This window comes from Vibrio sp. STUT-A11, from assembly GCF_026000435.1.
Classification (GTDB): Bacteria; Pseudomonadota; Gammaproteobacteria; order Enterobacterales; family Vibrionaceae; genus Vibrio.
Window position 1 is genome coordinate 1036078 of sequence record NZ_AP026763.1, and the last position, 57671, is coordinate 1093748.

53 protein-coding genes and 1 riboswitch (2 of these 54 only partly in view) are annotated in these 57671 nt (G+C 45.8%); of the genes, 45 read left to right on the forward strand and 8 right to left on the reverse strand.

The genetic code is table 11. The features are described 5' to 3' along the window. The 26 genes from OO774_RS04930 to luxU all read left to right on the forward strand — a co-directional run. On the forward strand, positions 1–1250 hold the 3' portion of the coding sequence (locus OO774_RS04930) for a DUF935 domain-containing protein (RefSeq protein WP_264905201.1). Its footprint begins 331 nt before the window's first position; only the last 1250 of its 1581 coding nucleotides appear in the window; its start codon lies beyond the left edge, outside the window; it ends in the stop codon at positions 1248–1250. Next, the gene (locus OO774_RS04935) at positions 1250–1387 is read left to right on the forward strand and encodes a hypothetical protein (RefSeq protein WP_180803836.1); all 138 of its coding nucleotides are present in this window, start codon (positions 1250–1252) and stop codon (positions 1385–1387) included. Before OO774_RS04930 ends, OO774_RS04935 begins: the two co-directional genes overlap by 1 nt. Beyond that, positions 1371–2774, forward strand: coding sequence for a phage minor head protein (locus OO774_RS04940; protein ID WP_264905204.1), 1404 nt, complete (start codon positions 1371–1373; stop codon positions 2772–2774). The genes OO774_RS04935 and OO774_RS04940 overlap by 17 nt, the downstream gene beginning before the upstream one ends. A gap of 9 nt (positions 2775–2783) precedes the next feature. Continuing rightward, complete coding sequence (locus OO774_RS04945; RefSeq protein ID WP_258618549.1) at positions 2784–2981, forward strand: hypothetical protein; 198 nt, start codon at positions 2784–2786, stop codon at positions 2979–2981. Continuing rightward, a complete protein-coding gene (locus OO774_RS04950; RefSeq protein WP_264905207.1) occupies positions 2981–3439 on the forward strand; it encodes a phage virion morphogenesis protein in 459 nt (152 codons plus the stop codon). Before OO774_RS04945 ends, OO774_RS04950 begins: the two co-directional genes overlap by 1 nt. Positions 3440–3608: 169 nt before the next feature. Further along, positions 3609–4523 (forward strand): hypothetical protein, encoded by a 915-nt coding sequence (locus tag OO774_RS04955; RefSeq protein WP_264905209.1) that lies wholly within the window; start codon positions 3609–3611, stop codon positions 4521–4523. Then, positions 4520–5404: a hypothetical protein gene (locus OO774_RS04960; protein WP_264905211.1), complete on the forward strand. Its 885-nt coding sequence runs from the start codon at positions 4520–4522 to the stop codon at positions 5402–5404. The genes OO774_RS04955 and OO774_RS04960 overlap by 4 nt, the downstream gene beginning before the upstream one ends. 38 nt (positions 5405–5442) lie before the next feature. Then, the gene (locus OO774_RS04965) at positions 5443–6600 is read left to right on the forward strand and encodes a phage protease (RefSeq protein WP_264905212.1); all 1158 of its coding nucleotides are present in this window, start codon (positions 5443–5445) and stop codon (positions 6598–6600) included. Next, positions 6601–6993: a hypothetical protein gene (locus OO774_RS04970; RefSeq protein ID WP_264905214.1), complete on the forward strand. Its 393-nt coding sequence runs from the start codon at positions 6601–6603 to the stop codon at positions 6991–6993. Positions 6994–7039: 46 nt separating this feature from the next. Next, positions 7040–7933: a Mu-like prophage major head subunit gpT family protein gene (locus OO774_RS04975; RefSeq protein WP_140249224.1), complete on the forward strand. Its 894-nt coding sequence runs from the start codon at positions 7040–7042 to the stop codon at positions 7931–7933. A 71-nt stretch (positions 7934–8004) separates the two neighbouring features. Continuing rightward, positions 8005–8466, forward strand: a complete 462-nt coding sequence (locus tag OO774_RS04980) for an HI1506-related protein (RefSeq protein WP_264905216.1) — start codon at positions 8005–8007, stop codon at positions 8464–8466. 3 nt (positions 8467–8469) lie between these two features. Next, complete coding sequence (locus OO774_RS04985) at positions 8470–8901, forward strand: DUF1320 domain-containing protein (RefSeq protein WP_264905217.1); 432 nt, start codon at positions 8470–8472, stop codon at positions 8899–8901. Next, positions 8901–9347, forward strand: a complete 447-nt coding sequence (locus OO774_RS04990; RefSeq protein WP_264905219.1) for a hypothetical protein — start codon at positions 8901–8903, stop codon at positions 9345–9347. Before OO774_RS04985 ends, OO774_RS04990 begins: the two co-directional genes overlap by 1 nt. Continuing rightward, entirely contained in the window at positions 9337–10245 is a 909-nt protein-coding gene (locus OO774_RS04995) for a hypothetical protein (protein ID WP_264905221.1), read from the forward strand. The genes OO774_RS04990 and OO774_RS04995 overlap by 11 nt, the downstream gene beginning before the upstream one ends. Before the next feature lie 44 nt (positions 10246–10289). After that, the gene (locus tag OO774_RS05000; protein WP_264905223.1) at positions 10290–10619 is read left to right on the forward strand and encodes a phage tail assembly chaperone; all 330 of its coding nucleotides are present in this window, start codon (positions 10290–10292) and stop codon (positions 10617–10619) included. A gap of 17 nt (positions 10620–10636) precedes the next feature. Continuing rightward, positions 10637–10951 carry a DUF1799 domain-containing protein gene (locus OO774_RS05005; protein WP_264905225.1) on the forward strand — a complete coding sequence of 105 codons (315 nt, stop codon included), beginning with the start codon at positions 10637–10639 and terminating at the stop codon, positions 10949–10951. After that, positions 10941–13772, forward strand: coding sequence for a tape measure protein (locus OO774_RS05010; protein WP_264905227.1), 2832 nt, complete (start codon positions 10941–10943; stop codon positions 13770–13772). Before OO774_RS05005 ends, OO774_RS05010 begins: the two co-directional genes overlap by 11 nt. Next, complete coding sequence (locus OO774_RS05015) at positions 13762–14229, forward strand: hypothetical protein (RefSeq protein WP_264905229.1); 468 nt, start codon at positions 13762–13764, stop codon at positions 14227–14229. Before OO774_RS05010 ends, OO774_RS05015 begins: the two co-directional genes overlap by 11 nt. After that, positions 14229–16916, forward strand: coding sequence for an SGNH/GDSL hydrolase family protein (locus OO774_RS05020; protein ID WP_264905231.1), 2688 nt, complete (start codon positions 14229–14231; stop codon positions 16914–16916). Before OO774_RS05015 ends, OO774_RS05020 begins: the two co-directional genes overlap by 1 nt. A 144-nt stretch (positions 16917–17060) precedes the next feature. Beyond that, positions 17061–17549, forward strand: a complete 489-nt coding sequence (locus tag OO774_RS05025) for a DUF1833 domain-containing protein (protein WP_264905233.1) — start codon at positions 17061–17063, stop codon at positions 17547–17549. 19 nt (positions 17550–17568) lie between these two features. Further along, positions 17569–17964: a C40 family peptidase gene (locus tag OO774_RS05030; RefSeq protein WP_264905234.1), complete on the forward strand. Its 396-nt coding sequence runs from the start codon at positions 17569–17571 to the stop codon at positions 17962–17964. A gap of 1 nt (position 17965) precedes the next feature. Beyond that, positions 17966–20842, forward strand: a complete 2877-nt coding sequence (locus OO774_RS05035) for a host specificity factor TipJ family phage tail protein (protein WP_264905236.1) — start codon at positions 17966–17968, stop codon at positions 20840–20842. 156 nt (positions 20843–20998) lie between these two features. After that, a complete protein-coding gene (locus tag OO774_RS05040) occupies positions 20999–21577 on the forward strand; it encodes a hypothetical protein (RefSeq protein WP_264905237.1) in 579 nt (192 codons plus the stop codon). A 637-nt stretch (positions 21578–22214) separates the two neighbouring features. Beyond that, positions 22215–24245, forward strand: a complete 2031-nt coding sequence (uvrB, locus tag OO774_RS05045; RefSeq protein WP_264905239.1) for an excinuclease ABC subunit UvrB — start codon at positions 22215–22217, stop codon at positions 24243–24245. Positions 24246–24574: 329 nt separating this feature from the next. Continuing rightward, positions 24575–25936, forward strand: coding sequence for a quorum-sensing sigma-54 dependent transcriptional regulator LuxO (gene luxO, locus OO774_RS05050; protein ID WP_264906069.1), 1362 nt, complete (start codon positions 24575–24577; stop codon positions 25934–25936). Further along, positions 25933–26277: a quorum-sensing phosphorelay protein LuxU gene (gene luxU, locus OO774_RS05055; protein WP_264906070.1), complete on the forward strand. Its 345-nt coding sequence runs from the start codon at positions 25933–25935 to the stop codon at positions 26275–26277. The genes luxO and luxU overlap by 4 nt, the downstream gene beginning before the upstream one ends. A gap of 66 nt (positions 26278–26343) precedes the next feature. On the opposite strand, the gene OO774_RS05060 is transcribed toward luxU, so the two are convergent. After that, positions 26344–27240: a YvcK family protein gene (locus OO774_RS05060; RefSeq protein WP_264905241.1), complete on the reverse strand. Its 897-nt coding sequence runs from the start codon at positions 27238–27240 to the stop codon at positions 26344–26346. A gap of 180 nt (positions 27241–27420) precedes the next feature. Beyond that, positions 27421–27558, forward strand: a riboswitch (molybdenum cofactor riboswitch). Between OO774_RS05060 and moaA the strand changes: the two genes are divergently transcribed. The 12 genes from moaA (at position 27547) to OO774_RS05120 (ending at position 39123) form a co-directional block, all read left to right on the forward strand. After that, on the forward strand, positions 27547–28536 hold the full coding sequence (gene moaA / locus OO774_RS05065; RefSeq protein WP_264905242.1) for a GTP 3',8-cyclase MoaA: 990 nt from the start codon (positions 27547–27549) through the stop codon (positions 28534–28536). Its footprint overlaps the riboswitch before it by 12 nt. Before the next feature lie 101 nt (positions 28537–28637). Further along, entirely contained in the window at positions 28638–29150 is a 513-nt protein-coding gene (gene moaB, locus OO774_RS05070) for a molybdenum cofactor biosynthesis protein B (protein ID WP_014232531.1), read from the forward strand. 27 nt (positions 29151–29177) lie between these two features. Next, positions 29178–29657, forward strand: a complete 480-nt coding sequence (gene moaC, locus OO774_RS05075) for a cyclic pyranopterin monophosphate synthase MoaC (RefSeq protein WP_264905244.1) — start codon at positions 29178–29180, stop codon at positions 29655–29657. Next, entirely contained in the window at positions 29654–29911 is a 258-nt protein-coding gene (moaD, locus tag OO774_RS05080) for a molybdopterin synthase sulfur carrier subunit (protein ID WP_264905246.1), read from the forward strand. Before moaC ends, moaD begins: the two co-directional genes overlap by 4 nt. 1 nt (position 29912) lies before the next feature. Then, complete coding sequence (gene moaE, locus OO774_RS05085) at positions 29913–30368, forward strand: molybdopterin synthase catalytic subunit MoaE (RefSeq protein ID WP_264905247.1); 456 nt, start codon at positions 29913–29915, stop codon at positions 30366–30368. Between the two features lie 560 nt (positions 30369–30928). After that, positions 30929–32608 (forward strand): ABC transporter substrate-binding protein, encoded by a 1680-nt coding sequence (locus tag OO774_RS05090; RefSeq protein WP_264905249.1) that lies wholly within the window; start codon positions 30929–30931, stop codon positions 32606–32608. Positions 32609–32737: 129 nt separating this feature from the next. Further along, positions 32738–33658, forward strand: coding sequence for an oligopeptide ABC transporter permease OppB (gene oppB / locus OO774_RS05095; protein ID WP_264905251.1), 921 nt, complete (start codon positions 32738–32740; stop codon positions 33656–33658). A gap of 15 nt (positions 33659–33673) precedes the next feature. Next, positions 33674–34576, forward strand: a complete 903-nt coding sequence (gene oppC, locus OO774_RS05100; protein ID WP_264905252.1) for an oligopeptide ABC transporter permease OppC — start codon at positions 33674–33676, stop codon at positions 34574–34576. A gap of 25 nt (positions 34577–34601) precedes the next feature. Further along, on the forward strand, positions 34602–35573 hold the full coding sequence (locus OO774_RS05105; protein ID WP_176291966.1) for an ABC transporter ATP-binding protein: 972 nt from the start codon (positions 34602–34604) through the stop codon (positions 35571–35573). Next, positions 35570–36562, forward strand: coding sequence for a murein tripeptide/oligopeptide ABC transporter ATP binding protein OppF (oppF, locus tag OO774_RS05110; protein WP_264905254.1), 993 nt, complete (start codon positions 35570–35572; stop codon positions 36560–36562). Before OO774_RS05105 ends, oppF begins: the two co-directional genes overlap by 4 nt. Before the next feature lie 172 nt (positions 36563–36734). Continuing rightward, positions 36735–37685: a glutathione S-transferase family protein gene (locus tag OO774_RS05115; RefSeq protein ID WP_264905256.1), complete on the forward strand. Its 951-nt coding sequence runs from the start codon at positions 36735–36737 to the stop codon at positions 37683–37685. A gap of 163 nt (positions 37686–37848) precedes the next feature. Next, complete coding sequence (locus tag OO774_RS05120) at positions 37849–39123, forward strand: MgtC/SapB family protein (RefSeq protein WP_264905257.1); 1275 nt, start codon at positions 37849–37851, stop codon at positions 39121–39123. A gap of 76 nt (positions 39124–39199) precedes the next feature. Here the strand turns inward: OO774_RS05120 and pta are convergent, their stop codons facing one another. After that, complete coding sequence (gene pta, locus OO774_RS05125; RefSeq protein WP_264905259.1) at positions 39200–41344, reverse strand: phosphate acetyltransferase; 2145 nt, start codon at positions 41342–41344, stop codon at positions 39200–39202. Positions 41345–41481: 137 nt separating this feature from the next. After that, positions 41482–42678 carry an acetate kinase gene (locus tag OO774_RS05130; RefSeq protein WP_264905261.1) on the reverse strand — a complete coding sequence of 399 codons (1197 nt, stop codon included), beginning with the start codon at positions 42676–42678 and terminating at the stop codon, positions 41482–41484. Positions 42679–43023: 345 nt separating this feature from the next. On the opposite strand from OO774_RS05130, the gene yfbV reads away from it, so the two are divergent. The 5 genes from yfbV (at position 43024) to malZ (ending at position 48761) form a co-directional block, all read left to right on the forward strand. Beyond that, entirely contained in the window at positions 43024–43476 is a 453-nt protein-coding gene (gene yfbV, locus OO774_RS05135; protein WP_264905263.1) for a terminus macrodomain insulation protein YfbV, read from the forward strand. Between the two features lie 377 nt (positions 43477–43853). Continuing rightward, on the forward strand, positions 43854–44819 hold the full coding sequence (locus OO774_RS05140) for an ABC transporter substrate-binding protein (RefSeq protein WP_014232517.1): 966 nt from the start codon (positions 43854–43856) through the stop codon (positions 44817–44819). A 232-nt stretch (positions 44820–45051) separates the two neighbouring features. Beyond that, a complete protein-coding gene (locus tag OO774_RS05145; protein ID WP_264905264.1) occupies positions 45052–45987 on the forward strand; it encodes an ABC transporter permease in 936 nt (311 codons plus the stop codon). Beyond that, the gene (locus tag OO774_RS05150; protein WP_264905265.1) at positions 45984–46778 is read left to right on the forward strand and encodes an ABC transporter ATP-binding protein; all 795 of its coding nucleotides are present in this window, start codon (positions 45984–45986) and stop codon (positions 46776–46778) included. Before OO774_RS05145 ends, OO774_RS05150 begins: the two co-directional genes overlap by 4 nt. A gap of 156 nt (positions 46779–46934) precedes the next feature. Further along, positions 46935–48761, forward strand: a complete 1827-nt coding sequence (gene malZ, locus OO774_RS05155; protein ID WP_264905266.1) for a maltodextrin glucosidase — start codon at positions 46935–46937, stop codon at positions 48759–48761. 74 nt (positions 48762–48835) lie between these two features. Here the strand turns inward: malZ and dusC are convergent, their stop codons facing one another. Beyond that, the gene (gene dusC / locus OO774_RS05160; RefSeq protein WP_264905267.1) at positions 48836–49804 is read right to left on the reverse strand and encodes a tRNA dihydrouridine(16) synthase DusC; all 969 of its coding nucleotides are present in this window, start codon (positions 49802–49804) and stop codon (positions 48836–48838) included. A gap of 169 nt (positions 49805–49973) precedes the next feature. Here dusC and OO774_RS05165 point away from each other — a divergent pair, with 169 nt between their 5' ends. Next, positions 49974–50582 carry an SEC-C metal-binding domain-containing protein gene (locus OO774_RS05165; protein WP_264905269.1) on the forward strand — a complete coding sequence of 203 codons (609 nt, stop codon included), beginning with the start codon at positions 49974–49976 and terminating at the stop codon, positions 50580–50582. Positions 50583–50887: 305 nt separating this feature from the next. Here OO774_RS05165 and dsbB read toward each other — a convergent pair whose 3' ends face one another. Continuing rightward, positions 50888–51424: a disulfide bond formation protein DsbB gene (gene dsbB, locus OO774_RS05170; protein ID WP_264905271.1), complete on the reverse strand. Its 537-nt coding sequence runs from the start codon at positions 51422–51424 to the stop codon at positions 50888–50890. Between the two features lie 83 nt (positions 51425–51507). Beyond that, on the reverse strand, positions 51508–53094 hold the full coding sequence (gene nhaB / locus OO774_RS05175) for a Na(+)/H(+) antiporter NhaB (RefSeq protein WP_264905272.1): 1587 nt from the start codon (positions 53092–53094) through the stop codon (positions 51508–51510). A gap of 637 nt (positions 53095–53731) precedes the next feature. On the opposite strand from nhaB, the gene fadR reads away from it, so the two are divergent. Next, positions 53732–54571, forward strand: a complete 840-nt coding sequence (fadR, locus tag OO774_RS05180) for a fatty acid metabolism transcriptional regulator FadR (protein WP_264905273.1) — start codon at positions 53732–53734, stop codon at positions 54569–54571. A gap of 81 nt (positions 54572–54652) precedes the next feature. Here fadR and OO774_RS05185 read toward each other — a convergent pair whose 3' ends face one another. Both OO774_RS05185 and metG read right to left on the reverse strand, forming a co-directional pair. After that, the gene (locus OO774_RS05185) at positions 54653–55459 is read right to left on the reverse strand and encodes a hypothetical protein (protein WP_264905275.1); all 807 of its coding nucleotides are present in this window, start codon (positions 55457–55459) and stop codon (positions 54653–54655) included. Positions 55460–55674: 215 nt separating this feature from the next. Beyond that, on the reverse strand, positions 55675–57671 hold the 3' portion of the coding sequence (metG, locus tag OO774_RS05190) for a methionine--tRNA ligase (protein WP_264905277.1). Its footprint extends 79 nt past the window's final position; the window shows 1997 of its 2076 coding nt (coding positions 80–2076); its start codon lies off the right edge, out of view; the stop codon is at positions 55675–55677.

Consider the following 57671-nt stretch of genomic DNA (forward strand, 5'->3'; position numbering starts at 1 on the left):
CCGATGCCGAATTGGTTCAGGAAATATTGGAAGATGCGACCTGGCTGGACGATGCCATTTTTGATTTGAGTGACGCGACCTTAAAAAGCTTTTCCAACATTGAGCTGGATTGGGAATATGAGGGTGGGGTGCACTATATCCAAAACGTGCATCATCGCGATCCTTCCTGGTTCAAAACTCACCCTGACGACCGTAACCAACTGCGTTTACGTGATGGCAGCCATGAAGGGGCTGAGCTGCAGCCGTTCGGTTGGATACGCCATACCGCTAAAGCGAAATCCGGGTATCTCACTCGCCGTGGCTTGGTGCGTGTGTTGGCATGGCCGTTCCTGTTTAAGAACTACAGCGTGCGCGATTTGGCTGAGTTCCTAGAGATTTATGGTTTACCAATCCGTCTGGGTAAATACCCAGAGGGCGCGACAGAACCAGAAAAAGCGACTCTGATGAGGGCGGTGATGAGCATTGGCCATAACGCTGGTGGCATCATTCCTAAAGGGATGGATATTGATTTCCAAAACGCGGCAGAAGGGCAATCTGATCCATTTATGGCAATGATAAGTTGGTGTGAGAAATCGCAATCCAAAGCGATTCTAGGCGGAACGTTGACCTCTCAGGCCGATGGCAAAAGCAGCACCAATGCGCTGGGTAATGTGCATAACGAAGTAAGAGAAGAGATCCGCGATTTTGATTTAACCAGACTCGCGGCCACGCTGACTCGCGATGTGGTGTATCCACTTTATGCGCTAAACGGTAAGAGCTATCAGCACCAGCGCCGCATGCCTCGCTTCGAGTTTGACCTGACCGAAGCGGAAGATTTGAAGCATCTATCTGATTCGTTGCCTGGCTTGGTTGGTCTTGGTATGCGAGTTCCACTGCAGTGGGCACACGATAAAACCCAAATCCCGATGGCTAAAGAGGGTGACGCAGTTCTGAGCCCATCTGCATCAACACCACCAGAGCCAAATGCTCCTGGCAAGGTCGCTAATCAGGCCGCGCTAAAAGCTCAGTCAGATAAAGATGTGGTCGATGACCAGCTCGCCAATCTGCACAGCCAGTCCGCAACGTTATTGGAAGGCATGATTGAGCCGGTGCGTGAGCTAGTCGAAAACGCCACTTCGCTCAAGCAGCTGCGCGACGACATCCTCGGGTTGCAAGGGCAAATCAGTATCGATGAGTTGGGTGAGCTTATGGCACAGGCCATGGCGGCGGCAGAGCTGGCAGGCATTAATGATGTGGAGGATGGGAAGTGATGGACGAGTCTTTGTTAAACGTATTTACGCTTGGCGCTGGGTTTGGTGGCGTTATCGGGCTGGTTATTGGAATGGTTTTTGGTTTGGTTGTTGGCACCTATGAGTGGGTAAGAGAAAAGCATGGTCGGGATAGTTAACTACGGCTCGCTGCCATTCGAAGAGCAGATTGCCTACTTTCGCAATAAGGTCAATGTACCCACTGAGCGTTGGGCAGACATGTGGAAGCAGGCGCACGACCGTAGCTTTATCGTTGCTGGCGCAATGAAAGATGATTTACTGGCAGATTTTCGCTCAGCGGTCGATAAAGCCATTAGTGAAGGCAAAAGTTTAAACTGGTTTAAAAGTGAGTTTAAACACATTGTTGCCAAGCATGGATGGGAGCATAACGGCCATGCGAATTGGCGTAGCCAGGTCATTTATGAAACCAACCTTCGCCAAAGCTACACCGCTGGCCGTGAGCAACAGATCGAGCAAATTAAACACCGCCGTCCATATGGCATCTACAAACATTCCGGCTCTGAGCATCCACGCCACGATCACTTATCCTGGAACAACATGGTGCTGCTACTGGATGACCCATGGTGGAAGACGCACACACCAATCAACGGCTTTGGTTGTAAGTGCAAAAAGCTCACCGCCAGCAAGCGAACCTTGGAGCGCCTTGGCCTTGAAGTAAGCCAGGCACCAAAGATTGAGCATTATGATTGGGTGGATAAAGTTACTGGTGAAGTGCATCAAGTACCGAAAGGTGTAGATCCAGGTTTTGACTACACGCCCAAGTCCAGCGCAGAGTTAACCGAGAAGGCCAAAACGCTCGTTCAGGCCAAGCCGCCTCTGGAAGAGCGATTACCAACGCGAGCGGTCGAAAGTGCTTTTTCTACGGTTAAAGGTGTTAATGCTTCGGAAATCAGCCGCGTTCTGGAGCAAACGGTAAGCCCACAGCTAACAGCTTTTACTGAGTTTCTAAGCAAGTATGAAGTCAAAACTCTGGTACTCAAACAGAGCGAATTATCTGGAAAGGCGAAAGGCCGGGCACTCGTCGAACCGATTGAAGAGTATCTGCAGTCTGGGCAAAGAGCTCCAATCCTGAACTTCTTTCATCGCAATGCCACACGTACCAATGGCTTTACCAGTAAGCACTGGAACCATGTAGTGGTGAAAGCGAAAAGCACGGATACGCTAAAGCGAGTTACAGCAGAGCAACTAAGAGAAGCCATGGAACGCGCCATGGTTCTGAGTGCAACAAGCAAGCAATACAGTTTGTCTACTATAGTGAAAGCGATGTATGGAGACTCGGCAAGAGTGGTGAATACCTGGGCGCATGAGATGGGCCACCAAATCCACTTCAAAGCCGGTTCACCTGCAGCGCCTGTCGCTTACGGCATTACTCAGTATTCCGAGCAGAATGAATTTGAATGGTTTGCGGAGCACTTTGTCGCATGGTTGTTTGCGCCACAAGCGCTGAATGACGGGTATCCTGAAGTATTTAGCTTCATTACAGACACGGTTAACAAGGCGATTTAAAGTTATATTATGAATATCTACGAACAAGCACTCGAACTCACCAGACCGCCAGTGACTCTTGAAAACCTTCAGGAGTACGATGCGCTGCTATCCAAAGCAAAAGGCGAAGAGGCAGATCGCATTGGTGATTTATACACAGTCCTGATTAGCCACGCCGACCCTGAAGTGTATGAGCAGTACGTATTGCTTTCTATGGGTGAAATCTAATGGCTGGTGTGAATTACACCCTCAAGTTTGAAGAGAAGGAAAAGCTGCAGCGTCGCTTTAATCAGCTTTTAAAGCAGGGCACCAGTCTGCAACCGGCCTTTCAAGACATTGGTGAAATGCTGTTGCTCAGCCACGACCAACGTTTTCGCGATCAGGTTAGTCCCGATGGTGAGCTATGGGCACCACTATCGCCAGCCTACCAAGCCAGAAAGCCCAAGCGCCAGAACGATATCTTAACCCTGAACAGTATCTTAAGCGGCAACCTCAGTTACATTGCCACCGGCTCTAACCTGTTCTTTGGTACACCGACCGAATACGGCGCGATTCACCACTTCGGTGGCAGTGAAGATATGCGACCTGCCAATGCTGCCATTCCTGCCCGTCCCTGGTTAGGTGTGGACGATGACGATAAAGCCGAAATCTACGACATCCTGTCTGACTTTTTATTCCAAGAATAAAACGCGCTGTAAGCGATTCTAAGCGCGTTAACGTAATAATTGGTGCAATGCCTCATGTGATGGCGGTTAAATTCAAAATAAACAGTTTTAAACGGGGTTTAAACACACCTCGACTTTATAAGTGAGCATGGATTACCATTTTGGCTTAAACGTCAGACATGGATATAAAATGAAGAACGGTTTCGAGTCACTAAAGAACTTTTTTACGTCACTATCAGAAGAGCAACCTGATGTCAGGTTTTTTGGTTTAAGGCTGGTCAAATTTATCAGCGTCATTTTCGTCGGCGTCTTTCTCTTTACGCTCGTCGTAACGTTGTTTGATACATCGGCGTTGAATTGGAGGCTTGATGTAGAAGGACTCAAGTTTTTCTTCCTGGACGCAATGAAAGTACCTGGAAGTATACTAGCGTTCTACTTGGCTGTTCTGGGGTTAATCGGGGCGAATCACCGTTCTGAACAAACTAAGAAGCAGATTTCTGCGACTGAAGTGCAAAACCGATTTTCAAACTACTTTAAGCATCTAGAAGAGTTCAAAAAGCACGTTGATGGTTTGGAGCATCGAAACCAAATAGATAAGACGAAGATTCGCATGATTCACGACAATCTGTTTTCAAGCGCTTATGAATCTGGTGATTACAAGGTTAAGAGCCAGGTATTAGAAATAACATATTATTACCTAACCAGAGCTGATGACTATATGAAACGCATCACTGTGAAAGATGGAAATACCGAGAACTATTTTGTTAGTCTGCCAGAAGAGCTTCGTAATATGTTTTCAGCTCAAAGAATGTTTGGTATGAAGGATGTCATACGACATGATATTGCAAAGGGTTCATCGTTAAACCAGGACCTAAGAATCGAAATGAACAAAGAGTTTATTCTAGACTTGGTCGAGTTTACGAAAATCTTGCGTTCTATTATCGCCTTTTCAAATAGTGCCGCTTGGGACAGTCGGCTGGAGTCGTTGGCAAAAAGCACCAGACTCAACTACGAAGTAGCAGAACGAAAAATTGCAAGACAGCTTGAGCTGAAGGCTTGCCAAAAAGATATTGCCGACATGTTAAGAGATGCGGGTGTGGAATGAAGAACTATTTTAAATCACTATCAGCAGAGCAACCGGAAGAGCGATTCTTTAGTCTTAAACTCACTAAGCTTGTGCTTTGGTCTTTTGGCTTTGTGTTTGTTATTACCTTCACCATCAGCTTGTTTGATGCAGTTACGTTAGAGTTCAAACCGACTAGTGAAGGAGTTAATTATCTGGTTTTTGAGTTGTTCAAGGCTCCAGTCGCAGTTGCTGGCTTTGCGTTACCAATATTGGGTTTAATTGGTTTGAATCACCGTTCTGAGCAAACCAAGAAACAAATAGCGAGTGCCACTCTACAGCTTGCGATCTCAGAGCGGCAGAATCTATTCAATAACTACTTCAAGCATTTGGAAGAGTTTAAGAAACACATTGAATCTATGGATGAAGAGAGGCTGTTTAGGGTTTCATCTATAACTCATTTACATGATCGTTTATTCGACGGAGTCAAAGCTTTCGGTGATTACGATATACGTAGTCCAGCGTTAGATGAGCTGTTACGTAACCTTAAAGAAACGGTATCTTTCATAGAGCATGCAGATAATCTATCTGAGATTATTAATTTTTCAGAAGAAAATGAGCACCATTTTTCATCAATACCTAGTGTCTTTTGCATAGATAAAATCACGACTAAGTCAATGATTGGGAAAGCCTCATCCAAGATGGTGGAAGAGTACACTCCACTTGTAATTACTTCATCAAACGGTGTAGTCGCTTATTATCGAAATTTGGAGCTAGTCATTAATTATCTTTGTCGCATTTTGGAGTTTAAAGGTGATTCTGATTGGCCCGTTGAATTGCGTTCTACAGTTTTAAAAATTCACCCCAGGTTAAAGCAGTTAGCAATTCAAGAAGAAGCTTTAAGTCAACAGCAACCCTCGTGAATCTCAACTAACCCCGCATGCCCTTCATTATGGAGGGCATGAAAACACATACCTTTACACCTCACCCAATCGCACAAGCGGTACTCTCTGCCAATAAGGGCAATGAGCCGCTAGCGGTACTGACTGCCGATTTATCAACGCATGATGATGGTTGGTATCAGTTGCTGCCTGCTGGCAAGTTCAAAGCGCCTGATGGCCGACCTAGTGATACTGCAGACGGTCACTGGCATTTAGATGCTGATGGTGCACAAGCTTTTATCGCTGCAACCAAAGCACTTCGCGATAAGGTCCTAGTCGATTATGACCACCAAACCCTTTATGTCGAACAGACAGGCAAAAGAGCACCTGCAGCTGCCTGGCTAACTGCCTCTACCGATATCGAGTGGCGTGAAGGTCAAGGTATCTACATCCGTCCTGAATGGACATCCAAAGCCCAGTCGATGATTGACGAGAAAGAGTATGCGTTTCTCTCGGCAGTTTTCCCTTACGACAAATCGGGCAAACCTCTCTATTTACGCATGGCAGCCATTACCAACGATCCTGGTATTACCAAGATGGAGTCGGTCGCAGCGCTGGCAGCGGATTTCAATGTGCGTCTCTCTAAGAACGGAGTGGACGTAAATCTCTATGGCGAAACGGAGGATGCATTCGTGAACGAAGCACTCAAAAAGCTGTTAGCCCGACTGGGTATCACGGTCGACGGCGAACTCACTGACGAAATGGCAACGGCGGCGTTATCGGCCATCGATGCGCTGCAGACAAAAGCCGATAAGGTCGATGGTCTGGAAACACAAGTGGCAACGCTATCTGCACAAGATGGCAAGGTCGACTTATCCAAGTTCGTACCTATTGATGCTTATAACGGCGTAGTCGGTGAACTGGCTGTTTTAAAAGCGGACTCGGACCAAACCAGCATCACCTCGCTAATCGATACCGCCAAGCAAGATGGCAAAGTGGTTGAAGCAGAAATGGCATACCTCACTCAGTTTGGTGAGCAGCAAGGTGTTGCATCCCTTAAAGCGATGCTCAATGCGCGTCCAGCTATCGCCGCATTAAAAGCCACTCAAACCCAAGGCAAAAAGCCACCTCAAGAACAGGTCAATGAAGATGACCTATCCGAAACCGAACAGGCGGTACTCAAAGCGACAGGCTTAACCAAAGAGCAGTACCTCGCCACCAAGCAAGAGGAAGCATAAATGAGCTCAGTTTTCGCACGTCGATCAGGTTTAAAAGGTGCCTACCCACTAGCGGCAGCTGCAGTGGTGGCAGCATGTTCTCCGGTGTTTCTCACAGCAGGTTTAGCTGTGCCGTTTGCTAGCGCAGGTGGTACGTCCAAGTTTGCTGGTATCGCCACGTTTAACGCCGACAACAGCACAGGTTCTGATGGTGCATTGAAAGTCGAAGTCGAGAAGCAACAAATCGCATTGCTTAACTCAGGTGACATCGATGACAGCCACGTTGGCACCACAGTGTACTTCAGCGCAGAAAACAGCGTGTCCATTGATGATTCTGCTGCATCTCGCCCAACAGCGGGTGTGGTGAGCGAAGTCGATGGCGATTTGGTGTGGGTGCAACCTGCAGTGGTATAGCGCTTAACGCGTGATCCTTTAGTGAATTAGTTCTCAGGAGAGAAAGATGAAAACAAGCGGAGCGAATCTCAGCGTTCTCTATACGGCGGTTAAATCCAACTTCCAGATGGGGCGACAAGGTTACACACAATTGTGGCCGAAAATTGCGACCTTAGTACCTTCAACAACTTCAGTCGAAACTTATGCCTGGCTAGGTGAGTTCTCTCGCCTGCGTGAATGGATTGGTGAGCGTCAAATCAATCGCATGAAGTCGCATGGCTACACGCTACCAAACAAAAAGTTTGAAGCGACGGAAGGTATCCCACGTGACTACGTCGAAGACGATACCTATGGCGTATTGATGCCGAAGTTCCAGGACATGGGTTATGCAGCGGCGACACACCCAGATGAAATGCTGTTTGCATTGTTGTTGGCTGGTTTTGACAACCTATGTTACGACGGTCAGAACTTCTTTGATACTGACCACCCAGTCGGTGATGAAGGCCAAGAGCAATCCGTTTCTAACATGCAGGCAGGTGCCGGAGAGGCGTGGTTCCTACTCGATACCTCGCGACCTCTGAAACCTCTGATTTATCAGCGCCGCAAAGACTACAACCTGAATAACAAGACCGATGCTTCCAACAGTGATCACGTCTACATGCTGGATGAGTTCCTGTACGGCGTGGATGCTCGCGGTAACTGGGGCTTTGGTTTCTGGCAGCAGGCATTTGCCTCTAAAGCGGATTTAACCGACGCGAACTTCGATACCGCAATGGAAACCATGATGGGCTTTAAATCCGATAAAGGTCGTCCACTGGGCATCATGCCGAACCTGTTGATTGTTGGTCCATCGAATCGCAGCGCGGCGAAGAAAGTCGTTGAAGCGGAAAACAAAGCACAAGGTGAAAGCAACACCAACTTCAAAGCGGTGGAAGTGCTTGTAGTGCCTTGGTTGCCGTAAGTCAGATTTAAGCTGGCTTAGTCACCTTAGCCAGCTTTCCTTTTGTCATTGAATTATGGAGAGCTTATGTCATGGCTGAAAAAACTCTTATCGCCTCTTTGGTTAGTGTCATTTGTCACGCGCATACAGGATATCGCCGCGCAGGGATGGCATTTTCTAAAGGGGAAAATACGCTCAAACCTGGTTCCATTACGCACACTCAGTTGGCTCAGCTTAAAGCCGACCAGCGTCTCAAAGTCTCAGTTATTGAAAGTGAAATGCTGGAAGAAAGCAACAAAGCAGGTTCGGGTAATAATGACTCGGGGCCCGTGGATGGGGGCGTGCTACCTGGTAGCTTAGTCGAAGCGATCCAGCGACTCGACCCAAGCAACACCGAGCACTTCACCACAAGCGGTAAACCGACCACGGAAGCGCTGAGTGAACTGATGCAAACCAAAGTGTCTGCAGCAGAACGCGACGAAGCCTGGGAAACCTTCCAGGCAAGTGAAGCAAACCTTGATGGTAAGTCTGACGACGAAGAGAAAGGTGAGTAACCGATGAAGTACTGTACTCGCGACGACATGAACACTCGCTTTAGTCTCGAAGAGTTGATTGAACTAACGGACAAGGACGGTAGCACAGGTGCCATTGTCGATGCCGTTCTTGATCAGGCTATTGCCGACGCGAGTGCCACTATTGATGGTTACATTGGAGGCCGCTATCAACTGCCATTGTCTAGCGTGCCTTCCATCTTACTGCGCATGGCTTGCGATTTGGCTCGCTACTTCCTGTATGACGACCAACTGGGCGATGAGCACCAAGTCACCAAGCGCTATCGCGATGCGATTGAATACCTGAAACAAGTGGGTAACGGCAAGGTGCAACTGGGGATTAATTCCGATAGTGAACGCCCAGCCCCAACCAGTACCGCGCAGATGGTTTCATCAGGCAGTGTCTTCGCTCGCCAAAACAGTAAGGGCTTTATCTGATGGACAGCGATTTAATTCAACTCACCATTGAGCGACTTAAAGACCAAAGTAACGGTAAGCCGCCTTGGATCGATGTGAAAGAAATTGATTCGCTCACTCAGCTGCATGAGAAGAAGTCTGCGCTGCTAAGAACGCCAGCCTTGTTTGTGTTTTTGGTCAGTGACAGCCCTAAGCCGGATGTACGTGGCAGTGGGTCATATCTTCAAGAATGCATAGCCACGGTCGGCGTGGTTATCGTCACCAAAAGCACCAACAGCAAACCGATTGACTGGCAGCCGCTGCGCAAAGAACTTCGCCAGCGTCTGTTTGGTTGGACACCGGATGATGAATATGAGCCTTTCTGGTTAGGACCAGGGCGACTCATGGGCATCTCGAATGGTCGAGCAGATTGGTTCGACCAATTTATTACTGAATACACAGAGGATCAGAATCGTTATGGCTCGTAAAGAACGAAAGAAAATTCTCGCCTTTGCTGTGGAATCCACCTATGGCGTTGATGCCATTGCAGCTGGTTCTCCTCAATACTTGCTTGGGCGCGAGTTCTCCATTACTCCGATGGCTGGTGAATCGCAGTCACTGGAATATGACAACGGCCAGCTCGGTAACTCACAACAGATTGTGACCGAGCTGTATGTCACGCTGGAATTCACTGTCGACTTATCGGCGAGCAGTGCTGTCGCTACCGCTGCGCCTTATGCGGATTTACTGTCAGCCTGTTTACGTAAGACCGAGACCGATGTTGCGGAATGTCGTTATGTTATCGATGAAGACTCGACAGAATCTCTTACCTTGTATTTCTACCAGTCAGGTGCTCTGCATAAAGTCACGGGTGCTCGTGGCTCGTTGTCTATCACGGCCCAGGCGAAAAACTTCGGTGGTATCAAGTTTACCTTCAGCGGTCTGTTTAGCCCGGTTGAGAGTGCCGTGTTACCAGCCGCGAACTTCGATGTGTGGCAGACCCCACTCAAGATTGGTGTACAAAACTCTTCGTTCGCCATTGATGGTACGCCACTCAAGATGATTAGCCTCGAATATGACCAGGCTAACTCGGTGGTGTATCAGGAGTACGTTGGGCATGAAGAAATCATCATTACGGATTACGCACCAACGGGAACCATCGTCATTGAAGCGCCAGACCAAACAACCTGGGATGCGTTCGCCAAAGCGGAGGCCGGTGCAACGCACAGCATTACCTTTGCCAATGGTCCAGTAGGTAATCAGGTCGAGTGGTCCAGTTCCAAAGTGCAGTTAGGCCGTCCAACGTATGGCGAGCAAGATGGCACTCAAACCCTATCGATCCCACTTATTCCAATTGGCAATGTGGACTTAATCACCACGCGTTAAACACCGTTTAAACGCATTTAACTGACTGTTTAAAGGAGCACTCCATGTTTAAAGTTCAAAAGGAACGCCTTGTTAAAAACTGGCCTGCCACGGTATCTGTTGCCGTCGATGATGGCAAAGTTGAGACCCACAACATTACTCTCGATTTACTCCTGCTCGATGTCGACCAAAGTGACAAAGTCATACGCTATTTCAAAGATAACGTTAAGCAGGTTGTCAAAGGCTGGTCTGGTATTGGTGACGCAGACGGCGAGGTGATGACGTTCAGCGACGAGAATCTCGATATCTTGCTGGGCAATCCTGCTTTTATCAAAGCGGTTGTCGATGCGTACTTGCAGGCTAACTCAGGGCAGGCTGCAGAAAAAAACTCATAGAGGCGGTGCGCACGTTAATGCGCCGCCGTAATGCCACCAAACAAGATGAAGACAGCTGGGAAGAAGAGTTAGCACTGTGGGGCGTTCAGAACATACAGGACACCCACGATGAGCCCATTGAACTATGGGAAGAGCACCTAGAAGTGGTGCAGTGGTGGTTTTCAATTCCCGGCTTTCTCAAATTTAACGGCACCGCATGTCTGGGTATGGATGTGCTGGCCGTTAAAGCCGATATGGAGTTGTCTGACTCCACTTACTCGCCAGAGCAATATCAGAAGCTCAAAGTGATCGCCCGAACCTTGGCCGAGGAGCTCAACCAACGTGAACAATGATCTTAAATTCACTCTGCGATTTAACGCTGAAAATAAGCAATTTATCGGCCAGGTAAAGCAGGCTGGCGTTGTCGTCGACCAATTGGGAGACAATGCCGGACAGGCGCAAGGTAAGATGTCAGGGCTTGGGCGAGAGTCCGATAAGCTAACCGGAGAGATGGGGAGCCTGAAAAATCAGGTGCTCGGTTTAGCTGGTGGATTCTCTGCTCTGTTTGCTGCTCAGCAAGCTAAAGACTCATTGGCGCAATACCAGGATATCCGCACTCAAATCACCGCTCTCGTTGGTGGTCAGCAAGAATGGATTGAAACGGAGCAGTATCTCAATCAGGTTTCTGAAGACCACAATAAAACGCTCATCGCAATGGCGGGGAATTACGCTAGGTTAGCGAGCCTCCAAGAAGCTGGGTTGCTTACTCAGAATCAAGTCAGAGACATCTTTGAAGGCATGAGTAACGTACAAAGCCAGACTGGTGCTACAACAGACCAGCTTGGCAACTCGATGTACGGCCTGTCGCAAGCACTTGCCTCACCAATTGTCCGAGCGGAAGAGTTAAACCAGGTGGTTGAGCCAATGCCTGGTTTACTAAATAAACTGGATAAAGCTGCCGGATTGGCTTCTGGTGGTTTTCGTCAGATGATCGTTGACGGGCAGGTTACAAGCCAGTTTTTTAAAGAGACGTTGATTAAGGCACTTCAGGACTACGATGGTGCAGCCGCCAGAACGGCAGACAACGTTAGTGCTAAGTCGGCAGAAATGGCCCGTGCTTATCAACAGGCCGTCGTCGCGTTTGAGCAACCTATCTCTGATTCCTTCACCGTATTCGCAGAAAGCAGCGCAGGCGCATTAACGCTACTTGCTGAGAATGCTGATCTGGTAACCACGATTGTGGGTGTTTCCATGTCTGCAGCCATGGGGCGAGGAGCCGCTGCCGTCTATGTACTCACAACAGCAAAACTTCAAGCTATTGCTGCAACGCACAAACAAGAACAGGCTAATTATGCCGAGCTGAAATCTCTGGCAGCCAAACAGCAAATTGAAGTTCGTTACCTTGAAACGCTGCGCCAGTCAAATAACCAAAAGTTTCGAGCTATTGGGGCAGAAGCACAATTAACCGCAGCTCGTCAGCGTCTGGTGACGACGACAGGTGCGCTTGCCGCTGCACAAAGCCGTCTGAATATCGCCAGTCGTGCTGGCTCTGCTTTATTAGGAATATTGGGTGGTCCTGCTGGTATTGCCATGATGGCGGCAGGGGCTATCGGTTATTTTGCGTTGTCTAGTTCTGACGCTGCAGAAGAAACGGATAACTTTTCTGACCGCATCGATACTCTTCTTGGCAAGATGGACAAGCTACAGCAGCGAGAACTATCGAAGGCACTAGAGGAGGCAAATAGTAAGCTGGCTTTAACTCAAGCTCGTATTGAAACACTGAGTAAGAAGCGCGGTACCAAAGATATTGATGAACGCTTAAAGCAGCTGGAAACGCTTCGAAATGAAGAGGAAAGCTACTCACAAGCTGTCATTGACCTTGAAGATAAGCTCTATGAAATACGCAACAGACCACTCGATAAGCCTGACTCAGAGACTCCAGAAGACGACAAGTTATTAGAGTCTGCCAATAAGATGCTTGCCAATCTGCAAAAGCAAAATGCACTTTATGGTCAAACGACCCATGCAGCAAAGCTTAAGTACGAGTTGGAGCATGGCTCCCTAAAAGGCATCAACGAAGAGTTAGCTAAAAAGCTAATGCTTGAAGCGCAATCGCTCGACGCTAAAGAAGCGACTAAAAAGGACAAAAAAGACACTTCCGCAATTGATGCGTTTTATGAAGAATCTGACCAACTGCAAACCGCTTGGCTTCAACGCCTATCGATTGTGGCAGACATGGAGAACAAAGCAAAAACTCAAGAAGGCTATGCCTACGAAGCCAGAAAGGAAGCGTTAAGTCAATCATTCCAAAATGCCTATGAACAGGCTATTGGTAACAATGAATTGATGGACGCGCTAGAACGTGAGTATTTTAGCAACCGTGAGATCTTGCGTGCTGAGCACGAGCTGAACCTAACGGATATTAGCAAAGAAGCGGAAGAAAAACGAAAAGCCTATCAATATCAAACTGCGATGGAGACGCTGGACTTTACTCAGCAACAATTGTCCATCACTACCAATTTTTTGAGGCAGTCTGGCGAAGAACAATCTGGTATCTACCGCGCTCTCTTCATGGCGCAAAAGTTGGCGGCCATTCCGTCAATGATTATTTCTACTGAAGAAGCCGCCACCAAAGCACTTACGCTCGGACCAATTGCAGGCCCCATCGCTTCAGCAGCAGTAAAAACACTGGGTTATGCATCCGTAGGTATTGTGGCAGGTCAAGCATTTGCAGGCCAAGCCCATGATGGTATCAACCGTGTACCAAGAGAGAACGAGGGTACTTGGCTACTCAAAGCAAACGAGATGGTACTCAACCCAACTCAGGCCGATAACTTCCGCTGGATGGTCGATATGATGCAGCAGATGAAAGCCATGATGGGAGCTGCCATGACTGCATCTGTAGGCGCACCTGCGGCGAACGACAATGCGGTATCAGTCAATGTCTCGGGTGTTGACCGTTCTGACAATAGCTCGACTAACAATGTTGGAAGTGATTTATACCTCACCCTCAATCTGGTTGAGGATGCTTCTCGTGCCGGTACTGTGGAGCAGTCCAGTGATGGTGACATGACCACCTTAGATATCAAGGTCGCGAAGCTACTGCAATCGTCATCCACGCAAACGTCGCAGGTCATGCAGACCCGATTCAGGATACAGCAATATGGCAGTTAAGTTCTCATACCCTAAAGGGTTACCGCGACCACTGCTCACTGATATGAGCTTGAACCAGTCCACGGGCGTATTGGTCACCGAGTTTAGCACCGGACGAAAACGTGCCAGAAGGCTAACGAATCGGCCATCTGAAATGAAAGTCACCTGGAAGATGAAAACCAGTATGGCAAATTTATTTGAATCTGCTCTGGATAACTGGCTGCTCGGTCGCTGGTTTTTAATGGATATTAAAACACCGCTTAGCGATGAACTGCAGCAATGCGAAGTTTTAATCACCCAAGACCCTAGAGATAGGCGTAAGCCAGTCAATGCCAAGTTCTGGGAGTACACAGCAACAGTGCAGATCAAGAAAGTGCCACAGCTTGATGAAGGCACTCTGTTAGACACGATGCTGGCCCCGAACACTTTTGCTGAGCTGATTGCTCAATTAGAAACCACCATGACGGAGTTACCTTAATGTCCAGTTTTCCAGATTTATTAATCTCGTTTGAAGAAGCGGTGGAAGCGTTAAAAGTAAAATTGAGTCAGGACGAATCAGCTTCTGGCACTTATAACGGTGCACCTATCCAGTCAATCGCGAAAGACGTTGTGGATAGGTTTGCTGCATTATCTGCACTTGCGCAAGGTAGATTGACATATAAAACCAAAGCTGAAATGGATTTGGCAGGGGCACCTCCTGTTGATCAGTTGGCTGAAGTCTGGAATGACACTATTCCAGAATATAATGGTCTTTATGGCTGGGATGGAGCTGTTTGGGTTATTGCGCCTTATTCCAGCACTATCAATAAAATATTAAAGGATAACCGGACATCTCCCATTACAGGTAAAGCCGTCTGGGATATTCAAACATTACGTGCACTAGGTAAAAACCGATTCAGTAAAAATGACGCTGAGCGAGGGTACTTGCCGGTTTTAGCGCCATATGATGGCGTTGTCGTCGATGTGACGAATAAGGCTTGGACATCTGGTTTTATCTATGTGGGCGACCTTGATGTAGGGGATAAGTTATACATTAACGGTCTTGTTGGAGATTCTTATGCTCGTGCATATACATATTATGACAAAGATAAAAATGTTATTGATGATAGCTATCAGTCTCTGCCAGCTAACGCCACTCAAGGGATGGTAAACGGAAGAAAAACACAAGAAACGGTTTACTTCAGAATCACCATTGTGACTACCAAAGAGTCCGATACAACGGATATGAACAATGTTGCGATAGCAGCGAAAGAATATTTAACGGAGTATGAATCATTTTTCCCTGTCATTCATGAGTTGTTTGGGGCTCGGATAAACGCATCATTTGTAAATGATGACCCGACAGAGGAAAAGGATGCTGTTAACTTCGGATTTTTGGATAAAAACTACTCTAGGCGGGATGCATTTATAGGTAGAAATGGTGATAAAAACCTGCTGTATCTTCCAGATGTGGTTAATGGGTATTTACCTGTGTTAGCACCATTTGATGGGGGACTCATTGAGTCTGAAACTTATACAGCTACTGGCTTTTTTAGTATTGATCATTTGTCTGTGGCCAGTGATAGCCTTTGGTTTCATAAATTTAAGGGTTCGTATTCACGATATATTTATTTTTATGATGAGAATTTCCAGCCAGTACTAGACCCAAATAACCCACCACACGCTTACTATAAAAAATTCAGTGTCAATGAGGATGGAACACCTGTTGAAGTCGCAAACTTAAGACCTAGTGAAGACGCGGTTTATGCAAGGGTTACGCTTAATACTGAATCACCAACTGATGATACAGACACTAACGAAGTTGTAATTAATGGCACCGGAAACTATGTCTACGTTAAAGGTGAAAAAACCATTTCCAAAATCATGGGGAGAGAAGTGGATGCGACCAAATGTACCCAAGAACCAACCAGTGATGATGGCGTTGTAAATAAAGGGTATGGCGATAGAAACTACGGGAAAGGCAGTTTTGGTAAAGTTATTTCACCAGAAAACATGCTTTATATCCCGGACGTCATTTCAGGATATTTATCTGTAGTATCGCCATATGATGGCGCCATTCAAACAGACCCTAACTACCAAACCAGTGGGTTCTTTTCCATCGAGCACTTTTCATTAAGTGATTCATTTTATGTGAAGGGTCTCAATGGTGGATATTCACGGTATATTTATTTTTATGATAAAGACTTTAACCCTGTTCTTAACCCAAGCGATCCACCTAATGCGTATCGCAAATCATTACCGCAAGACTTAGACAGAAATACATGGTCAGTGTTAGCCAATTTCCGACCATCCAATGATGCTGTGTATGCAAGGATGACATTAATAACAGGTAAGAGTAATGATGATACTGATTTAAACGATGTGATCATTTCACACGAGCAACAAAATCAGTATGTCGTTGGGTACCAGTTATTAAATAGAATTTCTGAATTTAACATCATTGCCGAAAAAGTGATGAAAGAACCGCAAGCTGACTTTGATATCGTCAATTTAAAGACACTAAAAGAGTGGCTTAATAGTAGTGGTTTTAATGGTAAGTACTTAGCCACTCTAGGAGATTCAATCACAGCGGGTGACAGTAACTGGCCAAAATTTGCCAGCAGTATTCTTGGCATGTCGCATGAAAACTTTGCTGTAGGCGGTGGGCATTGGGAAGACTTTGGGGCTATAGAAGATGATCCTCGGTGGTTTCGTATTCAGGTTGATAATCTCTTAGCGTCTAGTCAGAACCCTGATGTGATTGTAATTGCGATGGGTACAAACTCATTGTTTGCTCCTAAAGGGGATTTTCAAACACAAATGGACGCTGCCTTCGCTGATATTGATACGACGGTTGTTTATGGTGGCATGCGCAATGGATTAGAGCGAATACGAATTCAGTATCCAACAGTGCCTGTCTTTCTAACCACTCCCATTCAACGTGTTGCATCAGCTCCAAATTCAACCGAAATGATAAACATGGTTGAAGCCATTAAAAAGGTGGGTGAGTGGTATGGTTGTGAAGTATTTAACTGTCACTCTGATGTTCAAATACTCCATCAAATTGAAAAAACGACCCCTACTTTTTTACCTGACGGCCTTCATCCTAATGATGCAGGTTCAGAAATTCAGGGCTGCTATATTGCGAGCAAGATAAAGTCATCTACTGCATTTTATGGTGGTTAACATGAAAGCAATAGAAGCCGACAGCGCCACTGGTGAGCATTCCATTACTGCCTAGCACTCCCCGCGCCATCGATGCCTGATGGCGCGCTGCGAATCGGCCATGGCAATCACAACCCAGTCCATTCTTAAAACGAGATTTATCCTATGTCTCAAGCCCTAAAACAATACCACGCCAGTGCGGGTGATGATGACGAATTCATCACCCTGCAATTATCCTCAACCGCTTTTGAAACTCGCTATCTGGTTTCGGCGTTTGAGAATATTACCGCTGCCCTCGAAGATACCACCCTGGTGACCTTTGAAGCGGCGGGACTAGCGGTGAACCTTCCAAAGTCGTCCACCGGTGCTGAAATGGAATTGCAATTTGGTATCGATAACGTCACTGGTGAAGCGCGCCAGCTGATAGAGGCTGCGCGCAAAGCTGGCGCAGATGTGCTCATTACTCTGCGTCAATACATGGCGTCGGATCTGTCGTCCCCTGCAGCAAGGCCGATCAAGTTCAAAGTTACTACAGCAATGACATCTCGCACCAATTGCTCGGTTTCCGCTGGTATCGGCTATCTCAGCAACAGCGCCTGGCCGCGTCCTCGATTTACCGTCGAATACGCCCCAGGACTGGCGACCATCTCGTAACGATTCAAAAAGGTTCTCTATGACTGAAAATGAAATTATCAGTACTGCGGAGCGCGTCCCGTATGTGCCGGGTGGTCGTGATCTGGATGGCTGGGATTGCTATGGCTCGGTGCGTTGGCTCTATCATCAATTCACGGGCGTGTTGATGCCGGAGTTTCCCGCGCTCAGCCATAAAGATAACGCAATCACTCAGCGTGCCGCGTGGGCCGTACATGACCATGTGGACGAGTGCGAGTTTAACCCCCTGGCGCTGGCTTCACAGTACAAAGGCCGCCGTTGGGTCCATATCGGTTTGGTTCTGCCCGACCGCCGCATTATTCACGCTTATGATGACATCAACAAAACCACTATCCACCGGCGCAGCATGTTCGAAATGCTCGCGCCTGTGACTAAGTACTATCAATGGAAAAGTTAACATGGCCACACTGATTGTTTATCCTGATGCTGCCGATGTGACGGTTCGCGAAGAAAACCAGATTAACGAGCCCACATTTAAAGATTACCTCGATCGTCATATCTCTGGCTGGGATAAAGGCCCAACGGGGCATCAGTTAAAAACCCCGCGCTTTGTGGCCGAGATTAATGGCCAGATGTTTAATCCGAAGGAGTGGGGTAACCGTGTGTTACTCGACAGTGACACGATTGATGTTGTGCTCCCGCCCCAATTTTCTGATCCTATTTCATGGTTGGTGGTAGCGATATCGGCACTCAGTGCGGGTTACTCAGTTTATGCCATGAGCAACATGAATCAGCTGGGCTCCAACTCCTCGACGGTACCAACTGGCAAAAACATCTATGACATTAACGTCCAAGTGAATAAGGCAGAACTAATGGGCGTCAGACCGGAGTGGTTTGGTCGGCATCAGTCCGTGCCGAGTTATCTTTGCAGTCCGTATAAGTATTACAACGACAATAATGAGCAGGTTCTCGCGCTAATGCTGCATGTGGGCGAAGGGCATTACCAGATATCTTCTACCGGATTGACCATCGCAGGCACGCCCATCAGTCGATTAAGTGATGATGTTAACTGGCAGCTTTTTGAACCAGGTGAAGACGTCACGACGCATGAGGCCCATCGCAATATCTACACTGCGGAAGAGGTTGGCGGAACGGACAGCGCCAGCGGTCTGGACTTTATCGGCCCTAGCACCTCGGTAAACGTGAGCGTTGAAGATGATAAAGCCGTGATTCTGAGCGAGAACACGGTAACGGTTCAAGACCGTTTTTCACGATCAAGTTATTACGGCGACGGCGAGCGAGAGACCACTTACTACTGGAAAAATAAAAACCTCAAATGGGAAGCCGGTACCACATTTACCATCACTGGCATTTCATCCACTTCAGTGCTGATTGATGACATTGTCGAGATTGTCGATAGCGGTAACGATGGCACGACCGGTGAACCCCTGCCGGATAAGATTATCGGTAAAGGGTTTAGCGTCCTTAGCGTCAATCAGGAAGTTCAGCTATCTGGCGCAGGTTCAAATGATTCGACTTATTTGGCGGTGCCTCTGTCAGATACGGAGCTGACTTTTAAAGATCTGGAAGGCAATGACGTTACTGATTTAACGCCAGCGGCCAGTGTGACTGTGAAGATTACGACAACGAGTACTGATGATGGTCTATATGAGGTCGTTTCCACCGACGCCAATTATCAGATGACGGTGATCCGTGTTGGTGATGAAGATTGGACCGGCTTTATTGGCGGAACGTATACCAGCGGGATCTCATTGGATGTAACCAGCGACACGCTACCTGATTATCAACTTGGCCCTTACGTTGCGTGCCCTGAAGGATACACCACCGATTACATTGAAATTGACATGCTGCGCAGCTCTGGGTGGGGACGATACGACAAAAAAGGTAGGCTGCAAAATCACACCGTGGATTGGGAAATCTGGGTCCGTGATGCAGACGTAGGCGAACTCGATGAATGGCAGGTGTTCCCGTTCACCTATACTGAAAAGAGTTTCGACCAGATCGGCCAAACTCACCCTGTCACGCTACCAAGCGCGATCCGTCCCGAGGTGATGCTGGTTAGGAAAACCAAGTCGTATGATGACACCAAGTACCTGGATAAACTGCAGTGGATGCGTTTAAAGAGTAAGCTACCCACGGCTTCCAGTTACGCGAACAGCACTGTGCTGGCTATGTCTATTCGTTCAGACTCCAATCTTTCCTCATCGGCCACCAACAAGATCAAGGTGCTGCAAACCCGAAAACTGCCGGTGCCCGATGGCGCGGGTGGCTGGACCGAAGAACTGTACGCTACTCGAGATATTGCCCCCGCTGTGCGCTATATCGTGCATAACTCTGGCGGATCGGATGATGATATCGATATTGATGAGCTGCTGTGGATGCATGAAAACGTGTGGTCGCCAGCTGAGGAATATTTCGATGGTGGGTTTGTCGATGAGGGCACCATCTACTCGGCACTCAAAACCGTCTTACAGGCTGGTATGGCCGAGTTTTGTTTCGATATTGGCAAGATCCTGCCTAAGCGACTGTTTGAGAAAACTGGTGCAGGTCATGTCTACACACCGGACGTCATGACCGGAGATGGGTTAACCATCACCACCACACTTTATGACCCCGACCAAAACGAGGGGTTAATTGTGTATTACATGGACCCTACAGACTGGACGACAAACAGCGTTAAGTGCTGGTTAGGCGATAAGAACGCGATTACTAAGTGGGGAGAGCTGGAGCTTACTAAAGGCGTCACATCAAGAACGCGCGCCTGGCGAATTGGCATGCGAATGTTAAGGCGGTCGCAGGGTGAAAAAATCAATTACTCGTTCACGACTGAAATGGACGCGCTCAACAGTACCTATCTTGATTACGCCGAGCTGTGTGATGACTTGCCGAACTTTGGCCAGTTTGGTGAGGTGGTCGACTGGCAGGTAGTCCGCAACAGCAACGATGAATTAGTGGCACAAATTATGGTGGACCGAGACTTAGAGTGGACGGTGGGGGAATCTCACTATATGACCGTTCGCCGCCATGATGGCACGGGAAATGGCCCTTTTACCGCGACTAAGGTCAGTGAACGCGTGGTGATGCTCGATGGCCAGCTGGACTTTATCCCGAACCTGACAGGGAAAATTGAGCCGCCGCTGTGGCTGTTTGGTGATGCGACCCGCTATTCAGAACCAGCGGTGATCACATCGATAACGCCCAGCGTTAAAAATGACACCACGACCTGCAGTGTTAAAGCCACCAATTATGTATCGGATATGTTTAAAGACGATAATAACCTCCCGCCCGCAGAAGGGGTTACATGGTGGGAGTAAGTTACGTCCTTAAGGGGAAACGTATAGGCGAGATGGTAAAGACGTTCTTTGCTGCGCCTGTACGGTTTATTTCATAAAAGTATGATATTTTGATAATGCGTAGTTGCATATACGCATTAAAAAAACAATTAATCATCAAATTATTCAGAGATAACAATGAAAAAAACAACCCTTCTAATAGCAGTGGCTGCTTTGGCTGGATGTGCTTCAAATGACTACAAACAAATGAGTGTGGGTAGTGGTTTATCAGAACAAGCGCTAAAGGCTAACTGTGAGCAAATAACCTGTGTTTACGACCAATTAAAAGATAATGTCCAAGCAACCGCAAATGACCAGAACATCATGTTCGCCTTGAATGGTATGGAGTCCCGCACTATAGAATTTACTTGGGTTAGTAACAGTAACCAAATTATAGCGGAAGTCTTTAATGTTACCTTGTACGGAACGTGGAACTTCTCTGATAGCGCAGAAATTTATGTTGGCAAAGAAATGGTAGCGAAAATCTCAGGCACCAAGAACAGTTATGTTGGTACTTGGAATGATGTTGCTCAAGAGCATGAAAAGATTGAAACGGTTAGAGATGTTATCTCGGTCGAACAGGCTGAGAAAATTGCTAATGCCAACTACGAGGAAATCACTATCCGCTTTTATGGTAAAAATGGATATAAAGACGTTAAACCACAACGGGAAAACAACCTAGGTAATGTAGTTAACTTAGTAAAAGCAGGTGTTTAAATTCAGCTCCTGCAGCTGAGTGCTGAGATACAGCTCCACCTATAAACCGCGCAAATTGAAAACGACTATGTTTTTTATTTTGTGCGGTTTTGTTTTTCAAACCGCGCGACGGGCTACAACAGTAATAAAATACATTTTTTTGAAAAAATATCACAGCTGGCTCTTTACTTTTTTGTATAGCTTGCCAGTAAAGGGCTAGGGTTACTTATCCACTAAAATTGTGGATAAGTGTGTTGATGAAATCTGAGTAAAGTTATTTTATATGCAACTCGGTTTGTATCTTTTGCATTTGTAAGCAGAATTATGCACTAATTAGGCAGATAATACAGGGGTTTATTGGTAAGTCAGTAGAAATAGTCAAAGTGGATAAAAATTAGACTTTAGGGGATAAGGCTACTTTATGCTGCTTTTTGGGGAAAAGTTGTGGAAATATGAAAAATGATATTTGAGAATTATCATTGACTAGGGCGACGTACTATATCAGAGCCTTTCAGGTAAGGCTATAGCGTTATGGATAAAGGAAGCAATTTCGCAATAATAATAGATAATACTCAGATAGGCGTATATTCCATTTACTAAGGTATAGATATAAAGTGTACGTATATACAGTTAGTTTGCAGTAAAGTTAAGGAACGGTATGAGCAAAGTTTATGAACTGGTCTCGGATTATCAGCCATCAGGAGATCAACCTGGTGCGATTAAGCAATTAATTGATGGGTTAGATTCAGGTTTAGCGCATCAGACACTGTTAGGTGTGACTGGTTCAGGTAAAACCTTCACATTAGCGAATGTGATTGCTCAGGCGCAACGTCCAGCCATTTTGCTTGCACCTAATAAAACCCTGGCGGCACAACTTTATGGGGAGATGAAATCATTCTTCCCTAACAATGCCGTTGAATATTTCGTTTCTTATTATGATTACTACCAGCCAGAAGCGTATGTGCCGACGACTGATACTTTTATCGAAAAAGATGCCTCAGTTAACGCCCATATTGAACAGATGCGACTGTCCGCGACTAAAGCATTATTGGAGCGTAAAGATGCCATTATTGTTGCGTCGGTTTCCGCTATTTATGGTTTGGGGGATCCTGAGTCTTATCTGCAAATGATGTTGCACCTGCGCCGTGGTGATGTCATCGACCAGCGTGACATGCTACGACGTTTGGCTGAGCTACAATATTCACGTAACGATGTGGCCTTCGAGCGAGGTCAATTTCGCGTTCGTGGTGAAGTGATTGATATCTTTCCAGCGGAATCCGATCAAGATGCGGTGCGAGTTGAAATGTTTGATGACGAAGTCGACTGCATCAGTGTGTTTGACCCACTTACCGGTGTGGTCAAACAGCGTGATTTACCGCGTTACACCATCTATCCTAAAACGCACTACGTTACACCACGCGATCGCGTCCTGGAAGCGATTGAGAATATTAAAGCGGAACTCGAAGTCCGTAAAAAACAGCTGCTAGACAACAATAAGCTTCTGGAAGAACAACGTATTAGCCAACGCACCCAGTTCGATATTGAAATGATGAACGAACTTGGGTTTTGTTCGGGTATCGAAAACTACTCGCGCTACCTGAGTGGTCGTTCAGAGGGGGAGCCACCACCGACGCTTTTTGATTATCTACCACACGATGGTTTATTAATTATCGACGAGTCACACGTCACCGTACCGCAAATCGGTGCCATGTATAAAGGTGACCGTTCTCGTAAAGAAACCTTGGTGGAATTTGGTTTTCGTCTACCTTCGGCGCTGGACAACCGCCCACTTAAATTTGAAGAGTTTGAGTCGCTTGCTCCGCAAACTATTTTTGTTTCTGCCACTCCGGGCAATTATGAACTAGAAAAGTCAGACGGCGATATTGCTGATCAAGTGGTTCGTCCTACGGGATTACTTGATCCTGAATTGGAAGTGCGTCCTGTCGCGACGCAGGTTGATGATTTGCTCTCCGAGATTCGTATTCGAGCGGTGAAAGATGAAAGAGTTCTCGTGACTACGCTGACCAAACGCATGGCAGAGGATTTGACCGAATATCTGCATGAACACGATGTGCGTGTACGTTATCTTCACTCCGATATTGATACGGTTGAGCGTGTGGAAATTATTCGAGATCTTCGCTTAGGTGAGTTTGACGTTCTTGTTGGTATCAACCTATTGCGAGAAGGGTTGGATATGCCGGAAGTGTCGCTGGTGGCCATTTTGGATGCTGACAAAGAAGGTTTCTTGCGCTCTGAGCGATCGCTGATCCAGACCATTGGTCGTGCTGCTCGAAACATTGAAGGTAAGGCGATTTTGTATGCCGACTCCATCACCAAATCGATGAAGAAAGCGATGGATGAAACTAACCGTCGTCGCGAGAAGCAACAAGCATACAATGAAGAGATGGGGATTATACCGCAGGCGTTGGAGCGTAATATCAAAGACATCATGGAATTGGGTGATATTACCAAATCCAAACGTCAGCGCACTGGCAAACAGGTTCCATTATCGAAAGTTGCAGAGCCGTCTCAGTCTTATGAAGTCATGTCGCCACAACAGTTGGAAAAAGAAATCAGCCGACTGGAATCAGCAATGTACCAGCATGCTCAAGATCTTGAGTTTGAGTTAGCGGCTGAAAAACGTGATGCGATTGAAAAATTGCGTGCCCAATTTATCGCGAATAGCTGAGCTTAACGCTAGTAACTATTAACCTGATACGACAGGCAAAAAAGAAGCCAATAGGCAGTCGTTCCTATTGGCTTTATTTGCGAACATTACGTTCACTAACAACGTCAGTTGGCTAGGTGACCCGAGGGGTCAGGGTAAATTCAGCATGATTTATGCCAAACCCTTAACTTGTTGATCTGCATTTTTATTGAAAAATTTTATCCCTATTCTAAGTGCTGTTATTTGCAAAATGCAAAGCGTAATGCGATTATTGTTTAAAAGATTACAAAAAAGTTAGCTAGGTTATGCAACAACAAACTACTCAAGACCCAAAGTCTCGTTATCTATTAATGGTCGAAGATACGGCATCCGTTGCGGCGTTGTATCGTTCATACCTCACGCCATTAGGCATTGATATTAACATTGTTGGTACGGGACGTGATGCGATCGAAAGTCTTAAACATCGTATTCCTGACCTTATCCTGCTTGATCTTCGTCTGCCTGACATGACTGGTATGGACGTTCTGCATGCTGTTAAAAAAAGTCATCCAGACGTTCCTATCATCTTTATGACCGCACACGGCTCTATCGATACTGCGGTAGAAGCAATGCGCCACGGTTCCCAGGATTTTTTGATTAAGCCGTGTGAAGCGGACCGACTACGTGTCACGGTGAACAATGCGATACGAAAAGCGACCAAGTTAAAAAATGAAGCCGATAATCCGGGAAACCAGAATTATCAGGGGTTCATCGGCAGTAGCCAAACCATGCAGCAGGTTTACCGTACGATTGACTCAGCCGCGAGTAGCAAGGCGAGTATTTTCATCACAGGTGAAAGTGGTACGGGTAAAGAGGTGTGCGCCGAAGCTATCCATGCGGCGAGTAAACGAGGGGACAAGCCTTTTATCGCCATTAACTGTGCGGCGATCCCAAAAGACCTGATTGAAAGTGAGCTGTTTGGACATGTAAAAGGCGCGTTTACGGGAGCGGCGAACGATCGTCAGGGGGCTGCGGAGTTAGCCGATGGTGGTACGCTGTTTCTTGATGAGCTGTGTGAAATGGATTTGGACTTGCAGACCAAGTTACTGCGATTTATTCAGACGGGTACCTTCCAGAAAGTAGGCTCATCAAAAATGAAGAGTGTGGATGTGCGCTTTGTGTGTGCGACCAACCGTGATCCGTGGAAAGAGGTTCAGGAAGGTCGCTTCCGTGAAGACTTGTACTACCGTCTATATGTTATACCATTACATTTGCCACCTTTGCGTGAGCGTGGTGAAGACGTTGTGGAAATTGCTTACTCGCTGTTGGGCTATATGTCTCATGAAGAGGGGAAAAGTTTTGTGCGCTTTTCCCAACAGGTGATTGATCGATTCAATAATTATGAGTGGCCTGGCAACGTACGTCAGTTGCAAAATGTTCTGCGTAATATTGTGGTGTTGAATCACGGCAAGGAAATTACTTTGGATATGCTTCCACCACCATTGAATCAGCCATTGGCGCGTAAAGCTTCCACTTCTTTGATTGATCCTAAAGAGATGACTGCGTCGGATATTGTGCCACTGTGGATAACGGAAAAAATGGCTATTGAAAGCGCAATTGAAGCATGCGACGGAAATATTCCCCGAGCGGCAGGGTATCTTGATGTCAGTCCATCGACGATTTACCGTAAGTTACAAGCGTGGAACAGCAAGGAAGAGCGGCAGAAAGTATGAGCATGAATATTCTGAACCATAAGAAAATTGAAAGCCTTTCCATGGAGATTGGTCGTGATAATGTACCAGTGCTGCTTGATATTTTTTTAGGTGAAATCGATACCTATATTAAAAATTTGTCACAATATGATGGTACCGAGCAACTGGTGTATTTGAAAGAAATCAGCCACGCGTTAAAGAGCAGCGCTGCCAGTTTTGGTGCTGATCGTTTATGTGATTTAGCGATATCGATTGATAGAAGAGCCAAATTGGGAGAATTGGCGGTAGAAGGAGAAGAAGCCACGACCATGATCGACGTTCTGCGCGACACACAAGAGGTTTACCGCTCCTGGAACCTATAATCGATTTGAAGATAATTAGTGAAGCCCCTCATGTACAGTGAGGGGCTTTACGGTTTCTGAATAAAATTAGTTGTGGCTGAGAAGTTGATCTTCAATGGCTTGTTTAAGTTTGTTGCGGTCATGGCGCCAGTCACGATTGCTTGAAGCCAGTGACTCAGTGACAACATTCCATCGGTCGAGCACTTGTTGTTCCGCTTTTTCAGCAAGAACGACATCGATTTTTCGGCCTTGCAATGCGCGTTCACACCACTCTAATTTTTGCTCCATGCTCATACGGCCGGCAGGACCATATTCCGGACTCAAGTTCGCGACAAAAATGACTTTGGCGTTTTTATTGTTGGCGATCGCTTTACCTAGCTCTGGTAATAATAGCGGCGGCATGATGCTGGTCAGAAAGCTTCCCGGCCCCAAAACAATCGCGTTAGCCTCTGATAATGCAGCCACTGCTTCTTTTGTTGCGGGTACTTCAGGAGAAAGGTCTAAACGGCGAAGGTCAGTCTCCATGTGGTCGACACTGGTTTCTCCGGTGACCCATTTGCCATCGACAGATAGGGCAGACAGATCGGATGGGTGCTCTGACATCGGCAGAATATTTACATCGACTTTAAGCATATTGCGAATAAGATTGATCGCATCTAACGGGCGTACCGAAAGGTTGTCCAATGCCGTGAGCATTAAGTTTCCTAAATTATGCCCGTCAAGTTCACCACTGCCTTTGAAACGATATTCGAACATCATTGAACTGATTGATGGTTCCGTGATCAACTGGTTGATGCAATTACGCATATCACCCCAAGCGATACCACCCTGACAATGACGAATTCGGCCAGTGGAGCCGCCATTATCAGTGGTAGCGACGATGCCCGTCGCGTTGCCACGAAAATCGCTCAGTGCTGCTAACATTCTACCTAAACCATGGCCACCGCCAACTGCGACTACTTTGTTATCCGTATAGATACTCATACGTTACATTCTTCTAATAAAATTCGTAAAAACGGCTACAATTTAACGTAATGAGTGCACTAACGGTACTCACTTAGCGGTAAATTGTGTGACTTGAGATATTTTTTAGTGCTCAAGTCTGGATTCCCGTATAAATATTCAGTATTTTACACAGCAAAGCTATCAGAGTTTTATTTTCTCTGGTTGCCATAACTCCGAGCTCACAACACTAAGTTCGATTAAGGATAGGTGTTCTGAGCCAGTGGCATACTGCCACAAGGGCTTGGTTGGAAATGACCACGCCTCCCGTGTTTGGAAAGGTGTTCCGTGGCGCAACAATTCGAAGACAAATTTCATCGTAAATTCTATTACTTACGTCTGTCTGTAACTGACGTTTGTAATTTCAAATGTACCTATTGCCTGCCTGATGGTTATAAACCTTCGGGCAAAAAAAACTCGTCTTTTTTATCGCTACCTGAAATTAAGCGGGTAGTCACCGCGTTTGCAGACTGTGGTACGTCAAAAGTCCGCATTACTGGTGGTGAGCCAAGTTTACGTAAAGACTTTACTGACATCATCCATGCTGTCGCAACGACTCCTGGTATTGAGAAAGTCGCGACAACGACAAATGGCTATCGCATGGCCAAACAGGTTGCGAACTGGCGTGAAGCTGGCCTCACGCACATCAATGTGAGTGTGGATAGTCTGGACCCACGCATGTTCCATCAAATCACAGGTGAGAATAAGTTCACCGAAGTGATGAATGGTATCGAGCGTGCGTTTGAAGTCGGCTATGAGCAAGTGAAAGTGAACGTGGTGTTGATGAAAGATCTCAACCATCACGAGCTGCCTGCATTCCTCAACTGGATCAAAGACAGACCAATTCAACTGCGTTTTATTGAACTGATGCAAACGGGTGAAATGGATGACTTGTTTAATAAGCATCACGTTTCTGGAGTCGCGATCCGTAATCAGCTCATTGCTAATGGATGGCTACTGAAAGTCCGTTCTCACAATGATGGCCCTGCTCAGGTATTTGTTCACCCGGATTACAAGGGTGAAATTGGGCTAATTATGCCTTATGAGAAGGATTTTTGTGAGAGCTGTAACCGGCTTCGTGTTTCTGCCATGGGTAAGCTGCATCTGTGTTTGTTTGGCGAGCATGGCATTGACTTACGTGACCTTCTGCAAGGTGATGAACAAGAGAATGAGTTAATTGAGCGTATTCAAGCTCAGCTGCAGACTAAGTCTGTCAGTCACTTCTTGCATGATGGCAACACTGGAATGACGCCTCATCTTGCGTCCATTGGCGGCTAACATCACACAAATTTTTATAGAGGAAGCTCGCGGGCTTTCTCGATTGTATTTCCTGAATCGAAACAACGAATCCAAGCTAACTTTAGAGAATAGGTGAACTAATGGGTCACGCTGAAAGCAAATTTCAACCTGCAAATATTGCCGTACTAACGGTATCTGACACTCGTACTGAAGAAAATGATACATCAGGTCGCTACCTTGTAGAGCATGCCCAGGAAGCGGGCCACAATGTCGTTGATAAGCAAATCGTCATTGATGATATGTATAAGATTCGCGCCATTGTTTCTCAGTGGATCGCAGACGAAAACGTACAAGCGGTCATGATCACAGGTGGTACAGGTTTTACTTCTCGTGACAGCACGCCAGAAGCACTTAAGCCACTTTTTGATAAAGAAGTAGAAGGCTTCGGCGAGTTATTCCGTATGGTTTCTTATGAAGAGATTGGTACGTCGACTATCCAGTCACGTGCAATTGCTGGTTTTGCTAACCACACCGTCATCTTTGCTATGCCAGGTTCTACAGGTGCATGCCGCACTGGCTGGACGAAAATAATCAAGCAGCAGATGGACGCAAGTCACCGCCCTTGTAACTTTATGCCACACCTATCTGTATAACCTTTTCTCCTAAGTGAAGGAAAAGCAATGACCCAATTTACCCACATTAATGCATCCGGCGAAGCTAACATGGTCGATGTTTCAGCGAAAACGGAAACGGTCCGCGAAGCAAGAGCAGAAGCATTTGTGCACATGGCACCAGAAACACTCGAGCTGATTGTCTCTGGTCAACATCATAAAGGCGATGTGTTTGCTACCGCACGTATAGCAGGTATTCAAGCCGCGAAAAAAACCTGGGATCTGATTCCGCTTTGTCATCCGCTTTTACTGTCTAAAGTTGAAGTTCAGTTAGAAGCGATTGAGTCGGAAGGCAAGGTTCGTATCGAGTCTGTTTGTAAACTTGCAGGTAAAACAGGCGTAGAGATGGAAGCGTTAACCGCGGCTTCTGTCGCAGCGTTGACCATTTATGACATGTGTAAAGCGGTGCAAAAAGATATGGTCATTGGTCAGGTTCGCCTTCTTGAGAAGGTGGGCGGAAAGTCAGGACACTTCAAGGCAGAATCATGATTAAAGTACTTTTCTTCGCTCAGACGCGAGAGCTGGTGGGCATCGACAGTGTTGATTTAGAAGGGCAGTTTGAAACGGTAGAAGCGGTTCGTGCTCATTTGGCCGAAAAGGGCATGGAAAAAGACGGTAAGTGGGACTTGGCTCTTGAGCCCGGAAAGCTACTTGCGGCTGTTAACCAGTCAATTGTGCCACTAGATACCGAAGTCAAAGAAGGTGACGAAGTAGCATTCTTCCCGCCAGTGACCGGAGGTTAAGATGGATCCTCGTGTTTCTGTACAAGTTGAAGACTTTTCTGTCGACCAAGAATACCAAGGTTTATCTGAGGGGACATCCTCTGGTGCTGTCGTGACATTCATCGGTAAAGTGCGCGATATGAACTTAGGCGATAATGTTGTCGGCCTGCATCTCGAACATTATCCGGGTATGACAGAGAAGAGCCTTGTCGAAATTTGTAACCAAGCCGAAACACGTTGGCCGTTACTTGGTGTGCGGGTTATCCATCGTGTCGGTGATTTGGACATTGGTGATCAAATTGTTTTTGTTGGTGTCTCTAGTGCCCATCGAGGTGCAGCATTTGATGCTTGCGAATTCATTATGGATTATCTAAAAACCCAAGCACCATTTTGGAAAAAAGAACGCACTACGAGTGAAAATCGTTGGATTGAATCACGAGATACTGATCACAAAGCGGCAAAACGCTGGGAAAAGTAGTGTAGTCCGCTTTCTTGCGCATATTAAGATTAAAAGCTAAGTATTACATATACTTAGCTTTTTTTGTTTATTCCTTTTTATCTAATCCTGCGTGTCTTTAAAAAACATTTGTGGAACGGATATCTCACCTATTTTTCTCGATTTATCTGCACAATACTGGGACATGTGCAGCAACATATAAGCAAACGTTTGCGAAGATCTGTGTGTCATAAGTGTTAATGTTGTTCTTAAAGTTAGTGCATAATGCTGCCAATTGGTTTTAATTCAGATTAATCGAAACTTTAATCTATTGAGGAGATGTTTAACTCCCTGTTGCGCTGGTAAAGTATATTTAATTAGATTTTTTTACTGGAAATGTGCGACAGATGCAGGATTATCGGTCTTTTTGCTACATTTTTATGGTAAATAACTTCAATGATTGCTAATGTATGCCGCAGTCTTTGTATGGTTTTAGGCTTTTGGTGCTTAGTTTATGCGCTAAAAAAATCTAAATCACAGCCCGTTTTTGTGAACCTACAAAGAGGTCATGGATGCTAACAAAAAAATTTGGAGTTTTACGCATGTATAAGAATAAAATCACGCGCGCTTTATTCATTGGCGCTGGTCTTTCTCTAGCTCTTGCTGGTTGTGGTGGTGATAAGCCAGAAGAGAAGCAAGCAGCTCAGCCTGCACCAGCCCCTGCCTCTGAAGCGAAATCTGATTCTTCGGAGCCAAAACTTGCTGCGGTTCAAGAATTAGTGCGTGGTAACGGTACAGAAGTAGCGACAATCGACCCACACAAATCACAAGGTGTTCCTGAGTCTCACGTGATTCGCGATCTACTTGAAGGCCTTGTAAACCAAGATGCAGATGGTAATACCATCCCTGGTGTTGCTGAATCTTGGGAAACTGCAGACAACAAAACATTCACTTTCCACCTACGCAAAGACGCAAAATGGTCTAACGGCGATCCTGTTACGGCCGGTGATTTCGTCTACAGCTTCCAGCGTGCAGTCGATCCTGCAACCGCTTCTCCATACGCTTGGTACATGGAATACACCAAGATGAAGAATGCGAAAGACATCGTTGCTGGTAAAAAAGATAAAAGCGAGCTAGGTGTGAAAGCGGTTGACGACCAGACGTTGGTTGTTGAGCTTGATACTGCAGTACCGTACTTCGTCATGATGATGGGCCACACAACTGTTAAGCCAGTTCACCAAGCTACTGTTGAAAAATTCGGTGATCAGTGGACCAAACCAGAGAACTTTGTAGGTAACGGCGCATATGTTGTTGATAACTGGGTTGTAAACGAACGCTTGGTATTGAAGCGTAACGAGCAATACTGGGACAACGAACACACGACTTTGGATAAAGTTACTTTCCTACCTATCGAAAACCAGGTAGCGGAAATGAACCGTTTCCTCGCGGGTGAAATTAACATCAGTTACGATGTGCCTGTAGAACACTTCAAACGATTGCAGAAAGAACATCCAGAATCACTATCAGTTGTGGGTAACTTGTGTACTTACTACTACCTGTTCAACACCAAGAAAGCACCGTTTGATGATGTACGTGTACGTAAAGCGATCTCTTACGCGATCGATCGTGACATCGTCAGTAACGCAATAATGGGCCAAGGCCAAAAGCCAGCTTACTTCCTAACGCCTGAAATCACAGCAGGCTTCAATCCTGAAATGCCAGCTTACGGTAAGATGACTCAGGAAGAGCGTAACGCCGAAGCTGCCCGTCTTCTAGAAGAAGCAGGTTACGGCAAAGATAACCCACTGAAATTCAACCTTCTTTACAACACTTCAGAGAACCACAAGAAAGTGGCGGTTGCTCTAGGTTCTATGTGGAAGAAGACTCTGGGTCTTGACGTTACGCTAGAAAACCAAGAGTGGAAAACATACCTATCAACTAAAGATTCAGGTAATTTCGAAGTGGCTCGCGCAGGTTGGTGTGGTGACTACAACGAAGCTTCATCATTCCTAACGCTAATGATGAGCAACAACACCACTGGTGGTATTCACTACGATAGCAAAGAATACGACGAGATCATGAACAAAGCATTTGCTTCTACATCAGACGAACAGCGCCAAGCACTATACGCAGAAGCTGAGAAACTGATGGCGAAGGATATGCCAATCGCACCTATCTACCAGTACGTGAAATCACGTCTACTGTCTCCTAAAGTTGGTGGCTTCCCAGCTAACAACGCAGAAGAAAAGATCTACTCAAAAGACTTATACATCACTGAGTAAATCTTAATCAGATAGAATTATAAAAAATTAGGCACTGCATGTGAGAGATCACATGTAGCGCCTATGTTGTGTCCTAAATTTGGACATTTGGTTTTAATTTACACTGTCACAGACTGAAAGAGTGAGTTTATGCTTAAATTCATCGCAAAAAGGATATTTGAGGCGATCCCAACAATGTTGGTTTTGATCACCGTATCTTTCTTTCTCATGCGTTTTGCTCCGGGAAATCCATTCTCGACAGAACGTCCATTACCACCAGAAGTTATGGCTAACATCGAAGCTAAATATGGCCTGGATAAGCCTGTATTCGAGCAATACACGACTTACTTGTTTAACGTTGTCCAAGGTGACTTCGGACCGTCATTCAAGTACCTGGATTACTCAGTTAACGAACTGATTTCTGTTGCGTTACCAGTATCTGCAAAAGTAGGTTTCATTGCCTTCATCTTCACCCTGATCATGGGGGTGACGGTAGGAACAATCGCTGCTTTAAAACAGAATACCTGGGTCGATTACACCATTATGTCAACGGCGATGTTAGGCGTGGTAATGCCTTCATTTGTATTGGCTCCGGCACTGATCTACCTATTCTCCCTTCACTGGCACATTTTCCCAGCAGGTGGCTGGCAAGATGGTGGCTTGAAGTACCTTGTGCTTCCAGTGATCGGTATGTCACTTCTTTACGTTGCCACATTTGCGCGTATCACCCGTGGCTCAATGATCGAGACATTGAACAGTAACTTTATCCGTACCGCGCGAGCTAAAGGTCTAAGCTACCGTTACATCATCCTTAAGCACGCGCTTAAGCCAGCACTACTCCCTGTCGTTTCTTACATGGGGCCTGCATTCGTAGGTATCATCACCGGTTCTGTTGTTATCGAAACCATCTTTGGTCTACCTGGCATTGGTAAACTGTTCGTTAATGCTGCATTTAACCGTGACTACTCGCTTGTAATGGGTGTAACCATTTTGATTGGTTTCCTATTCATTTTATTCAACGCGATTGTCGATATCCTACTTGCAATGATTGACCCTAAAATTCGCTACTAACAGGGAAGTTTGGTTATGTTAACGAAAAAAGAAAACCTAGAAGCGATTGAAAAATTCTCTGAGAACTTAGAGATTGAAGGTCGTAGTCTTTGGCAGGATGCTCGTATTCGCTTTATGCGTAACAAAGCGGCGATGGTGAGTTTATTTATCCTGGCTTTAATGACGTTGGCGGTGATTATACTGCCGATGATCGCCTCACACGCTTTTGATGATACCGATTGGTACGCGATGCACGTTTCACCTAACGCTGACCACTGGTTCGGTACTGACAGCTTAGGTCGCGACTTGTACGTTCGTACACTGATTGGTGGCCGCATCTCCCTAATGGTAGGGGTTATGGGTGCATTCGTAGCAGTATTGATTGGTACGCTTTACGGTGCAGCATCTGGCTTCATTGGCGGTAAAGTTGACCGTATCATGATGCGTATCCTTGAGATCCTATACGCGGTCCCGTTTATGTTCCTAGTTATCGTACTAGTAACCTTCTTCGGCCGTAACATTATTCTTATCTTCGTAGCGATTGGTGCAATTGCATGGCTGGATATGGCACGTATTGTACGTGGTCAAACGCTTAGCCTACGTAGTAAAGAGTTCATCGAAGCGGCACACGTTTGTGGTGTAAGTAACTGGAAGATAATTACTCGCCATATCGTACCGAACGTACTGGGTATCGTAGCGGTTTACTCAACGCTGCTTATCCCTAGCATGATTCTGACTGAATCATTCCTATCGTTCCTTGGTCTTGGAGTTCAGGAACCAATGACAAGTTGGGGCGCACTTCTACAAGAAGGTGCACAGACAATGGAAGTAGCAATCTGGCAGCTGGCATTCCCAGCCGCGTTCATGGTTGTGACTCTGTTCTGCTTCAACTACGTTGGTGACGGTCTGCGCGATGCGCTGGATCCTAAAGACAGATAATTACAGATAGATTAAGGAAGCAACGATGAGCTTATTAGATGTCAAAGATCTGCGCGTCGAGTTTACCACGCAAGATGGTATCGTAACCGCAGTAAACGATTTGAACTTTTCTCTTAACCAAGGTGAAACCTTAGGTATCGTAGGTGAGTCGGGTTCAGGTAAATCTCAGACCGTATTTGCAATCATGGGTCTGCTGGCTAAAAACGGTATCATTTCTGGTAGCGCTAAGTTTGAAGGTAAAGAGATCCTGAACTTGCCTGAAAAAGAACTTAACAAAGTTCGAGCAGAGCAGATCGCGATGATCTTCCAGGACCCAATGACGTCACTAAACCCTTATATGAAGGTGAGTGACCAGCTGATGGAAGTATTGATGCTTCACAAAGGAATGGGCAAAGCGGAAGCATTTGAAGAATCGGTACGTATGCTTGAAGCGGTGAAAATTCCAGAAGCCCGCAAGCGTATTACCATGTACCCGCATGAGTTTTCGGGCGGTATGCGTCAGCGTGTAATGATCGCAATGGCGCTGTTATGTCGCCCTAAACTGTTGATTGCGGATGAACCGACAACGGCACTAGACGTAACCGTTCAGGCGCAGATCATGGATCTGCTTAACGAACTGAAAGACGAGTTTAACACCGCAATTATCATGATCACGCACGATTTGGGGGTTGTTGCGGGATCTTGTGACAAAGTATTGGTGATGTACGCCGGTCGTACAATGGAATATGGAACGGTTGATGAAATCTTCTACAACCCAAGTCACCCATACGCAGAAGGTCTGTTGAAGGCGATTCCTCGCTTAGATACGGAAGGTGAGATCCTGCCAACCATTCCGGGCAACCCACCAAACTTACTTCGCCTACCACCTGGCTGTCCTTATCAGGAACGTTGCCACCGTGTAATGGACCGTTGTAAGCAAGAAGCGCCAATTCTGACACCATTTGGTGATGGTCGTCAGCGCGCCTGTTTTTCTGATTGGGAGGCTTGGAAAAAATGAGTGTAGAGAAATCATTACTACTCGATGTTAAAGAACTTAAAGTTCACTTTAGCATTGCAGCAAAATCAGCATGGCCTTGGTCTAAGCCTTCAAACCTAAAAGCAGTCGATGGTGTTAACGTTCGGCTGTATGAAGGCGAAACGTTAGGTGTTGTAGGTGAATCAGGCTGTGGTAAGTCGACGTTTGCGCGCGCTATCATCGGCTTGGTAGAAGCGACTGACGGCGAAGTGGTGTGGTTGGGTCAAGACCTGACCAAGATGAAAGATGTCCAGCGCCGTGAAACGCGTAAAGAAATCCAAATGATTTTCCAGGATCCTTTGGCGTCACTGAACCCACGTATGACTGTCGGCGACATTATCGCTGAGCCGCTAGAAACCTTTTATCCAGAGCTTTCAAAGCAAGAGGTAAAAGATCGTGTTAAAGAGATGATGGCGAAAGTGGGTCTACTACCAAATGTGATCAACCGTTATCCGCATGAATTCTCTGGTGGTCAGTGTCAGCGTATTGGTATTGCACGTGCGCTTATCTTGAAGCCAAAAATGATCATCTGTGACGAACCGGTATCTGCACTGGATGTGTCGATTCAGGCTCAGGTTGTTAACTTGCTTAAAGAGCTTCAAAAAGAACTTGGCCTATCTTTGGTATTCATTGCACACGATTTGTCTGTGGTAAAACATATCTCTGACCGTGTTCTGGTTATGTATTTGGGTAACGCGGTAGAGCTTGGTGAAGCCGACGCACTATTTGCTGATCCTAAACACCCATATACGCGTGCATTGATGTCGGCGGTACCAATTCCAGATCCGAATATCGAACGTCAAAAGAAAATCCAAATGCTGGAAGGCGATCTTCCTTCGCCAATCAACCCACCATCGGGTTGTGTCTTCCGTACTCGTTGCCCACAAGCAACGGAAGAGTGTGCGAAGACCAAACCGACAATCCAAGGTAACGACGTTCACGCGGTATCTTGTCTACACGTTCAAGTGTAAACCATTCAGCCTGTGACGGGCTTAAGCGCGGCTCTTTAATTAGGGGCGCGCTTTTTTTATGTCTAACCGAACACTTATTCAAATTTCTTGAACGTCATGTCCGACGCTCGGTTGTTTTCTGTTCGTCACGAATCGCTAATATAGAGGAAAATAGAACGAGAGGAGAGCGAAGATGGGTAAATTGGTCGAAGGTGTTTGGCACGACGTCTGGTACGATACGAAATCAAGCGGCGGTAAATTTGTCCGCGAAGACGCGGGTTTTCGTAATTGGATCAAGAATGAGCCGGATGCAGAATTCCAGCCAGAATCTGGTCGTTACCATTTGTATGTTTCTCTTGCTTGCCCGTGGGCGCACCGAACGCTTATTTTCCGAAAACTCAAAAGGCTAGAACCGCATATTGATGTCACGGTTGTCTGCCCTGATATGCTTAGCCAAGGTTGGCAAATGGGCTTACCTGAGCCATTATTTGGCCATACGCGTATGCATCAAGTTTATACCCAAGCTAAGCCAGATTATAGTGGGCGTGTGACCGTTCCTGTCTTATGGGATAAAAATACCAATACGATCGTTTCCAATGAATCTTCCGAGATTATCCGCATGTTCAACTCAGAATTTAATGAGTTGACGGGGAACGAATACGATTACTACCCAGAACATTTACAAGCCTCTATTGATGAGTGGAATGATTTTATCTATCCGAATGTGAATAATGGTGTGTATCGTTGTGGCTTTGCGACCACTCAGGAAGCCTATGAAGAAGCCTTTGATTCACTGTTTTCTGCATTAGATAAAATTGATATGCATCTGGCGACACATCGTTATTTAACCGGTAATCAGATCACCGAGGCTGACTGGCGTCTGTTTACTACATTAGTACGTTTTGATGCTGTGTATGTTGGCCACTTTAAATGTAATAAAAAGCGCATTGCGGATTACACCAATATTCAGGGCTACTTAAAAGAACTCTATCAAGTCGATGGCGTGGCAGAGACGACGGATTTCTACCACATTAAACGTCATTACTATTTCAGTCATACAGGAATCAACCCAACACAGGTTGTTCCAAAAGGCCCTGAGTTAGATTTAGAGTCGTCACACGGGCGTGAGCCACTTTCAAATTAGTCCTGCTGATAAAGCGTCATTTTCTATGGCGCTTTGTTATCTCCTTACCAAAGCTATATGCATTTATACGCCGTTTTATCGGTTATTTCCCCAAGCATCACAGATTATTCCAGTACATGGCATAAACTAATGATATAGAACCGATCTTTTAGCGAGGTGAGGTATGGATATCAGCGAGTTTGCATCTGGCGAGCATCAAATCTGGAATTTGCTTATTGCGCTTCTCTTAGGGGCGATTGTTGGCATTCAGCGTGGTTGGGTGAAGCGCAATAGTGTTGAAGGCAGCCGGGTCGCAGGTATCCGTACTTATTCTTTGGTGGGATTACTTGGTGGTCTGGTTGCAGTTCTTGCTTCTCACTATTCCCCGTTACTGCTCGGCTTTGCGTTGATCGCACTGGTGATTTTGGCTTGCATCGCTTTTTTTGTGAAGCAAAAGAACAGCGGTGATGTCAGTATCACGGGCTTGGTAAGTCTGTTGGTGACGTTCGTTTTAGGCAGTTTAGCGGTGGCTGGCGAAGCAGTACTTGCTGCATCTACGGCTGTAATAACCGCTCTGGTTCTGGATAATAAAAGAGAGCTCCACGAGGCGTTGCAAAAGTTACAAGAGTACGAATTAGATGCAGCTCTGCGCTTACTTCTCATTTCTATTGTTTTACTTCCACTCTTACCTAATAAAACTTATGGGCCATGGAATGCGTTAAACCCTTACGAGATATGGTGGATGGTTGTATTGATCGCCAGTATCTCTTTTGTTGGCTACTTTGCGATTAAAATTGGCGGCGCGAAGCGGGGGATTTTATTTACGTCTGTTTTTGCCGGCCTCAGTTCTTCAACGGCATTGACTCTGCAATTTTCTCATCTGTCACGCGAACAGCCTGCAATTAGCCCGCTGCTGGCAAGTGGCATCTTAATTAGTTGTGGCACCATGTTCCCAAGATTGCTGATCATACTGTCCGTCATTAACCCACCATTAGTGAAAATGCTTTGGCCAATTGTACTGGCAATGATGGCGGCACTTTACTTACCAGCCTGGTGGATATGGAGAAGGAGCCAAATAGAGAAGGTTGAGCAATCGAACAAGCAAAGTAATCCTCTTGCTCTGCAATCTGCTCTCTTTTTTGGTGTTGTACTGGCGGTGATCATGTTGCTCTCGCATGCGCTCTCAGATTGGTTTGGCGCTGCTGGTGTTCTAATGCTTTCAGCGGTATCAGGTATCACTGATGTGGATGCAATTTCATTGGCACTTGGACGTCAAAGTATCCAGTATTTGAGTTTAACTACTGCGGCACTGGGTATCATCATTGCTGCTTCGGTAAATACCATAGTGAAAGTGGCAATGGTGATGGCTTTAGGTGAGAGGAGGTTATGGCACCGAGTCGCGCCAGTGATGATCGGTTGTGTGATTGTCGGTGGGCTGATGTTCGTCGCTATCTCTTAAGTCATTTAATAAACGAACCAACAAAAAGCCCTCAACGAATCGAGGGCTTTGATATCCGGCCAAGCAGAGAAAAGAATTACTTCTGTTCTTGAGTTGCTTGAATTGCTGTTAGAGCGATGGTGTACACGATGTCGTCTACTAGTGCGCCACGAGACAGGTCGTTTACTGGTTTGCGCATACCTTGCAGCATTGGACCGATAGATACTAGGTCTGCTGAACGTTGTACCGCTTTGTAAGTCGTGTTACCCGTGTTTAGGTCTGGGAATACGAATACTGTCGCTTTACCTGCAACTGGAGAGTTTGGTGCTTTAGAAGCAGCAACGTTTTCCATGATAGCCGCGTCGTACTGTAGAGGACCGTCGATGATAAGATCAGGACGTTTCTCTTGAGCCAGTTTGGTTGCTTCACGTACTTTATCAACGTCTGCACCCTTACCAGATTCACCAGTAGAGTAAGAAATCATTGCAACGCGTGGATCGATACCGAATGCAGTTGCAGAATCCGCTGATTGGATCGCGATTTCAGCAAGCTGTTCAGCCGTTGGATCTGGGTTGATTGCACAGTCACCGTAAACCAGTACCTGATCAGGCAGAAGCATGAAGAATACTGAAGAAACGATAGACGCGTTAGGTGCCGTCTTGATGATTTGGAACGGAGGAACGATAGTGTTCGCCGTGGTATGAACCGCGCCAGAAACCAGACCGTCAACTTCGTTGTTCTCAAGCATCATTGTGCCCAGGAATACTGAATCTTGCAGTTTCTCACGAGCAACCACTTCAGTCATACCTTTCGCGCCACGTAGCTCAACCAGACGAGCAACGTAGTTTTCACGAATCGCATCAGCATCGATGATTTGAACGCCAGCGCCTAGCTCAACACCTTGTTGTGCCGCTACGCGACGGATTTCTGCTGGGTTACCCAGAAGCACACATTCTGCAATGCCGCGTTCCGCACAGATAGCTGCTGCTTTCACTGTACGTGGCTCATCACCTTCAGGAAGAACGATACGCTTACCTGCTTTACGAGCAAGCTCTGTTAGCTGGTAACGGAATGCTGGTGGGCTTAGACGACGAGACTTCTGAGTACCTTCAGTCATTGACTCAATCCAGTTGCCATCAATGTGACCCGCAACGTGCTCGTTGATGAACTCGATACGCTCTTTGTCGTCTGCAGGTACTTCAATGCTGAAGCTCTGTAGGTTCAGAGAAGTCTGCCAAGTGTTGCCTTGTGCTTTGAAGATCGGTAGACCCGTTTCGAATGCAGGCTTACACAGACCTTCGATTTCTTGTGGAATGTCGTAACCGCCAGTTAGCAGTACCGCACCGATATCAACACCGTTCATTGCTGCTAGAGAGGCCGCAACGATTACGTCAGGACGGTCTGCAGAAGTAACCAGCAGAGAACCTGGTTTGAAGTGCTCAATCATGTTTGGCAGAGAACGCGCACAGAACGTGATGCTCTTGATGCGACGAGTGTTGATGTCACCTTTGTTGATGATATCAGCATTCAAGTGTTTCGCCATGTCGATCGCACGAGTCGCAATCAGGTCGATGCTCCAAGGCACGCAACCTAGTACACGAATTGGAGAAGTGTTGAAGATTTCCATCACTTTCATTTCGTTTTGCTTCGCGCTGTCTGCATCGTCAAAGATCTCAGACAGGTCAGGGCGAGTACGGCCAGCTTCATCAACAGGTGCGTTTAGCTTGTTGATGATAACGCCAGAGATGTTTTTGTTCTTAGTACCACCGAAGTTAGAACATGCTACTTCGATACGCTCTTTAAGCTGAGCTGGGTTATCCGTGCCAGGTGTTGCCACTAGAACAATTTCAGCACCAAGTGTTGCTGCGATTTCTGCGTTCACCTGGTTAGCGAATGGATGCTTACGAGTTGGTACTAGACCTTCAATTAGAGTTACATCGGCATCTTTATTGATTTGGTTGTAACGCTCAACGATGGTTTCTAGCAGCTCATCCATGTTGTCGTTACCGATCAGGCTTTCAGCAACAGACATCGCCATAGGTTGGCCGATCTTCATATCGCTGTTGTGACCAACGATAGTTGAAGTTAGATCTGGCTGATCGCCACCGCTGCGTGGCTGACAAATCGGCTTGTAGAAAGAAACTTTAACGCCTTTGCGCTCCATAGCGCGAAGAACACCCATGCTTACGCTAGTTAAACCAACACCAGCACTTGCAGGGATAAGCATAATAGTACGAGACATTCGTAGAGTACCTTTGCTATTGGGAGAGATAAAAGCTCAATTCTTATTCCATGATCTTCAAAGAATAGGAGCTGAGCCCCTAAAGAAAGCTCTTTGGAAGAAAAACTGGCTAGCCAATTGGCTAGCCAGTTTATGCATTAAAGACCTGCTAGGCGTGCAGTGTCTTCAGCGATTACAAGCTCTTCGTTAGTAGAGATTACCATTGCTGGGATGCGGCTGTCCGCTGTAGTGATAGTACCTTCGCCGCCGAAACGCGCTTTAAGGTTTGCTTCACTGTCTACTTCGATACCGAAGATACCTAGACGGTTTAGAACCATTTCACGGATAGGGCCAGAGTTCTCGCCGATACCGCCAGTGAAAGTGATCGCATCTAGACGGCCGTCCATTGATGCAGTGTAACCCGCTACGTATTTAGCTAGACGGTGACAGAACACGTCCATTGCACGCGTTGCTTCTTCTTTCTCACCGTAGTTGTCTTCAACGAAACGACAGTCAGAAGTCACTTCAGTCAGACCTAGTAGGCCAGACTCTTTAGTTAGCATCGTGTTGATTTTCTCAACAGAGTAGCCTAGTGCGTCGTGTAGGTGGAAGATGATCGCAGGATCGATGTCACCACAACGAGTACCCATTACCAGACCTTCTAGAGGAGTCAGACCCATAGAAGTATCTACTGATTTACCGTTTTTAACTGCACATACAGACGCGCCGTTACCTAGGTGACAGTTGATGATGTTTACTTCTTCAACTGGCTTGTTCAGTAGACCTGCAACTTCACGAGTGATGAATAGGTGTGAAGTACCGTGCATGCCGTAGCGACGGATGCCGTGCTCTTTGTACAGGTTGTATGGAAGAGCGTATAGGTAAGACTCTTCTGGCATCGTTTGGTGAAATGCAGTATCGAACACAGCAACGTTTTTAAGTGCCGGGAAAGATTTTTGAGCTGCTTTGATACCGATGATGTGTGCTGGGTTATGAAGTGGTGCTAGTGTTGCACAGTCTTCGATACCTTTCAGTACGTCATCAGTGATAAGAGCAGACTGAGTGAACTTCTCGCCGCCGTGTACTACACGGTGACCGATAGCTGCTAGGTTTTCAGAAAGCTCTGGTTTAGAAGCAAGAATAGTTTCTACCATGAACGCTAGTGCTTCTTCGTGAGCTGCACCGTTACCTAGTTGAGCTTCGTGCTTGCCATCAAGTTTCCACTTGATACGAGCTTCAGGAAGGTGAAGACACTCAGCAAGACCTGATAAGTGCTCGTCGCCGTTCTCGGCATCAACTACGGCAAATTTAAGAGAAGAACTACCGCAGTTTAAAACTAAAACTAGCTTAGACATGTATGACTACCTGTTATTCGTCTGATCAAAATCAGTTAAAGAATGAAAAATTAATCACAAGAATAGTCGATACCAGCAAGGGTGCGCACTAATCTTGGTCAAAAATTGTTCTAATTCCATATAAAGATATAGTGATGAGCCCACTCATCACGATGACGCGTTCCTTGCAGATAGTGACCTCAGAGTTGCTTAAATTGTAAATAACGGCAACAATGAGGTTGAGGGCCTGCAAAGGATAGCGATAATGGGCAATGATAACAAAAAAAATTTGAAATAATATTAATTTTCATCAATTTTTTGCACCTTCAGTTGAAACGTTCAACTATTTTTTAGTGAGAGAGTGGTATGAGTAATAAAGTCGGATTAGTCCATAGCCTGAAAGATGGCCAAAATTACATGGAGATCTGGCCGGTTCGTAAAGAGCTGAATGCCGTATTTCCAGAGCAGAGAATCATTAAAGCGACGCGATTTGGCATTAAAGTCATGCCAGCGGTTGCTGCGATCAGCGTCCTGACTCAAATGGCATTTAACAACTATAGTGCTCTGCCTCAATCGATTATCGTTGCCTTATTCGCGATTAGCTTGCCTTTACAGGGTATCTGGTGGTTAGGTACTCGTTCAAATACGACATTGCCACCTTCATTGGCTTCCTGGTATCGAGAGCTACACCAAAAAATAGTTGAGAGTGGTTTTGCATTAGAGCCTATAAAGACAAAGCCTCGTTACAAAGAGTTGGCGTTAATCCTAAATCGTGCTTTCCGTCAGTTAGATAAATCTTCGCTAGAGCGTTGGTTCTAAAGTCGCCAGGAATTTCGAAGATTAAGAAAATGGAGTGTGTGCAGACCACTCCATTTTTTGTACTTCATGTTCATCAATAGACGTCATGCTCCACTTGTTTTTGTTCCTTTTCCGTCCCCCTGATAAACATTTTTCTCTTTATCGCTGTTTTTGAGGGACAGGATTTCTATCCCGCGATCACAAATGTTGTTTTACTGTTAAATGTTTCTTTTCTTTACTGGGACTTAGTAGTAATAATAAAAATAAGATGCACAAGAAGTGCACAGCGATTTTTATTACAAACACAACAAAAACGCCTTCCCATTTTTGGGCTTGCGAGCGTACACCAAAAGGTGAAGGTTCGCAGAACAAGGACGAAGACACATCAAGGAGTTATGATGATAACGAAACGTTTACTAGCCACCGCTATTTTATCAGCGACCGCCGTTCTTTCTTCTGCTGGTGCTATTGCGAATACAGCGACAGTTGCGGTCTCACAGATTGTAGAACACCCGGCATTAGATGCTGCCCGTCAGGGACTCTTAGACGGCTTGAAGGCAAAAGGGTATGAACAGGGTAAAAACCTAGAGTTTGACTACAAAACGGCACAAGGTAACCCTGCTATCGCGGTTCAGATTGCTCGCCAGTTTGTTGGTGAAAGCCCGGATGTGTTAGTCGGTATCGCGACGCCATCTGCACAAGCTCTCGTCTCCGCAACGCGCTCAATCCCCGTTGTTTTTACCGCGGTAACGGACCCAGTTGGTGCAAAACTGGTAAAAACCATGGAACAGCCTGGTCAGAATGTGACTGGACTTTCTGATTTGTCTCCAGTTGCCCAGCATGTTGAGCTTATCCAGGAAATCCTGCCTCAAGTGAAAAGTATTGGTGTGGTCTTCAATCCAGGTGAAGCCAATGCGGTAACCTTGGTCGAACTTCTAAAAGTGAGCGCAGCAGCGAAAGGGATTGAAGTTGTAGAAGCAACGGCTCTGAAAAGTGCCGACGTGCAATCCGCGACTCAGGCTATTTCTGCAAAATCTGACATCATTTACGCACCGACAGACAATACAGTAGCCAGTGCAATTGAAGGTATGATCGTTGCTGCGAATCAGTCTAAGACGCCAGTATTTGGTGGTGCGACATCTTATGTTGAAAAAGGTGCTATCGCAGGCCTTGGCTTTGATTACTACCAAGTAGGTGTTCAAACCGCTGATTATGTCGCGGCGATTCTTGATGGCCAGGAACCGGGCAAACTAGACGTAAAAGTCGCAACAGGTTCTGACTTGGTGATCAATCAAGATGCTGCTTCTAAGCTAGGTATCCAAATACCGAGTTCAGTCGTAGAACGTGCAACAAGCATGCAATAAGTCGCTTTTTTGGGGCGTATTCGACTCATTCGAGCAAGTTAACCGCATTGGCGAAAGTAATAAGTCATGTCATTGGCTTATTACTTTTACCAAGAATGTTTAAACCTCTGAGTGAAGCAAAACTTTGTTCGAATAAACTTGAGCTTGAGTTGATAAGTTCGTCCTGACTGAAGTGAGAAGTCTTACTTTCAGATCCCGATATTGATCTGAACATGCAGAAAGGAGCCGTTTTATGTCTGCATTTGCATTTTTTGGCGCTCTTGAGATTGGCCTGATTTATGGGCTGGTTGCTTTGGGCGTATACCTCACGTTTCGTGTACTCGATTTTCCCGATCTAAGTGTTGATGGCAGTTTCCCTATGGGGGCTGCAGTTGCCGCAACAGCAATTGTTGCTGGTATTAACCCTTGGGTCGCCACAGGAATGGCGATTATAGCCGGTGCTATGACGGGCTGGGTTACCGCGTTTCTGGCTGTCCGTTGCGGTATCTTGCACCTGTTAGCCTCAATTCTCACCATGATTGCTGCCTTTTCCATCAATATTCGTATTATGGGTAAGCCCAATATGGCGTTACTCGGAGAGGATACGATCCTGACACCGTTTGAAGCGATGGGCGACTCAATGTTCGTTCGTCCGCTTGTGGTTGGGGTGTTAGTTCTATTATCTGCATTTTTTGTGGTTCGTTTGCTTAACAGTGACTTTGGCCTTGGTCTAAGAGCAACGGGTGTCAATGCCCGAATGGTTTCTGCTCAAGGTGCCAGCACAGGTTTTTACACCTTCTTTGGCTTGGCACTATCCAATGGTTTCGTTGGCTTTGCCGGCGCACTGTTTGCACAGACTAACAGCTTTGCAGACGTAACATCAGGGGTTGGCACCATTGTGGTCGGCTTAGCTGCGGTGATTTTGGGTCAGACCTTGATCCCTGGGCGCAAGATTTGGGTGGCGGTGTTAGCCGTTATCGTTGGCTCGGTACTGTATCGCCTTGCCGTCGCGTTTGCTTTGAGTTCTGGAATGTTTGGCTTGCAGGCATCCGATCTAAACCTTGTTACTGCTGTGCTGGTTGCGGTCGCATTGATAGCACCAAAACTTAAACAGCGCATGAAAGCGAAACAACGAGTTTCAGATGCTAAACAGGTAGCATCTAAAAAAGATTCAGGGGAGACATTATGATTGAACTCAATAATATCCAAGTGACGTTCAACCCTGGAACGATTCTGGAGAACCGAGCGCTAAAAGGGGTATCTCTAGAGGTACCTGAACATCAGTTTCTTACCGTCATTGGTTCTAACGGTGCCGGTAAATCGACGTTACTTGGCGCTACAACGGGGGAAACCCCGATGATTGGCGGTCAAGTGATCATTGATGGTAAAGACGTGACCCGACAAACTGTGGCTCAGCGTGCCACTCAGTGCGCGCGGGTTTTTCAGGACCCATTGGCTGGTACTTGTGGTGAATTAACCATAGAAGAAAACATGGCACTGGCTTACATGCGTGGTAAAAAGCGTGGCTGGAGACTGGCACTCTCATCCCAGCGCCGAAAGTTGTTTCAAGACCGAATCAGTATTCTTGGTTTGGGGTTAGAAGACAGGCTGGGGGATAGCATTGGCTTGTTGTCCGGTGGTCAACGACAAGCGGTGAGTTTGGTAATGGCAACCTTGTCGGAAAGTAAGCTGCTGCTACTCGATGAACACACGGCGGCGCTTGACCCGCGTATGGCGGCTTTTGTTATAGATCTGACCAAACGTATTGTGAACGAGTTTAATTTAACCGTGATGATGGTTACCCACTCAATGAAAGATGCATTGGCTTGTGGCGACAGAACCGTAATGCTTCATCAGGGGGAAATTGTGCTGGATGTAGCAGGGGAACAAAGAGCAAATATGCAGGTACCAGACTTGCTGGAAATGTTCTCGAAAGTGCGTGGTGAAGAACTGTCCGACGATAGTTTGTTACTCAATTAGCCAGTACAGTACGTTACCTAACTTCGATTACGGTTAACGATGCCGACCAAGCGTGATCCTCCTTGAGAAACGTGACTAACGGACCGTTTCACAAGGAGGATTTTTATTCTTGCTATAGTAAAGTCATCGCATATGCCCGCTACAGGAATATCTGCTATGACCCCTCCATTCATTTTCCACAGTCAGACGTTGGATGGTCTTTCTTTCAACGAAGACGCTATAACGGTCACGCTAAAGACGGAGAGCCTGGATTTTGATCGTGTTTATGTTCGTTCCGAGCCTGATAACGAAGAATATCTGACTGAAATGCATCCAGCGGGTACTTCAGGAGAACTTAAACTCTGGAAAGCAACCTTTGCCCCAAATAAAGATCGAGATGTCACTCACTACGTATTTAAGCTCGTTGTGGGCGAGCAGCAGTTCTGGCTGGATGGAAGGGACGTACAATCGCGCATTCCACCAAAAGAGTTTCACTTTAAATTAAATGTGAATAACCAGCCACCTACATGGGTGCAACAGCAGATCTTCTACCAAATTTTTCCAGACCGTTTTGCTCCAAGTAAGGATGAAAAATCGATTCGACAAGCCTATGGCGAATACAATCCTGAAGCGATAGTAAAGTCATGGGGTGAAGCGGTTGGGGAGCACCAGAATACCGGAGCCAAGGAGTTTTTTGGTGGCGACCTGAACGGCGTTGAGCAGAAGCTCGATTATCTTGAAAATCTGGGCGTGACAGCTTTGTATTTCAATCCGGTCTTCCGCTCTCCGAGTAACCATAAATACGACACCACTGACTATTTCAACATAGACCCAATGTTTGGAAGCAATGAGCAGTTTGCTCAGTTGTGCAACAAGATACGTTCTAAGCAAATGAAAATTGTTTTGGATGCAGTGTTTAATCACACGTCGGTTCACCATCCTTGGTTCGATGTAAAAATGCAAGGGGATGGGGCTTACGGCAATCTGGAATCCAAGTATCGCAACTACTACTTCTTTGACGATGACAGCAACAACTACATTGGCTGGAAAGGTATCAGCAGTTTACCTGTGTTGAACTTCGAAAACAAAGAGGTGCGGGATTACATTTATCAAGGCAAACACGCGGTGATCAAACACTGGCTAAAAGCCCCTTACTCTGTTGATGGCTGGCGCTTTGATGTGATTCATATGCTCGGAGAGGGAGAAGGGGCAAAAAATAACGCTCATTACGTCGAAGCGTTCCGTAAAGCAACAAAGTCGGTGAACCCTAATGCCTATGTCCTTGGAGAACATTTTTTTGAGGCAACTCAGTGGCTACAGGGTGGTCAAGAAGATGGAGCAATGAATTATTACGGCTTTGCTCATCCCGTAAGAGCATTTATTGCCAAGCAAGATATCATGTACGACCCTATCCAGATCAATGCATTAGAGTTTAAAGAGTGGTTAGATGAAGCAAGAGCGAAGATTCCTTTTGCCAACCAGTTATCTCAACTCAATCAACTTGATAGTCATGATACGGCCCGATTCATCACTCTTGTAAGCCGTAGCGAAGACAAAATTCATATCGCGCTGACTTTGTTAATGACTTATGTCGGTACACCTTGCCTTTATTACGGCAGCGAAGTTGGATTGGAAGGTGGGTTAGATCCTGATAACCGACGTTGTTTCCCTTGGCATGAAGTGGCGAACTCTGAATGGTTGGGTATTTATCGACGTTGGATAGAGATTCGTAAAAAGTTCAAATGCCTACAATCCGGCAGTATTCAATGGCTTTATTGCCATAATAACGCGTTTGTATATGCGAGACAGTTGCAAGAGGAAGCGGTCATTGTTGCAATAAACATGAGCGATAAAGAGTGCCGCATTGAGTTACCACTATGGCAATTAGGCCTGAGTCCTAAAAGCTTGTATAACTTATGGGATAGCAATGAGGTTATTGATTATAAGAATAATTTTAGTGTCAATCTTCGAGGGAAAAGTGGCAAAGTATGGCGAGTAAAGTGACACTACCGTTTGCTATTCGTGCATAGTTTGGATATAAAAAGGGCGAATTGTCACCCTTTTGAATGTTTGAATACTTAAGCCACTTTTGATGTCGCTGACACCAATTCATCGCGATATCGTTGAATATGTTCAACGATGGGTGCGGCTTTATTAAAGGTGCGGATTTCACGGAACAAATCTTGTGCTTCTGGGTAAGATTGACGCAAATAAGCGAACCATTGTTTCACTCGGTTCGGGTAGTACAGCCCTTTGTCGCCTTTTATTTCGAACTTAGAGTAGTAAATCAGCAATTCAACCACTTCCGGCCAAGACATAGGCTGGTGGTTGTGTTTCACCATGTTGCCTAAATTTGGAATGTTAAACGCACCTCGACAAACCATCAATGAGTCAACACCTGTGGTTTCAATGCAGCGTTGGCCGTCTTCGTGGTTCCAGATTTCACCATTGGCAATTAATGGAATAGAGAATCGCTCGCGGATCTTCGTAATGTATTCCCATTTGATCTCTGATGCTTTATAGCCGCCTTGTTTTGTACGAGCGTGGACCGTCAATTCATTTGCACCGGCCGACTGGATCGCATCGACAATTTCAAAGCAGTCTTCAGGATTTTCCCAACCCAGACGGATTTTCGCGCTCACCGGGATGTTTTCAGGAACGGCTTCTCTACAAGCTTTTACGACTTGGTGAACTAACTCTGGATGTTGTAGAAGTGCTGCGCCACCTTTGCTTTTGTTCACCATTTTTGCAGGGCAACCAAAGTTGATGTCGATACCGCGAGCGCCAAGTTCAGCAGCTTTGATAGCGTTCTCTGCCATCCAGTTTGGTTCTTGACCTAACAATTGCACATGTACTGGTACACCAGATTCGGTTTGGGAGCCTTGCAGAAGCTCAGGACACAAACGATGGAATACGTGATCCGGTAATAACTGGTCGATAACTCGAACGAATTCAGTAACGCAGAGATCATAGTCGTTTATTTCGGTCAAAATTTGGCGCATCAGATGGTCTAAAACGCCTTCCATTGGGCCTAATACAACTCGCATAGTTTGCCTAGTACAGTTTGGTGATAAAAGGAGGGCGATTGTAGCGATGTAAGCCTAGTTTGTCATTAAAAGACTCGAAGCGCGCAAACTTATCAAACCGGTATGCCGAGGTTACTTGAGTTAAAGCTCTGGGGTATAATGCCGGCAAATTTATGGGAAACCAGATGTCATGCAATATACATTGATTGAGAAGGGTGAGGTTCAACTAGATGAATCTTCACTGTTTATTGAAGGGGCGGTGTTAGCTGCAAACCTGACCACTAAGCCTTTGGCTCCAGAAACTTGGTTAGAGCCGCTATTCGGGGCTGACTTTAAAGCCATTCAACCAGCTGTTGAAGAGCAAATTCACAAGCAGCACAATCGTATTTTACGTAACGAGTATTCAGCACTCGCTCTGACAGACAATAACCCCGAGCAACTGGCTGATTTCGCGGAAGGATTTATGTCGGTTTGGCCGATGATTGAAGAACAGTGGCAAGGTACTGAGCTCAATGACGGCTTACAGCGCATGCTACAAGCTTTGCTCACGACGATGATGCTAGCGATCGATGAATCAGCGACTCAACAACACATGCGAGATGCGGGTATTGAGAACCCACCGGCACTGAGTGATTTGATTGATCAACTTGACTTGATGATCAGTGAGGCGGCATTGGGTGCAGACGAGCTCATGGTTGGAAACAAAGCAAAGAGTCTCAATCCATTTAAAGGTGTGGGCCGTAACGATCCTTGTCCATGCGAAAGTGGTAAAAAATTCAAGCAGTGTTGCGGTAAATAGTCAGCGTTCTGCTGGTTTTATACTAAAGATTGTGTAAAGTCGGCCACGAGGTCAATGCCAATCGTTTAATGATCTTATCCGAGTCATTCCAGCGAGCCCTAGCGAGACTAGGAATCTAATAGCAGCGCGCTGAGCAGCTAATGAAATAACTTTGGCCATAAAGTGCTCGGAAGTTAGATCCTGAATCACGCTCCTTCGTCGCTGTTCAGGAAGACGGGAGACTTAAACATGCCATTCGCTGTTAAGCGAATGGCATTAACCATGGGGTCTACTTTATTGACTCTAAGTTTAGAAAACTGGGAAGTTTAAAGAATAGGGTTCTTACGTCTTGCTGGGAAAAACTGAGCAATCACGACCAGAGCGAGAAAGACCAGATTACCCGCAAAAATGACCACTAACCACTGTGGCATCGATAGTGTGAAGAACTGCCACACAATCTCGGAACAATCTCCATAGGCTTCGAATAACCACGGCGCCCACTGGTTTAGCGGTGCCCAGCTTGGGAAAGTCACGAAGACATCACAAGTCGCAAATGGCGATGGGTTGAACTGATAATCGACGTGCTGTAGCGCAAGCAACAAGCCTTTGTAGGCACTAAGTCCCCAAGTGATCAGACCTAGCCATCGGAAGAGTGGGTTACTCGGTGAAATAAATCCGATAATTGCAGCTCCGCCAATGCCCAGCATAGCCACACGTTCGTAAATACACATTACACACGGCGCCAACATCATCACATGCTGAAAGTAGAGGGCACATGCTTCAAAGAAAATGATAAACAAGAGAAGAAGCATCCAAGATAAGCGCCCCTTGGAAAACTGATTGAGTGATCTAAAAATATTCACGGTTTCGATCCTGTCTGAAAAATAAAAAGCTCTGATTACTCAGAGCTTTTTATCGTGTATAAGTTTCTTAATCAACTTAAAAATTAATGTCCACCAGATACTGCTGGAGTTAAATCAACATTATGCAGAGATATCCAACCCGCTTCGTAGAAAGACGCGGTTGCTGGTTCTAAGAAGAACATAATCCCCATCAGACCTACAATTGCTAACACTACGGTATAAGGTAATGCCATGATCACCATTCGACCATAAGAAAGGCGAATAAGTGGTGCAAGTGCTGAAGTCAGCAAGAATAGAAACGCTGCTTGTCCGTTTGGCGTTGCAACTGAAGGCAGGTTAGTACCAGTGTTGATAGCCACAGCGAGCAAATCGAACTGCTCACGAGTAATCAAGCCTTCAACAAGAGCGGTTTTCACTTCGTTTATGTAAACCGTACCAACAAACACGTTGTCTGAAACCATGGATAGCAAACCGTTTGCGACATAGAACAGAGCAAGCTGGGTTCCTTTGTCTTCAACAGCAAGTACGGCATCAATAACCGGTTTAAATAGCTCTTGGTCGATGATGACAGCAACAACGGAGAAGAACACCGCAAGTAGAGAGGTAAACGGTAGCGCTTCTTCAAACGCTTTACCCATCGAGTGTTCGTCGATAACACCAGTAAATGACGTTGCTAGAATAATCACTGAAAGACCAATCAGGCCAACTGCTGCTAGGTGTAGTGCGAGAGCTACAATTAACCATACCGCGATAAAACCCTGAACCCAAAGTTTCGCGACATCTTGATTGGTACGAGTTTTACGCTCTTCGCGATCGTAGTCCACAAGAATTTGGCGAACATTGTTTGGCAGTTTTGAGCCGTAACCAAAGACTTTTAGTTTCTCTACCAGTGCACAAGTAATCAAGCCACAGAATAGTACTGGTAACGTCACTGGTGACATACGGATCAGGAATTCGCCGAAAAACCAGCCTGCCTGGTCAGCAATTATCAGGTTTTGGGGCTCACCAACCATTGTGGTTACACCACCCAGAGCTGTACCCACACCAGCATGCATGAGTAATGAACGTAAGAATGCGCGGTAGTTTTCTAGGTCATCACGAGTCAATTCGGTGATGGTGTCATCTTGTGTGTGGTCGTGGTCACCTAGAGGGCTACCTGACGCAACTTTGTGGTAAATCGAGTAGAAGCCCACTGCTACGCTGATAACAACAGCAATAACCGTCAATGCATCCAAGAATGCGGATAAAAAGGCCGCAGCAAAACAGAATGCAAGTGACAGTAACGTTTTTGAGCGAATACCAAGTAATATTTTGGTAAAAATAAACAGCAGAAGGTGTTTCATGAAGTAGATGCCAGCGACCATGAATATTAGAAGTAGCAACACTTCAATATTTGCTACCAATTCATGCTTCACTTGTGCAGGGCTAGTCATCCCAATTGCAATCGCTTCTATTGCGAGTAAACCACCGGGCTGTAATGGATAGCATTTTAATGCCATTGCTAGTGTGAAAATAAATTCCGCGACCAGCAACCAGCCAGCAACAAATGGACTGATAAAAAAGAATACAAGAGGGTTAATTATTAAGAAGGCTATAATGGCAACTTTGTACCAATCAGGCGCTTTACCTAGAAAGTTCTTGATAAAAGCGTTTCCGAGCGATATCGGCATGATAAATCTCTTTATAATAAATTTATGAATAGACACTACAAAATAGTGCATAAGTACTTGTTTGTTTGACTTATTAGCTAGTCTTTTAAAACAGTAACTTAGTAAAACAACAATCCTTTGTTTTATTGTAGTCTTGCCAAGTTACTTCCTTTGAACTTAAGCACCGCTCATTTTCGACCGCAAACTCTACACGCAGGTTTTTATTAGTCAATAACCAAGAGTAAGGCTTCTGACTTAAACGACTTTTTAGGTAAGCACGCGATCAAACGTGCGGCAGTATATCATGAAAGTTTTAGAAAACTCCTTTTGGAATTCTAAATGATGACTAGATACGAAAAAATATAATTTAACTCAGAAATTTGTTGAGTGAAGGCAAATTAATTTTTCATATTTTAAATATGAAAGTGTGACCAAAGTTTCGTTATTTTACGGGAAATTATGTTCACACTTTTAAAGTAAAATGTTGGTTTTACTTGTTAGACAGAGGTTATTAGTGATTCATTATTGAGACTCGATGTGGAGTTTTTGCTCTATATGCGGGTGTTTCAAATATTGTCCGTTAGTTTTCTCAAACCGTTAACTAGTGGTATGATGAGTAGTATCGACCCTCAAAAATCAATATTGGATAAAACGTAGAATGGTCATAAAGGCGAAAAGCCCTGCTGGATTTGCAGAAAAGTACATTATCGAGAGCATTTGGAACGGTCGTTTTCCTCCAGGCTCAATTTTACCTGCTGAGCGCGAGCTGTCTGAACTGATCGGTGTTACGCGTACGACGTTGCGAGAGGTTCTTCAACGATTAGCGCGTGATGGATGGTTGACTATCCAGCATGGCAAACCAACAAAAGTAAACCAATTCATGGAGACGTCAGGTCTGCATATTTTGGATACGCTGATGACATTAGATGTTGATAATGCGACGAATATTGTCGAAGATCTGCTTGCAGCACGTACCAATATCAGTCCAATCTTCATGCGCTATGCGTTCAAAGTAAATAAAGAAAGCTCTGAGCGAACCATCAAGAACGTGATTGAATCTTGTGAAGCGCTTATGAATGCTACTTCTTGGGATGAGTTTATTGCTTCTTCTCCTTACGCAGAGAAAGTAGTGCAAAACGTTAAAGAGGAAAACGAAAAAGACGAAGCGAAGCGAGAAGAGATCCTTATCGCTAAAACGTTTAACTTTTACGATTACATGCTGTTCCAACGTTTAGCATTCCATTCTGGTAATCAGATTTATGGTCTTATCTTTAATGGCTTGAAAAAGCTGTATGATCGTGTTGGCAGCTACTACTTCTCAAATCCGGCTTCTCGCGAGTTGGCGTTAAAATTTTACCGTCAGCTTCTGGAAACGTGTGAAAATGCTGAGCGTGATCAACTTCCTGTGGTCATTCGCCACTATGGTATCGAAAGCGCGTTGATCTGGAATGAGATGAAGAAGCAGTTGCCTACTAGCTTTACAGAAGATGATAGCTAAGTTTAATATTTGTTCATTCATATAAAAAAACCGCAGACAAAAATCTGCGGTTTTTTATTGTTTTTCTTAATCGTTAGGGGGTTACGCTAATGTGAGTCTGGGTAAAGGCAAATAAAGCGTTTCAACAATTGTAGAAAGCACATGGTCATAAGTATTAAAAATAGTTAAAGATAAGTCTGAGGTAATATCGTAGAGCTGTTCTTCTGTTAGTCCTGTGACTCTGCCTTCAACGTAGTCGTGTAGCGTCTGTATCGAGCGCACTGCGACTGGCGAAGCTATACTGAGCGGGGCGATGACAGCCAATTGATTGAGCTTACGAAGCATAATAGCTGCTGTGTTCTTTAAGCGTTCCTGATCGTACTCATCATCGAAGTCTCTGATGCAAATACGTAGCTGAGTGAGTGTCTCTAGGTTGTCTATGATGGCCTGCCAGCTAATATGGTATTCATCATGGAGTTCATCTCTTTGTTCGATAGCTAGCCAAGCGATAGTAACCTCATCCATTAAAAACAGGCAGTGACGGATTAGCTTACCATGTTCCATCTGATTGCGAGCCACACTGTTTTCTTTCCACTGCTCCAGCATTTTGCTTACATTTATCTGTAAGACTCGATACATAGGCTTGTTTTCTGAACGCGATGATTCAACAAGAAGATGCAATTTTTGCGTCAAAATCTGATTGAGCTCCTCTATTTCTTGTGCTTTATTTTTTTTGAATTGAATAGAGTAGTGCGTCGCAGCTCTGTGACGACGAAGTAGGTGTACTACATCACGTAGTAGTGTGAGCAACTGATATTTACTCGCATGCTGTTGCTCTCTTTTTGAGGAAAGGTGATAAATGCCCGCGAGAATTACTATAGACAGTAATGTCGAAATCAAAACAAACATGACTAACTCCTTGTTAGTTCTTAAGCCCTAGCTAAGATAGTCATGCAATAATTATTCCCAATCTGTTTTATATATAAACAGGGACTCATAGACCTAAATGGGTGGCTTTGCTCGTTTTTGGTGCGATAAATGCACTAGATTGTGAAATTGATCAAAAAATCCCCACCATGTTGGCGGGGATTCTGTGAAGCAAGTCTAACTCGGTAATGGCTAGGTTACATTACGCGCATACCAGGTTGAGCACCTTCGTGTGGCTCAAGGATCCATAGGTCACTGCCACCAGGGCCAGCTGCTAGGATCATGCCTTCAGACATACCAAACTTCATTTTACGCGGTTTTAGGTTAGCGACCATTACGGTTAGCTTGCCTTCTAGCTCTTCAGGTTTGTACGCTGACTTGATGCCAGAGAACACTTGACGAGTTTCACCACCAATATCCAATTGGAACTTAAGCAGTTTGTTTGCTTTTGGCACTTCTTCACAAGAGATGATGCGAGCGATACGCATATCTACTGCAGCAAAAGCGTCGAACTCAATCTCTTCAGCGATAGGATCTTTGTCTAGCTCAGTTTGGCGAGCCTTGTTCTTTTCCGCTTCAGCTTTCTCTTTCGCCGCCATTTCTGCCGCCGCATCTTCTTTTGACGCTTCGATCATCGCTTCGATGTTCTTAGGATCAATACGGTTGAACAGTGCTTTGAACTTAGTGATTTCGTGGTCTGTTAGTGGCGCAGCGATGTTTTCCCAAGTCAGCTCTTGGTTTAGGAACGCTTCAGTACGTGCTGCAAGCGCTGGCATGACTGGTTTTAGGTAAGTCATTAATACGCGGAACAGGTTGATACCGACAGAACAGATATCTTGCAGTTGCTGATCTTTGCCTTCTTCTTTTGCTACAACCCACGGTGCTTTTTCGTCAACGTATTGGTTAGCTTTGTCTGCCAATGCAGTGATTTCGCGGATTGCACGACCAAATTCACGCGTCTCGTAAAGCTCAGCGATACGGTCAGCCGCAGCAACGAACTCGTTGTACAGCTCTGGCTCTGCAAAGTTGTCAGACAGCTTGCCTTCAAAACGTTTTGCGATGAAGCCAGCGTTACGTGATGCCAGGTTAACGATCTTGTTCACAACGTCAGCGTTGACGCGCTGAGTGAAGTCTTCAAGGTTAAGGTCCAGGTCATCGATACGGCTGTTTAGCTTCGCCGCATAGTAGTAACGTAAACATTCTGGGTCTAGGTGATCTAGGTACGTGCTCGCTTTGACGAAGGTACCTTTAGACTTAGACATTTTCGCGCCGTTTACCGTTACATAACCGTGTACGAATACGTTGTTCGGCTTGCGGAAGCCAGAACCTTCTAGCATTGCTGGCCAGAATAGGCTGTGGAAGTAAACGATGTCTTTACCGATGAAGTGGTAAAGTTCAGTAGAGCTGTCTTTATTCCAGTATTCGTCAAAGTCTAGGTCGTCGCGCTTGTCACATAGGTTTTTGAAAGAACCCATGTAGCCGATAGGTGCGTCTAGCCATACGTAGAAGAACTTGTTCTTTTCACCTGGGATTTCGAAACCAAAGTAAGGCGCATCACGTGAGATATCCCATTGTTGCAGACCAGATTCAAACCACTCTTGCATCTTGTTCGCGGTTTCCGCTTGCAGAGAGCCAGAGCGAGTCCACTCTTTTAGCATGCTTTCAAACTGAGGCAAGTCGAAGAAGAAGTGCTCAGAATCTTTCATTACTGGCGTCGCACCAGAAACGGCAGATTTAGGATTGATCAGTTCTGTCGGGCTGTAGGTCTCACCACAGTTGTCACAGTTGTCACCGTACTGGTCTTCAGACTTACATTTCGGGCAGGTGCCTTTTACGAAACGGTCCGGTAGGAACATCTCTTTTTCTGGGTCGAACAACTGAGAAATCGTGCGGCTAGAAATAAAGCCGTTTTTCTTAAGTTCCAGGTAGATATGCGAAGCCAGTTCGCGGTTCTCTTCTGAGTGCGTGCTGTGGTAGTTATCAAAGCTGATATCAAAGCCAGCAAAGTCTTTTTGGTGCTCTTCGCTAACGGCAGCAATCATCTCTTCAGGAGTAATACCCATCTGTTGCGCTTTAAGCATGATTGGCGTGCCGTGAGCATCGTCAGCACAGATGAAGTTTACAGTGTTGCCGCGTAGGCGTTGGTAACGAACCCAAATGTCCGCTTGGATATGCTCAAGCATATGGCCAAGGT

Bases quoted from the DNA above. Each gene is read 5' to 3' on its own strand.
- luxU (WP_264906070.1), top strand. From the start codon at position 25,933: ATGAGCATGAATATTCTGAACCATAAGAAAATTGAAAGCCTTTCCATG.
- OO774_RS05090 (WP_264905249.1), top strand. From the start codon at position 30,929: ATGTATAAGAATAAAATCACGCGCGCTTTATTCATTGGCGCTGGTCTT.
- OO774_RS05025 (WP_264905233.1), top strand. From the start codon at position 17,061: ATGTCTCAAGCCCTAAAACAATACCACGCCAGTGCGGGTGATGATGAC.
- yfbV (WP_264905263.1), top strand. From the start codon at position 43,024: ATGAGTAATAAAGTCGGATTAGTCCATAGCCTGAAAGATGGCCAAAAT.
- malZ (WP_264905266.1), top strand. From the start codon at position 46,935: ATGACCCCTCCATTCATTTTCCACAGTCAGACGTTGGATGGTCTTTCT.
- OO774_RS04960 (WP_264905211.1), top strand. From the start codon at position 4,520: ATGAAGAACTATTTTAAATCACTATCAGCAGAGCAACCGGAAGAGCGA.
- OO774_RS05005 (WP_264905225.1), top strand. From the start codon at position 10,637: ATGCGCCGCCGTAATGCCACCAAACAAGATGAAGACAGCTGGGAAGAA.
- OO774_RS04970 (WP_264905214.1), top strand. From the start codon at position 6,601: ATGAGCTCAGTTTTCGCACGTCGATCAGGTTTAAAAGGTGCCTACCCA.
- OO774_RS04990 (WP_264905219.1), top strand. From the start codon at position 8,901: ATGGACAGCGATTTAATTCAACTCACCATTGAGCGACTTAAAGACCAA.
- OO774_RS05165 (WP_264905269.1), top strand. From the start codon at position 49,974: ATGCAATATACATTGATTGAGAAGGGTGAGGTTCAACTAGATGAATCT.
- OO774_RS04935 (WP_180803836.1), top strand. From the start codon at position 1,250: ATGGACGAGTCTTTGTTAAACGTATTTACGCTTGGCGCTGGGTTTGGT.
- OO774_RS05035 (WP_264905236.1), top strand. From the start codon at position 17,966: ATGGCCACACTGATTGTTTATCCTGATGCTGCCGATGTGACGGTTCGC.
- OO774_RS05000 (WP_264905223.1), top strand. From the start codon at position 10,290: ATGTTTAAAGTTCAAAAGGAACGCCTTGTTAAAAACTGGCCTGCCACG.
- fadR (WP_264905273.1), top strand. From the start codon at position 53,732: ATGGTCATAAAGGCGAAAAGCCCTGCTGGATTTGCAGAAAAGTACATT.
- OO774_RS05015 (WP_264905229.1), top strand. From the start codon at position 13,762: ATGGCAGTTAAGTTCTCATACCCTAAAGGGTTACCGCGACCACTGCTC.
- OO774_RS04995 (WP_264905221.1), top strand. From the start codon at position 9,337: ATGGCTCGTAAAGAACGAAAGAAAATTCTCGCCTTTGCTGTGGAATCC.
- OO774_RS05060 (WP_264905241.1), bottom strand. From the start codon at position 27,240: ATGAGTATCTATACGGATAACAAAGTAGTCGCAGTTGGCGGTGGCCAT.
- moaD (WP_264905246.1), top strand. From the start codon at position 29,654: ATGATTAAAGTACTTTTCTTCGCTCAGACGCGAGAGCTGGTGGGCATC.
- OO774_RS05145 (WP_264905264.1), top strand. From the start codon at position 45,052: ATGTCTGCATTTGCATTTTTTGGCGCTCTTGAGATTGGCCTGATTTAT.
- oppC (WP_264905252.1), top strand. From the start codon at position 33,674: ATGTTAACGAAAAAAGAAAACCTAGAAGCGATTGAAAAATTCTCTGAG.
- OO774_RS05130 (WP_264905261.1), bottom strand. From the start codon at position 42,678: ATGTCTAAGCTAGTTTTAGTTTTAAACTGCGGTAGTTCTTCTCTTAAA.
- OO774_RS04955 (WP_264905209.1), top strand. From the start codon at position 3,609: ATGAAGAACGGTTTCGAGTCACTAAAGAACTTTTTTACGTCACTATCA.
- nhaB (WP_264905272.1), bottom strand. From the start codon at position 53,094: ATGCCGATATCGCTCGGAAACGCTTTTATCAAGAACTTTCTAGGTAAA.
- OO774_RS04965 (WP_264905212.1), top strand. From the start codon at position 5,443: ATGAAAACACATACCTTTACACCTCACCCAATCGCACAAGCGGTACTC.
- OO774_RS05030 (WP_264905234.1), top strand. From the start codon at position 17,569: ATGACTGAAAATGAAATTATCAGTACTGCGGAGCGCGTCCCGTATGTG.
- OO774_RS04950 (WP_264905207.1), top strand. From the start codon at position 2,981: ATGGCTGGTGTGAATTACACCCTCAAGTTTGAAGAGAAGGAAAAGCTG.
- luxO (WP_264906069.1), top strand. From the start codon at position 24,575: ATGGTCGAAGATACGGCATCCGTTGCGGCGTTGTATCGTTCATACCTC.
- uvrB (WP_264905239.1), top strand. From the start codon at position 22,215: ATGAGCAAAGTTTATGAACTGGTCTCGGATTATCAGCCATCAGGAGAT.
- moaB (WP_014232531.1), top strand. From the start codon at position 28,638: ATGGGTCACGCTGAAAGCAAATTTCAACCTGCAAATATTGCCGTACTA.
- OO774_RS05150 (WP_264905265.1), top strand. From the start codon at position 45,984: ATGATTGAACTCAATAATATCCAAGTGACGTTCAACCCTGGAACGATT.
- OO774_RS04980 (WP_264905216.1), top strand. From the start codon at position 8,005: ATGGCTGAAAAAACTCTTATCGCCTCTTTGGTTAGTGTCATTTGTCAC.
- OO774_RS04940 (WP_264905204.1), top strand. From the start codon at position 1,371: ATGGTCGGGATAGTTAACTACGGCTCGCTGCCATTCGAAGAGCAGATT.
- oppF (WP_264905254.1), top strand. From the start codon at position 35,570: ATGAGTGTAGAGAAATCATTACTACTCGATGTTAAAGAACTTAAAGTT.
- OO774_RS05020 (WP_264905231.1), top strand. From the start codon at position 14,229: ATGTCCAGTTTTCCAGATTTATTAATCTCGTTTGAAGAAGCGGTGGAA.
- OO774_RS04985 (WP_264905217.1), top strand. From the start codon at position 8,470: ATGAAGTACTGTACTCGCGACGACATGAACACTCGCTTTAGTCTCGAA.
- OO774_RS05040 (WP_264905237.1), top strand. From the start codon at position 20,999: ATGAAAAAAACAACCCTTCTAATAGCAGTGGCTGCTTTGGCTGGATGT.
- pta (WP_264905259.1), bottom strand. From the start codon at position 41,344: ATGTCTCGTACTATTATGCTTATCCCTGCAAGTGCTGGTGTTGGTTTA.
- OO774_RS05185 (WP_264905275.1), bottom strand. From the start codon at position 55,459: ATGTTTGTTTTGATTTCGACATTACTGTCTATAGTAATTCTCGCGGGC.
- oppB (WP_264905251.1), top strand. From the start codon at position 32,738: ATGCTTAAATTCATCGCAAAAAGGATATTTGAGGCGATCCCAACAATG.
- OO774_RS05115 (WP_264905256.1), top strand. From the start codon at position 36,735: ATGGGTAAATTGGTCGAAGGTGTTTGGCACGACGTCTGGTACGATACG.
- OO774_RS05140 (WP_014232517.1), top strand. From the start codon at position 43,854: ATGATAACGAAACGTTTACTAGCCACCGCTATTTTATCAGCGACCGCC.
- moaE (WP_264905247.1), top strand. From the start codon at position 29,913: ATGGATCCTCGTGTTTCTGTACAAGTTGAAGACTTTTCTGTCGACCAA.
- moaC (WP_264905244.1), top strand. From the start codon at position 29,178: ATGACCCAATTTACCCACATTAATGCATCCGGCGAAGCTAACATGGTC.
- OO774_RS05105 (WP_176291966.1), top strand. From the start codon at position 34,602: ATGAGCTTATTAGATGTCAAAGATCTGCGCGTCGAGTTTACCACGCAA.
- dusC (WP_264905267.1), bottom strand. From the start codon at position 49,804: ATGCGAGTTGTATTAGGCCCAATGGAAGGCGTTTTAGACCATCTGATG.
- OO774_RS05120 (WP_264905257.1), top strand. From the start codon at position 37,849: ATGGATATCAGCGAGTTTGCATCTGGCGAGCATCAAATCTGGAATTTG.
- OO774_RS04945 (WP_258618549.1), top strand. From the start codon at position 2,784: ATGAATATCTACGAACAAGCACTCGAACTCACCAGACCGCCAGTGACT.
- OO774_RS04975 (WP_140249224.1), top strand. From the start codon at position 7,040: ATGAAAACAAGCGGAGCGAATCTCAGCGTTCTCTATACGGCGGTTAAA.